This window comes from Geomicrobium sediminis (genome assembly GCF_016908595.1).
Classification (GTDB): Bacteria; Bacillota; Bacilli; order Bacillales; family Marinococcaceae; genus Geomicrobium_A; species Geomicrobium_A sediminis.
Genome location: NZ_JAFBEC010000009.1, coordinates 1 through 57,671 on the forward strand (window position 1 = coordinate 1; position 57,671 = coordinate 57,671).

57 protein-coding genes and 4 pseudogenes (1 of these 61 running past the window's edge) are annotated in these 57,671 nt (G+C 40.1%); 46 read left to right on the plus strand and 15 right to left on the minus strand.

The features are described from left to right. Window positions 1-119: 119 nt before the first annotated feature. Both JOD17_RS14955 and JOD17_RS14960 read right to left on the minus strand, forming a co-directional pair. Window positions 120-965, minus strand: a complete 846-nt coding sequence (locus JOD17_RS14955) for a VOC family protein (RefSeq protein WP_204698722.1) — start codon at window positions 963-965, stop codon at window positions 120-122. 123 nt (window positions 966-1,088) lie between these two features. Then, complete coding sequence (locus JOD17_RS14960; RefSeq protein ID WP_204698723.1) at window positions 1,089-2,006, minus strand: AEC family transporter; 918 nt, start codon at window positions 2,004-2,006, stop codon at window positions 1,089-1,091. Between the two features lie 171 nt (window positions 2,007-2,177). Between JOD17_RS14960 and JOD17_RS14965 the strand changes: the two are divergent. Then, window positions 2,178-2,564, plus strand: a pseudogene (locus tag JOD17_RS14965) (VOC family protein); the annotation flags it as partial. Window positions 2,565-2,719: 155 nt separating this feature from the next. After that, window positions 2,720-3,529, plus strand: coding sequence for a type I glutamate--ammonia ligase (locus tag JOD17_RS14970; RefSeq protein WP_204698725.1), 810 nt, complete (start codon window positions 2,720-2,722; stop codon window positions 3,527-3,529). 730 nt (window positions 3,530-4,259) lie between these two features. Here the strand turns inward: JOD17_RS14970 and qoxD are convergent. The 4 genes and pseudogenes from qoxD to qoxA form a co-directional block, all read right to left on the minus strand. After that, complete coding sequence (gene qoxD / locus JOD17_RS14975; RefSeq protein WP_204698726.1) at window positions 4,260-4,580, minus strand: cytochrome aa3 quinol oxidase subunit IV; 321 nt, start codon at window positions 4,578-4,580, stop codon at window positions 4,260-4,262. Continuing rightward, window positions 4,581-5,201 carry a cytochrome aa3 quinol oxidase subunit III gene (qoxC, locus tag JOD17_RS14980; protein WP_204698727.1) on the minus strand — a complete coding sequence of 207 codons (621 nt, stop codon included), beginning with the start codon at window positions 5,199-5,201 and terminating at the stop codon, window positions 4,581-4,583. It lies immediately after the preceding gene. Then, window positions 5,191-7,156 (minus strand): annotated as a pseudogene (qoxB, locus tag JOD17_RS14985) (cytochrome aa3 quinol oxidase subunit I). The gene qoxC and the pseudogene qoxB overlap by 11 nt, the downstream one beginning before the upstream one ends. Before the next feature lie 107 nt (window positions 7,157-7,263). Continuing rightward, window positions 7,264-8,187, minus strand: coding sequence for a cytochrome aa3 quinol oxidase subunit II (gene qoxA, locus JOD17_RS14990; RefSeq protein ID WP_204698729.1), 924 nt, complete (start codon window positions 8,185-8,187; stop codon window positions 7,264-7,266). A 262-nt stretch (window positions 8,188-8,449) separates the two neighbouring features. Here qoxA and spoIIP point away from each other — a divergent pair, with 262 nt between their 5' ends. Next, a complete protein-coding gene (gene spoIIP / locus JOD17_RS14995; RefSeq protein WP_204698730.1) occupies window positions 8,450-9,574 on the plus strand; it encodes a stage II sporulation protein P in 1,125 nt (374 codons plus the stop codon). Between the two features lie 539 nt (window positions 9,575-10,113). On the opposite strand, the gene JOD17_RS15000 is transcribed toward spoIIP, so the two are convergent. After that, window positions 10,114-10,758: a ferric reductase-like transmembrane domain-containing protein gene (locus JOD17_RS15000; protein ID WP_204698731.1), complete on the minus strand. Its 645-nt coding sequence runs from the start codon at window positions 10,756-10,758 to the stop codon at window positions 10,114-10,116. Between the two features lie 641 nt (window positions 10,759-11,399). Here JOD17_RS15000 and JOD17_RS21740 point away from each other — a divergent pair. The 10 genes and pseudogenes from JOD17_RS21740 (at window position 11,400) to merA (ending at window position 19,630) form a co-directional block, all read left to right on the plus strand. Further along, window positions 11,400-11,504 carry a hypothetical protein gene (locus JOD17_RS21740; protein ID WP_338028810.1) on the plus strand — a complete coding sequence of 35 codons (105 nt, stop codon included), beginning with the start codon at window positions 11,400-11,402 and terminating at the stop codon, window positions 11,502-11,504. A gap of 325 nt (window positions 11,505-11,829) precedes the next feature. Next, window positions 11,830-12,246 (plus strand): annotated as a pseudogene (locus tag JOD17_RS15005) (helix-turn-helix domain-containing protein); the annotation flags it as partial. Between the two features lie 113 nt (window positions 12,247-12,359). After that, window positions 12,360-13,709 (plus strand): tyrosine-type recombinase/integrase, encoded by a 1,350-nt coding sequence (locus tag JOD17_RS15010; protein WP_204698733.1) that lies wholly within the window; start codon window positions 12,360-12,362, stop codon window positions 13,707-13,709. A 5-nt stretch (window positions 13,710-13,714) separates the two neighbouring features. Then, entirely contained in the window at window positions 13,715-15,850 is a 2,136-nt protein-coding gene (locus JOD17_RS15015; protein ID WP_239575598.1) for a site-specific integrase, read from the plus strand. Continuing rightward, window positions 15,822-16,295, plus strand: a complete 474-nt coding sequence (locus JOD17_RS15020) for a hypothetical protein (protein ID WP_204698735.1) — start codon at window positions 15,822-15,824, stop codon at window positions 16,293-16,295. Before JOD17_RS15015 ends, JOD17_RS15020 begins: the two co-directional genes overlap by 29 nt. A 395-nt stretch (window positions 16,296-16,690) precedes the next feature. Further along, the gene (gene merR, locus JOD17_RS15025; RefSeq protein WP_003322310.1) at window positions 16,691-17,086 is read left to right on the plus strand and encodes an Hg(II)-responsive transcriptional regulator; all 396 of its coding nucleotides are present in this window, start codon (window positions 16,691-16,693) and stop codon (window positions 17,084-17,086) included. A 16-nt stretch (window positions 17,087-17,102) separates the two neighbouring features. After that, a complete protein-coding gene (gene merF / locus JOD17_RS15030) occupies window positions 17,103-17,324 on the plus strand; it encodes a mercury resistance system transport protein MerF (protein ID WP_003322309.1) in 222 nt (73 codons plus the stop codon). 3 nt (window positions 17,325-17,327) lie between these two features. Further along, the gene (locus tag JOD17_RS15035) at window positions 17,328-17,630 is read left to right on the plus strand and encodes a mercuric transporter MerT family protein (RefSeq protein ID WP_250634608.1); all 303 of its coding nucleotides are present in this window, start codon (window positions 17,328-17,330) and stop codon (window positions 17,628-17,630) included. A gap of 174 nt (window positions 17,631-17,804) precedes the next feature. Continuing rightward, window positions 17,805-17,957 (plus strand): annotated as a pseudogene (locus JOD17_RS21745) (heavy-metal-associated domain-containing protein); the annotation flags it as partial. Window positions 17,958-17,989: 32 nt separating this feature from the next. After that, window positions 17,990-19,630 (plus strand): mercury(II) reductase, encoded by a 1,641-nt coding sequence (gene merA / locus JOD17_RS15040; RefSeq protein ID WP_003322304.1) that lies wholly within the window; start codon window positions 17,990-17,992, stop codon window positions 19,628-19,630. Window positions 19,631-20,163: 533 nt separating this feature from the next. Here the strand turns inward: merA and JOD17_RS15045 are convergent. Further along, on the minus strand, window positions 20,164-20,499 hold the full coding sequence (locus JOD17_RS15045; RefSeq protein WP_338028811.1) for a cytochrome b5 domain-containing protein: 336 nt from the start codon (window positions 20,497-20,499) through the stop codon (window positions 20,164-20,166). Window positions 20,500-21,497: 998 nt separating this feature from the next. Between JOD17_RS15045 and JOD17_RS15050 the strand changes: the two genes are divergently transcribed. Together JOD17_RS15050 and lgt are read left to right on the plus strand one after the other, a co-directional pair. After that, window positions 21,498-22,622 (plus strand): DUF418 domain-containing protein, encoded by a 1,125-nt coding sequence (locus JOD17_RS15050; RefSeq protein ID WP_204698737.1) that lies wholly within the window; start codon window positions 21,498-21,500, stop codon window positions 22,620-22,622. Between the two features lie 130 nt (window positions 22,623-22,752). After that, window positions 22,753-23,610: a prolipoprotein diacylglyceryl transferase gene (gene lgt, locus JOD17_RS15055; RefSeq protein ID WP_204698739.1), complete on the plus strand. Its 858-nt coding sequence runs from the start codon at window positions 22,753-22,755 to the stop codon at window positions 23,608-23,610. Window positions 23,611-23,999: 389 nt separating this feature from the next. On the opposite strand, the gene JOD17_RS15060 is transcribed toward lgt, so the two are convergent. Beyond that, window positions 24,000-24,926, minus strand: coding sequence for a metal ABC transporter solute-binding protein, Zn/Mn family (locus JOD17_RS15060; RefSeq protein WP_239575600.1), 927 nt, complete (start codon window positions 24,924-24,926; stop codon window positions 24,000-24,002). Between the two features lie 278 nt (window positions 24,927-25,204). Here JOD17_RS15060 and JOD17_RS15065 point away from each other — a divergent pair, with 278 nt between their 5' ends. The 12 genes from JOD17_RS15065 (at window position 25,205) to JOD17_RS15120 (ending at window position 38,305) form a co-directional block, all read left to right on the plus strand. Continuing rightward, complete coding sequence (locus JOD17_RS15065) at window positions 25,205-26,761, plus strand: multicopper oxidase family protein (protein ID WP_204698743.1); 1,557 nt, start codon at window positions 25,205-25,207, stop codon at window positions 26,759-26,761. Between the two features lie 230 nt (window positions 26,762-26,991). Next, a complete protein-coding gene (locus tag JOD17_RS15070; protein WP_204698745.1) occupies window positions 26,992-27,648 on the plus strand; it encodes a YdhK family protein in 657 nt (218 codons plus the stop codon). 257 nt (window positions 27,649-27,905) lie between these two features. Then, window positions 27,906-28,235: a four-helix bundle copper-binding protein gene (locus JOD17_RS15075; RefSeq protein WP_204698746.1), complete on the plus strand. Its 330-nt coding sequence runs from the start codon at window positions 27,906-27,908 to the stop codon at window positions 28,233-28,235. A 346-nt stretch (window positions 28,236-28,581) separates the two neighbouring features. Continuing rightward, window positions 28,582-29,937 carry an IS1182 family transposase gene (locus JOD17_RS15080; protein ID WP_204698747.1) on the plus strand — a complete coding sequence of 452 codons (1,356 nt, stop codon included), beginning with the start codon at window positions 28,582-28,584 and terminating at the stop codon, window positions 29,935-29,937. A gap of 64 nt (window positions 29,938-30,001) precedes the next feature. Continuing rightward, a complete protein-coding gene (locus JOD17_RS15085) occupies window positions 30,002-30,670 on the plus strand; it encodes a response regulator transcription factor (protein WP_204698748.1) in 669 nt (222 codons plus the stop codon). A gap of 3 nt (window positions 30,671-30,673) precedes the next feature. Continuing rightward, on the plus strand, window positions 30,674-32,041 hold the full coding sequence (locus JOD17_RS15090; protein WP_204698749.1) for a sensor histidine kinase: 1,368 nt from the start codon (window positions 30,674-30,676) through the stop codon (window positions 32,039-32,041). Beyond that, window positions 32,034-33,176, plus strand: a complete 1,143-nt coding sequence (locus JOD17_RS15095) for a F510_1955 family glycosylhydrolase (protein ID WP_204698750.1) — start codon at window positions 32,034-32,036, stop codon at window positions 33,174-33,176. The genes JOD17_RS15090 and JOD17_RS15095 overlap by 8 nt, the downstream gene beginning before the upstream one ends. 50 nt (window positions 33,177-33,226) lie before the next feature. Further along, window positions 33,227-33,946 carry a cytochrome c biogenesis CcdA family protein gene (locus JOD17_RS15100; protein WP_204698751.1) on the plus strand — a complete coding sequence of 240 codons (720 nt, stop codon included), beginning with the start codon at window positions 33,227-33,229 and terminating at the stop codon, window positions 33,944-33,946. Between the two features lie 110 nt (window positions 33,947-34,056). Further along, complete coding sequence (gene resB / locus JOD17_RS15105) at window positions 34,057-35,688, plus strand: cytochrome c biogenesis protein ResB (RefSeq protein WP_204698752.1); 1,632 nt, start codon at window positions 34,057-34,059, stop codon at window positions 35,686-35,688. A gap of 30 nt (window positions 35,689-35,718) precedes the next feature. Then, the gene (gene ccsB, locus JOD17_RS15110; protein ID WP_204698753.1) at window positions 35,719-36,912 is read left to right on the plus strand and encodes a c-type cytochrome biogenesis protein CcsB; all 1,194 of its coding nucleotides are present in this window, start codon (window positions 35,719-35,721) and stop codon (window positions 36,910-36,912) included. Between the two features lie 154 nt (window positions 36,913-37,066). Further along, on the plus strand, window positions 37,067-37,621 hold the full coding sequence (gene resA / locus JOD17_RS15115) for a thiol-disulfide oxidoreductase ResA (protein ID WP_204698755.1): 555 nt from the start codon (window positions 37,067-37,069) through the stop codon (window positions 37,619-37,621). A 162-nt stretch (window positions 37,622-37,783) separates the two neighbouring features. Next, on the plus strand, window positions 37,784-38,305 hold the full coding sequence (locus JOD17_RS15120; protein WP_204698756.1) for a TlpA family protein disulfide reductase: 522 nt from the start codon (window positions 37,784-37,786) through the stop codon (window positions 38,303-38,305). Between the two features lie 463 nt (window positions 38,306-38,768). Here the strand turns inward: JOD17_RS15120 and JOD17_RS15125 are convergent, their stop codons facing one another. Further along, window positions 38,769-39,179: a rhodanese-like domain-containing protein gene (locus tag JOD17_RS15125; RefSeq protein WP_204698757.1), complete on the minus strand. Its 411-nt coding sequence runs from the start codon at window positions 39,177-39,179 to the stop codon at window positions 38,769-38,771. Window positions 39,180-40,330: 1,151 nt separating this feature from the next. Between JOD17_RS15125 and zupT the strand changes: the two genes are divergently transcribed. The 4 genes from zupT to JOD17_RS15145 all read left to right on the plus strand — a co-directional run bounded on the left by zupT (window position 40,331) and on the right by JOD17_RS15145 (window position 43,691). After that, window positions 40,331-41,146 carry a zinc transporter ZupT gene (zupT, locus tag JOD17_RS15130; protein ID WP_204698758.1) on the plus strand — a complete coding sequence of 272 codons (816 nt, stop codon included), beginning with the start codon at window positions 40,331-40,333 and terminating at the stop codon, window positions 41,144-41,146. Between the two features lie 333 nt (window positions 41,147-41,479). After that, window positions 41,480-41,749, plus strand: coding sequence for a hypothetical protein (locus JOD17_RS15135; RefSeq protein WP_204698759.1), 270 nt, complete (start codon window positions 41,480-41,482; stop codon window positions 41,747-41,749). Continuing rightward, the gene (locus JOD17_RS15140) at window positions 41,746-42,027 is read left to right on the plus strand and encodes a type II toxin-antitoxin system RelE/ParE family toxin (RefSeq protein WP_204698760.1); all 282 of its coding nucleotides are present in this window, start codon (window positions 41,746-41,748) and stop codon (window positions 42,025-42,027) included. The genes JOD17_RS15135 and JOD17_RS15140 overlap by 4 nt, the downstream gene beginning before the upstream one ends. Before the next feature lie 1,007 nt (window positions 42,028-43,034). After that, the gene (locus tag JOD17_RS15145) at window positions 43,035-43,691 is read left to right on the plus strand and encodes a hypothetical protein (protein ID WP_204698761.1); all 657 of its coding nucleotides are present in this window, start codon (window positions 43,035-43,037) and stop codon (window positions 43,689-43,691) included. A gap of 112 nt (window positions 43,692-43,803) precedes the next feature. Here the strand turns inward: JOD17_RS15145 and JOD17_RS15150 are convergent, their stop codons facing one another. Next, window positions 43,804-45,960 carry a heavy metal translocating P-type ATPase gene (locus JOD17_RS15150; protein ID WP_204698763.1) on the minus strand — a complete coding sequence of 719 codons (2,157 nt, stop codon included), beginning with the start codon at window positions 45,958-45,960 and terminating at the stop codon, window positions 43,804-43,806. A 328-nt stretch (window positions 45,961-46,288) separates the two neighbouring features. Between JOD17_RS15150 and JOD17_RS15155 the strand changes: the two genes are divergently transcribed. The 7 genes from JOD17_RS15155 to JOD17_RS15185 all read left to right on the plus strand — a co-directional run bounded on the left by JOD17_RS15155 (window position 46,289) and on the right by JOD17_RS15185 (window position 51,307). Continuing rightward, window positions 46,289-46,627, plus strand: a complete 339-nt coding sequence (locus tag JOD17_RS15155; protein WP_204698764.1) for a (2Fe-2S) ferredoxin domain-containing protein — start codon at window positions 46,289-46,291, stop codon at window positions 46,625-46,627. A gap of 3 nt (window positions 46,628-46,630) precedes the next feature. Further along, window positions 46,631-49,066: a heavy metal translocating P-type ATPase gene (locus JOD17_RS15160; protein ID WP_204698765.1), complete on the plus strand. Its 2,436-nt coding sequence runs from the start codon at window positions 46,631-46,633 to the stop codon at window positions 49,064-49,066. Continuing rightward, on the plus strand, window positions 49,063-49,929 hold the full coding sequence (locus JOD17_RS15165; protein ID WP_239575604.1) for a hypothetical protein: 867 nt from the start codon (window positions 49,063-49,065) through the stop codon (window positions 49,927-49,929). The genes JOD17_RS15160 and JOD17_RS15165 overlap by 4 nt, the downstream gene beginning before the upstream one ends. A 14-nt stretch (window positions 49,930-49,943) precedes the next feature. After that, the gene (locus JOD17_RS15170) at window positions 49,944-50,231 is read left to right on the plus strand and encodes a glutaredoxin family protein (protein WP_204698766.1); all 288 of its coding nucleotides are present in this window, start codon (window positions 49,944-49,946) and stop codon (window positions 50,229-50,231) included. Between the two features lie 25 nt (window positions 50,232-50,256). Next, window positions 50,257-50,634 (plus strand): Spx/MgsR family RNA polymerase-binding regulatory protein, encoded by a 378-nt coding sequence (locus JOD17_RS15175; protein WP_338028812.1) that lies wholly within the window; start codon window positions 50,257-50,259, stop codon window positions 50,632-50,634. Window positions 50,635-50,746: 112 nt separating this feature from the next. After that, window positions 50,747-50,953, plus strand: a complete 207-nt coding sequence (gene copZ / locus JOD17_RS15180; RefSeq protein WP_204698939.1) for a copper chaperone CopZ — start codon at window positions 50,747-50,749, stop codon at window positions 50,951-50,953. Between the two features lie 69 nt (window positions 50,954-51,022). Next, a complete protein-coding gene (locus JOD17_RS15185) occupies window positions 51,023-51,307 on the plus strand; it encodes a metal-sensitive transcriptional regulator (protein ID WP_204698767.1) in 285 nt (94 codons plus the stop codon). A gap of 618 nt (window positions 51,308-51,925) precedes the next feature. Here the strand turns inward: JOD17_RS15185 and JOD17_RS15190 are convergent. The 4 genes from JOD17_RS15190 to JOD17_RS15205 form a co-directional block, all read right to left on the minus strand. After that, window positions 51,926-53,074, minus strand: a complete 1,149-nt coding sequence (locus tag JOD17_RS15190; RefSeq protein WP_204698768.1) for a site-specific integrase — start codon at window positions 53,072-53,074, stop codon at window positions 51,926-51,928. Beyond that, the gene (locus JOD17_RS15195) at window positions 53,074-53,496 is read right to left on the minus strand and encodes an ImmA/IrrE family metallo-endopeptidase (protein WP_204698769.1); all 423 of its coding nucleotides are present in this window, start codon (window positions 53,494-53,496) and stop codon (window positions 53,074-53,076) included. The genes JOD17_RS15190 and JOD17_RS15195 overlap by 1 nt, the downstream gene beginning before the upstream one ends. Window positions 53,497-53,692: 196 nt before the next feature. Beyond that, on the minus strand, window positions 53,693-54,289 hold the full coding sequence (locus JOD17_RS15200) for a DUF5067 domain-containing protein (protein WP_204698771.1): 597 nt from the start codon (window positions 54,287-54,289) through the stop codon (window positions 53,693-53,695). 150 nt (window positions 54,290-54,439) lie between these two features. Beyond that, window positions 54,440-54,838: a helix-turn-helix domain-containing protein gene (locus JOD17_RS15205; RefSeq protein ID WP_052366606.1), complete on the minus strand. Its 399-nt coding sequence runs from the start codon at window positions 54,836-54,838 to the stop codon at window positions 54,440-54,442. Between the two features lie 159 nt (window positions 54,839-54,997). Between JOD17_RS15205 and JOD17_RS15210 the strand changes: the two genes are divergently transcribed. The 8 genes from JOD17_RS15210 to JOD17_RS15245 all read left to right on the plus strand — a co-directional run. Continuing rightward, a complete protein-coding gene (locus tag JOD17_RS15210) occupies window positions 54,998-55,219 on the plus strand; it encodes a helix-turn-helix transcriptional regulator (RefSeq protein ID WP_204698773.1) in 222 nt (73 codons plus the stop codon). A gap of 11 nt (window positions 55,220-55,230) precedes the next feature. Then, a complete protein-coding gene (locus JOD17_RS15215; RefSeq protein ID WP_204698775.1) occupies window positions 55,231-55,908 on the plus strand; it encodes a Rha family transcriptional regulator in 678 nt (225 codons plus the stop codon). Window positions 55,909-55,954: 46 nt separating this feature from the next. Further along, complete coding sequence (locus tag JOD17_RS15220) at window positions 55,955-56,242, plus strand: helix-turn-helix domain-containing protein (protein ID WP_204698777.1); 288 nt, start codon at window positions 55,955-55,957, stop codon at window positions 56,240-56,242. A 76-nt stretch (window positions 56,243-56,318) separates the two neighbouring features. After that, entirely contained in the window at window positions 56,319-56,603 is a 285-nt protein-coding gene (locus tag JOD17_RS15225; RefSeq protein ID WP_204698779.1) for a helix-turn-helix domain-containing protein, read from the plus strand. A 110-nt stretch (window positions 56,604-56,713) separates the two neighbouring features. Further along, window positions 56,714-56,986, plus strand: coding sequence for a hypothetical protein (locus tag JOD17_RS15230; RefSeq protein ID WP_204698781.1), 273 nt, complete (start codon window positions 56,714-56,716; stop codon window positions 56,984-56,986). Further along, entirely contained in the window at window positions 56,979-57,170 is a 192-nt protein-coding gene (locus JOD17_RS15235) for a hypothetical protein (protein WP_204698782.1), read from the plus strand. The genes JOD17_RS15230 and JOD17_RS15235 overlap by 8 nt, the downstream gene beginning before the upstream one ends. 2 nt (window positions 57,171-57,172) lie before the next feature. After that, window positions 57,173-57,379 carry a hypothetical protein gene (locus JOD17_RS15240; RefSeq protein WP_204698783.1) on the plus strand — a complete coding sequence of 69 codons (207 nt, stop codon included), beginning with the start codon at window positions 57,173-57,175 and terminating at the stop codon, window positions 57,377-57,379. 100 nt (window positions 57,380-57,479) lie between these two features. After that, window positions 57,480-57,671: the 5' portion of a hypothetical protein gene (locus JOD17_RS15245; protein WP_204698784.1), read on the plus strand. 102 nt of this gene lie beyond the right edge of the window; 192 of the gene's 294 nt are visible here — the first part of the coding sequence; it begins with the start codon at window positions 57,480-57,482; its stop codon lies beyond the right edge, outside the window.

The window sequence follows — 57,671 nt, forward strand, 5'->3', positions numbered from 1 at the left end:
AAACTAAAACTGGCTGGTCAAAGTCCGATTCAATATCGAACATCAACCAGCCAATCAGCTGTTTAACAAACTCTAACTTTTTGGGGTCACTACCCCGTCCTGTGACGGCGTGCGTTTTTTTAAGATGGAACGTGCAGGAGGAATTGATTGTTAGAAGGATCAGCAATCATAAAATCATCACTTACCGTAACCTGTAATCGCTGTAGACGTGTGATCATGTCCTGGCGTGCTTGTTCATTAGGAAGGGTAAGCGTATAAAATCGAAGCCCGGTACTGTGAGAGCTTGGTGGCTTCGCACCAACACCATTCCAAACATTTAAGCCTAGATGGTGATGGTACCCATTGTCAGAGATAAAAAGCGCTTGGTTCGAGAAGCGAGAGACTACGTCTAGCCCTAACCCTTCGGTGTAAAAGGTTTCCGTTTCTAGCAAGTTGGCCACGTGTAAGTGAAGGTGGCCCATCACCGTGTTAGAAGGAACAGCGCTCCAAGTAGAGGCTTCTACATCCTCGAGTAAATCATCGAAATCAAGTGGATCAACTGTCATATGGACGAGCCCGTCGTTCCACGTCCAGTCTTTTGCATCTCGATCCGCATAAATCTCAATACCATTTCCGTCAGGGTCATTAAAATAAATCGCTTCGCTAACGAGATGATCAGAGGAAGCAATTGGCAAACCAATGCGTTGAAAGTGTTGTACAATGTGTGCAAGGTCTTTGCGAGTCGGAAGTAATAAAGCGAAATGATACAAGCCAGTCGTTCGAGGCTCTTTAGGCTGTGCATCGGTAGGCTGATAAAGGTCGAGAAGAGGAGTTTTTCCGTTTGCGCTTAGTTGCGCAACATTGTCTTGTCGATTTAGCGTATGTAATCCGATAACTTTCTCATAAAATGAGAGTGAACGATCGAGGTTTGTCACATTTAAAGATACGTGTGAAACATGAATCGTTGCATCATTATGGAAGTTCATAATTAGCCCCTCTTTTCTAGTAGGTGGTAAGCCGTGCTGACATTGATCATTGTTGTACGTCAGTTGTGAAGATCTGACAGGCAAGTGTTTCGTTTCATTATTGACCAGTTAGTATTGGCGTAATCAAAAAAGTATGGTTGAAAGATAGATCGTAAACGTGACAGTCAAAATACTTAGTAACGTGGAATAGAGTACAATTTGGGCATGGAGCTCAGGCTCAACGTTATATTCTAACGCAAGTGATGATGTATTTCTTGACGTTGGGAACGAGCTTGCAATAAATAAAGACTGAGCAATCACGCCGCCAATTCCAAGAATGGAAATAAGTAAAAAGGCAATAACAGGACCGGCAATCAGCCTCCCTAAGAGTGCCCATGTAATGACGCGATGGAAATAACGTATGGAAATTGCAGATAATTGTGCGCCAAGCAGCAACAGTGCGAGTGCAACAAATCCATTTGCAAGATGTTCGATGGGAACCATTAGAAAATCAGGAAGAGTAACGTTCAAATATTGCAGGAATAACCCTAATAGTACGGCATAAATTACAGGCATTCTTATAAAGGCCTTCAAAATTTCTAAAAGTGATTTGGAAGCAGCGAGTAGATTGTATAAACCGTACGAATAGGTCATAATATTTTGAAAGACGAGCACGAAAATTTGAACGGTGATTCCAATTGGCTGTCCGCTAAAGACGAGCTGACTGACTGGAAGACCATAGTTGCCCGAATTCATGAGCGTAATACTGTTGTTTAAAGCGGCTTTCTCTCCTGCTTTTAAGTGTAGCAGTTTCGATAATAGTTGACTAAGTATAACCGTTACGAGTGAAAAAAGAAGTAAATAGACGATCATTTGCGTCAGTAACTGTGCATCAAGTTCAACGAGGTAAAGGTTTAGAAAAACAGCAGCCGGCATTAAACAATACGTAAGCAACTTGGATAAGTGTGATAAGTTCATGGAAAACTTCTTCTGAAGAAAAGCACCGATCAGCACAAGCAGTAAAATCGGCAAGATGACAGATGTCATGATGGAAAAAAACATAGAAGCCCCCCAGTCATTCGTTACATAGACTTAGTATACCGAATTAGTATTCATTGGTGTAATGCGTGTTTATCATAGCACCTAATAAAGTATACTTATAAATATGCGGATGAAGGTGATGTGCGTTAATCGGAATTATTTATCGAGAGAGGAAGGTGTTTGACATGAAAAGCAACGCCGTTCTTAATGTTTCAAGGTGGGGTCGCAGAACGAGCGATGAATCTGTATGTTGATTGCTTTGATGATGCAGAAATTCAAACGATTACACGCTACGGTTCAGATCAACCCGCGCGAGAAGGTACAGTCATGCAAGCGACGTTTCGTATTAAAGATCAAGAGTTTATGTGTATTGATAGCGACATCTCTCACGGGTTTGACTTTACACCGTCGTTTTCCATTTATATCACATGTGAATCTCTAGAAGAGTTTGATCAACTGTACAATAAGTTGAGTGAAGGTGGGTTTACAATGATGCCTCCAGACAACTATGGGTTTAGCACGAAATTTGCTTGGTTGAACGATCGGTTTGGTGTCTCATGGCAATTGAATGTTTCGTAAATGAAAACCTGTAGTGAACGAAACGTGTCGTTTACTACAGGTTTTTTTGTGAAGTTAAATTGAAAGATTATTTAAATAATTAGAGGTTGTCTCCTATTCTATGAAGAACTACTAGAAAAGCATAAAGATGCTAAAAAACGAGGAGGCGTTAATCTTTGAATAACGTAGATGTAGCAGGTACATATGGTCCTATCGACCGGAAACAATTATTTGAAATGATGAAAACGGGTGAGCTGGATACATTGATCGTTGGCTTCGTTGACATTCAGGGGAGGTTGATGGGGAAGCGATTAACTGCAGACTATTGTTTAGAGACCGAATTGGTGCACGGTTCCAAGTTTTGTACGTACTTACTCGGTACGGACCTTGATTTGAATACGATTGAAGGGTACTCCTATATGAGTTGGGAGACAGGTTATGGGGATTGGATTGCAGAACCTGATTGGGCAACGTTAAACGTATTGCCTTGGCAAGAGAAGACGGCATTAGTGTTTGCAGATGTGATTAACGAGGAACGTAAAGACGTGCCAATCTCACCACGGTCAATTTTGAAAAAGCAAATTGAGCGAGCAAATGATAAAGGTCTGTTCCCGAAAATGGTGAGTGAACTAGAGTTTTATTTGTTTAATGAAAGTTTTGAGTCAGCGTTTAAGAAAGACTATCGAGATTTACAAATTGCAGGTCAATTTAATGAAGATTATAGTTTGCTCCAAGGCTCGAAAAATGAACCGTTTTATCGTCACATTCGTAACATGATGACAAAAGCAGGGGTTCCGATTGAATCGTCAAAAGGTGAAGCTCATATCGGGCAACACGAAATTAATCTAAAATATGGGGATGCGTTAACATCTGCTGACCGTCATATTCTTTTGAAGCACGGAATGAAAGAGATGGCTATTCAACAAGATTATGCACTAACCTTTACAAATGGCTCTACAACAGTTTGGATTACAAAGCAGATATAGTGATTTTATTGAATCAAAAGGGTGGGATTATGCTACTAATGTCTCGATTCAAGAACAGATAAATGCGCTAAAAGTATTTCAACAGATGTATTATAATTCATGAATTGCGGGAAAAGCTACGAATTTAAGTGATAAAGTTACGCTATAAAGACCAGGTGAAACTGCAAAAGCTCAACGTAAGAGTTCCGAACCAATACGCCAGATCCCTAGTTTTCTGCCCAGACTAATAAAAAGGTTAAGGGTTCCCGAGTAATTTTGGGAAGCCGCTTAAGTTGTTTAATTATTCAAAATTTTATATTGCGATAAACCCTTATCACAATTGGATGAACAGGATTAACCTTAACCCCTACTTATGGGACTGATGCTTTTTGTGTAGTGCCAATGGGAAATGTAATTTACTTACAGAACATGAAAACTGTCGTAAAGAATTTACGACAGTTTTCATTCGGGAAGTATTCCCTGGGACATTACCACGAGTATGCATAAGAGGGGGGTACATACACTCAGTGAGGCTGACTGAGTACTTTCAGAGTACATGCATAATATGTTTTTTTTATAGAGAAACAATGACAAATTTATCACAGCTTTTTAAAGTAGCAATATTTAACTCTCGGTTCCTAAAGCTAGGGAAAGCCCAAACGGAACACTACAAAGGACCATCTGGTTGAATCATCACGCAGGAAATTCAAAACACCCAAAATAGATCTAGATCCATTTTGGGTGCATACATTTATTCATGATGATTAAGGTGAATGCCGAACTCTAAAACCCAGTAGGAACCTAAAGCCACCACAATCGCAATAAATGCTGCAAACAACATGCTTCCTGCTTGGATTTTCCCATTACTGCTTTCAGTCATATGCATGAACATAAGGAGTTGTAATGCTGCTTGCACAAATGCCAGTGAAAATATCAAGATAACAATAGTTCTTACAGCAAAATTCGAATAAAGTGCAATGAGCAGTGCTACGGCCGTTAAAACAATCGACATAATATAACCGAAGATATGCTTCCATGGAAAATGACTTTTACTCATACTTTTTTCAGCCATTTAAATCACCAACCTTAACAGGTAAACACCTGTGAAGATAAAAATCCAAACAACATCAAGGAAGTGCCAATAAAGACTACCAATAAACACTTTGGAAGCAGAAATAGTATTCAGGTCTCTCATCACTACTTGAATGATGATGAAGATAAACCAAATAATACCTATCGCTACATGAAGACCGTGTGTACCAAGAAGTAAGAAGAAGGAGGACCAATAAGCACTCGCACTTAATGTTGCACCTTCACTTACATAATGTACGAATTCATAAATCTCAAGACCGAGAAATACGGCTCCTAGCGTAATCGTAACAGCAAGCCAACCAATCATTCTCTTTTTCTGATTCAAACGCATTTCATGAACGGCCAACCCACAAGTAAAACTGCATGTAAGGAGAACTAATGTCATCATTAACACTAATCCTAGATCAATTAATTCTTGGGGTTGGACCGCAGAAGCGGTTCGGTTGATTAGAACAAAGTATGTTCCGAACAACGTTGAAAATAAGGCCACTTCTGCTCCAAGAAAAATCCAAAATCCTAAAATGTTAAATCGACCTGATTGAGATTGATATTCTAAAGGGGTGTTTTCACTTATTTTGACTTCTTCAGGCTCAAACTTCATGATGTTTCCCCCCTCGTATTTTACGTTCAGTTTCTTCTACTTCCTCTGCTGAAATGTAATGGCCATCATCGTTAATAAACGACCTTACTGTCATACATGCAAGTGTTCCAATCAACCCGAAAATCGCAATAATCCACCATTGGAAAAACTAGTTCAAAGCTTGCAATAAAAAGAAATACTGACATAACAAATGGATTCGCAGAGTTATTTGGCATATGAATTTTTTCATATTGTTTTATTTCATTCGTGTCTTCCCCGAGTTGCTTCATTTCCCAAAAAGCATCTTGTCCTGAGACTTTAGGTAGCTTTGCGAAATTATAATGTGGTGGTATTGCAGAGGAAGTTGACCACTCCAACGTTCTTCCGTTCCAGCTGTCCCCGGTTGTTTCCCTTTGCTCATAACGGAAGCTATAGTAAATGTTGTAAATCAAGAGAGCGAAACCAATTCCCATCATGAAGGCCCCGATTGTCGAGATAAAGTTAAGGCTAAACCAACCTTCTTCAGGGATGTAGGTGTACACTCTTCGTGGCATTCCATCTAATCCCAAGAAATACTGTGGGAAGAAAGTAATATTAAAACCGATCATGAAAATCCAAAATACCCATCGGCCAATTCGTTCGTTTAGTTTGTGACCAAACATCTTTGGATACCAGTAAATAAGCCCAGCAAAACAAGAAAATACCGTACCAGCAATTAACACGTAATGAAAATGAGAAACTAGAAAATACGTATTATGGTACTGATAATCAGCGGCAGCCATTGCCAACATCACACCTGTTACTCCACCGATCGTAAAGTTTGGTATAAAACCTAGTGTCCAAATCATCGGTACGCTAAACCTAATTTTTCCTTTATGGAGGGTAGCCAGCCAATTAAATATCTTTACACCCGTAGGTACTGCAATTGCCATTGTAGTAATTGAGAATACTGAGTTCACCATAGCCCCTGCACCCATTGTAAAGAAGTGGTGTACCCAAACGACAAAGCTTAACCCTGAAATAGCAACAATCGAAATGACCATCGCTGTATAACCGAATAACCTTTTACGTGCAAATGTAGATATAATCTCTGAAAAGATCCCAAATGCCGGTAAAATAACAATATATACTTCAGGGTGTCCCCATAACCAGAATAAGTTTGCCCAAAGCATTGGCATCCCACCGTCTTGCAATGTAAAAAAGGCCGTATCCCATAATCGATCAAAAGTTTGCATAGCAAGAGCTACTGTTAATATAGGGAAAGCAAATATGATAATTACTGAAGTAATTAACGCGGTCCATGTAAACATCGGCATACGCATTAGCGTCATACCTTTTGTCCTCATTCTAAGAATCGTAACGATAAAGTTAATACCGGTAGCAAGTGTCCCGATACCTGAAAGTTGAAGTCCAAGTAAGTAAAAGTTCTGACCCGGACCAGGACTTAAATCATTTGACGCCAGAGGCATGTATGCTGACCACCCTGCATCAGGTGATCCACCAATAACAAATGATAAGTTAAAAAGCATGGCCCCCATAAAAAAAGTCCAAAAGCTTAAGCTGTTTAAGAATGGAAATGCCAGGTCCCGTGCACCAATTTGTAGAGGTACTGCAACGTTCATTAACCCGATTAAAAACGGCATCGCCATAAAGATGATCATAATCGTTCCATGGGTTGTAAATATTTCATTATAATTTTGTGCATCCAGAAACTGCATGTTTGGTGTTGCCAGTTGCGTACGCATCATGAGTGCGTCTACACCACCACGGAATAACATTAAGATTGCAGCGATAATATACATGATTCCGATTTTGCGGTGATCTACAGTTGTAATCCATTCGTTCCAAAGGTATCCCCATTTTTTAAAGTAGGTAAGCCCAAAAACAATGACGATCGTTGTGATAACTATGGATATTTGCGCAGCGAGAATAAAAGGATCGCCGGTAACTATAAATTCGTCCCAACTCATTGACACATCTCTATCCCCTTCCTCATGGTTTAATTTTATCGTCAATTACGGGGATTAATGATCATGACCAGAACTCTCATAGGAGTCGTCATTCTCTCAATCTCTTATGGTTCCTAACTGTCTTTCCCTTCTTCATCTCCGACTCTGGGCGTACCTTTATCTGAAGCATTTGGGTTTTCTGGTTCGTACCCTTGACGCTCACGGGCATCTAAGCCATATTCTGCATCAGTTGAATGATCTACCCAATCCAAATGTGTGTTGGAGAAGGTATACTCCCCTACATGTGTTGGCAGCATGAATTCGTCATAACGCTCCTGGGTTAACTCAGGTGCGCCTTCCTGAATCTCTTTTACCCAAGCATCAAATTGCGGTTCTTCAATTGCATGAACGTCAAAACGCATGTCCGCAAACCCTTCACCGGTAAAATTTGAGTTTCTGCCGGAATATGTACCTTCTTCACTCGCTTGCAGGTATAGTTCTGTTTGCATACCCGCCATGCTGTAACTTTCACCGCCTAATTGGGGTACCCAAAATGATGCCATAGAGTCCGCGGATGTAAGCTTAAATAGTACAGGTCTTTCAACCGGTATATTCACATAATTAACAGTTTGAATGTCTTCTTCCGGATAACTAAAAATCCATTTCCAACTTGCAGACGTTGCATGAATGACAAGGGGTTCCCTGTCTGATTCTGCTTCTGGAGCTTCTTCCAAATTAAAAATAGTGATAACCGTTGGAAATGAAAGGATCGTTACAATAATAATTGGAATTACTGTCCAAAGAATTTCTAACTTGTTGTTTCCATGAATATCCGGGTCATAATCATCATGACCTTTTCTTTCGCGGTATTTTACTAAAAAGTAAACAAGTAAAGTAAAGACGATTAAAACGATAATGAACATGAAAACAATGGATAACCAAATTAAATCTTTTTGTTGGGAGGCAACCGGTCCTTGCGGGTCAAGTACTGCCAGGTTACACCCAGATAGCAATATCAGACACAGCAAACCAAACATACTGATATAGCTTTGCTTCATATAAACCCACCATTCTTTTAACGTTAGTATTTAATTTTTTTCATCTTACATTTCAAAATAAGAAGTATAAGTGAAGAACACAAACTTGTCACTGTTCTACCATTTTTTATTCACAAATACCTTTAGTAGTGTAAATGGTTGGATAGGGAACCTTTAATGCTTATATTCCTTTGATCTATCAACCGAAAGACGTTTATATAAACTGATTGTTCTAATAGATGAAAGCTTTCATAGAATAGGGGGTGTAAGGAGGGAGAATCTGTTGGGAGGGCCATATCAAACAAATAGTTCTTCAAAACTAAATGTCCAAATTACGGCAGGGTTTGCGTTAATCGTTATGGTGTTTTTTATTGTTGCTATGCTAACGACGTCGGAGAATCATACTCGATTTTCCTCTTCCGTTCTTCATCAATGGATTGCTCAGGTGCAGAGCGATTGGTTTGTTCATTTACTTGGAGTCGAAAATCGTTACTATTTAGATCCATTGAATGATTCCTCAACTCCAAATTTAGCAGCTTTAGCATTTGAGCTTACGACGAACATTAACCTTGAAGATCCGAGAACTTTTTTGGGGCGGGAACTACCTGGTTTTTCAAATTTTGATGATACATTGGTTATCGCTGGAGAAGGAACGGACTTTACGACAATGCCGATGGAATCCACACCTCCACCTGAGGTGCAACAAGAAAAAGCATTAACATCAAGTCAACATGGAGATAGGGACGAAAAAGAAAGAATGAAATGGGGTGTTGATAACGAAGAACCACTTATTCATATTATCCATTCACACAGCCGTGAATCCTTTCTTCCAGAAATTGATAGAGAGGATGCTACCCACCCAGAGATAAATATCATAAAGGTAGGAAAGTATTTAGCTAGTAAATTCCGCGAACATGGGCTGCCAGTAGAGGTAGCAGAACATGATATTCAGCAAAAATTAAATGACCGAGATTGGCCTTATAATCGTTCCTATGAGATGTCTCGTGAAATTATATTAGAGGCAAAAACCGAATATGATGGACTAGAGTTTTTCTTTGATTTGCATCGTGACTCTCAACCTAGAGATATCACGACAGTTACCATCAATGGTGAGGTCTACGCACGTACAATGTTTGTCATCGGAGAAGGAAACCCAGGTTATGAAAAAAACCTAGCGATGGCGGAAGAAATTCATCATCGATTGGAAGATCAATTCCCAGGTCTCAGCCGAGGGGTTATCATGAGTGGAGGGCAAGGGGTTAACGGAGTCTATAATCAGGATTTGTCTCCAAACTCCATGGTCATCGAATTTGGGGGTATTGATAACAATTTCGAGGAAGTGTACCGAAGTGTAGATGTGTTTGCGGATGTATTTCAGGGTTTTATTTATGAGGAACTTAATGATTGAGGTAGAGGAAGTGACTAAACACAAGAGTTAATTATTTGATGTCAACTTAGTAAGAGGATCTTTTTGGGGATACTCTGAGATACCTGTAGTTTTAGGACATAGTAAGTAAAACAATATCAGCTAATGCTCTAAAATGGAGTAGATATCGTGTTCTACGATAAAATTTAGCTTTCACAAAGGGATAACTGCACTTTGAACCCCATTTTAACGGACAAAAATTCTGCGTAGAATTATTCCTTTGTCCATTAGACAGCTATTCTAAAGGAATTTAGCGGTCTATGTCCTATTTTTCACGCACCTCTGGCTTACCCCTTTTTACGATATACATGTTAGAAAAGCTGTTGTCAAAATTAAAAACAACAGCTTTAATTCATTACTAAGCTTTCAGTTTCACGAAGCTTCCTGCTACTGTTTTTGGAATGACCTGAAAAGTTTTTTGGTCTGAAAATTTTTTGAATACTAGGACTCTGTTTTCTGGGTTATCTACATATCTTTTTGATAGCTTCTATTTAAAGGATAGAACCCATTAAGACTTGCTATTATCTTTTTGGTTTGGTTTCCAAAATTACCTTAAAGAAGCCAGTGACATGTACTAACCATACTAAAACTATTAAGAGGAGAAATGGAATTCGAGCAAAATTGGGTAATGGGATGTGAAAGAACAAGAAATAAATCGTGTGTAGAACAACCAAAATGTAATATATGTGCACACGTTGTTGGAGGTATTTCCAACCCTCTTTACCAAGAACTTTTATGCTCTTTTTATTCGAGGTCATGAAAAGTGCAAATACATAGAGTAAAGCGACGATGCCAATAAGGTTACCGATGGCAAAGCCTGGATGAATGTCATAACGATTTGTCATGGGATTAAAGACAAAGAATAGCCTCATGAAGTCCCAATTAATCCAACCGTCAAAAATAATATAAACATGAGCAAAAGCCGTTATGGCCACCCAAATTCCTAACTGTTTCCTCCAGTGCAGCAGTAATTTCATGCCATTTCTGAACTTTGAAAATGAACCAAGAAGAAGAATTGCAACAATGTAAAGAACAGATATGTCAGCAAAAGCGCGGTTCCAGGCATGCATCGGATCCCAATCTCTTCTTAAAAAGAGAAACAAAGATAAAAGTACAGCGGTTAATAGTAGCAAAGTAATGTGTTTTTTTAGAGCACGTTCGTTCACCTTTTATTCAACCCTCTCATTATTTTTTTCAGTTGCGCACTAGTATAGATAAAATGTTTGTGAAAACTGTGGAGGATAGAAAAGTATTAAAACTTTATCGTTATAGATGCCGCGACTATCCTGTTTGTTGATAATGAAGCTTTGTAAATAAGTTTGAAATATCTTAGAGTTATTTCAGGGAGTGTCTTCCTCATTACTTCTGTTATGGTCATAGGAAGGGGATTGAGTAGATCCGCGAGATTAAATACGTTTTATTATCATGAATATAGTGAATATTATGGTGAGGTACATAGGTATGGGGTATCCAGTGTTTTTTACATAAGTCCCGTTGAAAAGGGGGTGAAAATAAATGGGTAGTAGATATTTTGTTCTTTTTTGTTTTGGCGACGGTAACCTTAGTATTTCTTCTTACAGATTAATCCATCTAAGGGTGATGAGAGTAAGGCATGGGAAGAAATTAATCAAGATGAGGTAATGGCGGGGATTGGTGATGAGACTGTTGAATTGGTTGATTTGCTTTAAAAAGAGCTTTACGAGGAAGGGCATATCCCTGATTCCATTCTTATACCCTATAATTTGAACAGCGCTATCACGAACTGAACGCTGATAAACGCATTATTTTAATTTGCCATACAGGGCGTATGGGGGTCGAAAGCGCAGAATTTCTTGTTGATCAAGGTTTTGATGATGTTACCAACTTTAGTGGTGGTATGGCCGTTGGGGAAGGGCCATTGGAAAAATATTGAAAGTTTAGCTTTGAATAAAGTTTGATCTAAAATATCTCACAAAACTGTATATTACCGTAAACAAAAAGAACCCATTTGGAAATACTCTGTAAAATCAAGGATAAGTGAATGTACCTTTTTATTGGCAGAGTAGTGATTAACTTTAATGTCAGACATTAAATATAAATTTAAGTACATCACTTGTATATAGTGGTGTACTTTTTGTATATTAGACGTCTAAATGACCTCATATACTACTACAACACCTTTAATTACCGAAATATAAAAGTAATGGTATTATAGGTACATATGTTCTTAATTTGAATTCTTCCAGGAGGTGTTTATTTTGAAGGATATTACAGTAAAAGAAGTTTCTGAACTCTTAGGAAAACACGAAGAAACAATCAAGCGATGGATTCGATCAGGTAAATTTCCAAACTCATACAGAAATAGTGATAAAGAAGGTTGGAGAATTGTTGAATCGGATTTATTAGAATTAACTAAGGGTCTGCCTATTCCTAAACCAGAACAACCAGTCGAGAAAATGGAATCTGACTTTAATGAAACAGAGTTAGTCAGACTGGCTTATCAAACTGTTAATCTTACTACCCCAACAGATGAAATTTTATCTATCCTTTCCGTAGTAGGGATAAAACGCACACTAGAGATTCTTCTTATTATGCAGCAATCAGCAACAAAAGTGAAAGACCCTGACGGGTTGATCAGGAAAGCAATACGTGAAAATTGTAAACCAACTCCAATTCATAATTAAAATAAATCAAGAAAAAGATTAAACGAATTAACTCAGCTAGAATTTGAAAGTAGTTTGGCTTAAAGAATAAAATTTTTATATAAAACTGTCTATAGGTGATTTAATTGGGAAACTATCAGTATTACTATTGCCCCAAAGGAATTGAAAGTCGCTATGAATTATTGGTCTTTAATGGTGAAAGAGAGCCTTTTCTTCCTTTGACGGATCATTACCACGATTGTATAGGTAGAATTGACAAAAGCTCTGCACTTTCGTATTTGAAATGCCTTCTTCCTTTCTTTAGTTGGCTAGACAACTATAGTAACTATCAAGGAAAAAGGGCTAATTGGAATGATCCTCCTGAACCCATTCGAGTAGCTGTAGAAGATTATCTTATGAATGAGATGGATTGCAAAGTTCGTGAAAAGGATACCTTTCGATTAGTTAATCGAACAAGCAAAAGCCCCAATACGGTAAATCGTTTTCTCTCAGCGTTGAAATCATTTTATAAATCTCTTATTCGATTAAAACAGTACAACTATTCAAATCCTTTAATTGATTCATATTCGATTCTAGATGAATATAAAAGTCAAACCGAAGGTGCAAGAAAGGATAAACCAAGAATGCCATCCGAAGCAGGAACGGAAGACGCTACACCATATAGAAGATTGACTGATTCATATTTTAAGCTAATTAACGAAGAGTGGCAGCCCGAAATTATTGATGATCCTTATCTCCCTTCTCAGGTCTATCAAGCAGGGAAAAAGGCAAACTGGTCACTAAGGGAATTGGTTATAGCCCGTATGCTTTTTGAAACAGGAGCAAGAGCATCAGAGGTTATCGAATTAACTATCGGTGATTATCGCTCACGTAAAAATTTTCAAGAAGTCAGTGCGTTTAACAAAGGAAGTCACGGTAAAAGAGTAAAATTTCTTCGATTTAGCAAAGACACTGTAAAGTTGCTGATGCGGTACATCAATAATGAGCGTGTGAAGTATGACGAGTTACAAAGAACTTTTAATTCATTGCCAAATGATGCTCCCATATTTCTTACGGAACTAGGTACACCCTTTTCGTATGAAGCTTGGTATTACCACTGGAGCAGAGCTATAGAAGAATGCGAGATTAAGTTAAATCCACATAAAACAAGGCACTGGTTTGTTACTACGAGATTACGAGAGATATATAACACTTCGAAAACAGAAGCTGAAATTAAACAAAGGACAAATGAACTTATCAAGTACATAAAGTGGAAAAATGCAGATACCATAAAGGTTTACGAACATTATTTTGATGAAGAAAAACATCGTGAAGCTCACGATCAATTGTTAGAAAATATGGCAAAGTTAGAAAAAGAGTATATAGAGCAAACGAAACACAACCGAAAGAAAACCCCTACCCTAACTGTTATAGAAAGTAATAAGGATATTGAAATAGAATCTGAACTACAAGAATTTTTAGATGGATTGGAGTGAGTATATTGGTTGTAGCAACCCTTAAACCTCAATCACCTTTTTACGAGCAATTATTAGGTAAAGTTGATGAAAAACTTTTGCATTTTCGTGATGCTAGAGAGTATTTTGTTTTGGATAAAATGAACGAAGAGTATTTGAAATACTATATTAATAAGGTGGTAGACAAGCCTTGGAACAATCATATGTTCCTCGCTATTATAGTTTATTTTGAAAAAAATACAGATGTTAGGACAATTTATAAAGTACTCGCTGATATTAACCCACGATTATGTAATTTGTTTAAATACTTTCATTTAACGAAAATGAAAGAACTCAATATCGAAACGCATATGTACCAATACTTTAAGGGTTCTTTTTTTAAAGAACACTCGGATAATATGAGGTCTAGGTTTTTATCAAGTTATAGAAGTTGTTCTTATGCAACAAAAAAATGGGTTTCAACGAAAATCCCTGAAGAACAACAATATTATTTTGAACAGTTTCTATTTCAAATGCCATCTTACGATTCAAGGGATTTTACTTTTACAAAATCAGCTAAAGAACAAGCTCGAAACACTCGTAAGAGTGAAACGGACGCTATTGTGCCTTTACTTCCTCAAATCCGAGCAGAAGGACACTTTCGCTGGAATCAAATAACTCGACTGCGGGATGCTTATTTAAAAGCCTGTGAGCAAGCTAAAACATTAAATGAAATTCTTCCCTTAGATTACTATTACGATGAACCTGAACGGGTTGGTGAACGCTTTTATTTTCGTCTGTGGGACAGGTCTTCGTTTGTATTAAATCATCAACAACATTTTAAATCAGCGACTATAAAATCAGCAATCAACCGCACTAGCTATTATTCAGAAGAAAATAATCATTACTTCGTGGAGTTTATCAAAGCAGAACGATTGAAAGATGATGAGGAGGCAGAAGGACTATGGTTCACTGAGCTATTTGAAAATAAACTTATTGGAACGTGGTTTCAAAATTCGTGTGATGATGAGTTAAAACAGAAACGAGACTTTCTTTTTTCGTGGGGATATGGTGAAGCTAATTCTAATAGTAACCCTGTACCCTTTGAATCCAACCATAAAGGAATACTCACATCAAGTAAATTTGTCTCTCTCCATCAAGACAAAGCTGAAGGCATTTTGTTTGATGTAGAGCCTATTTATGCAGCAGCAACCTTCGGTTTATTGACATTAGATATATGTACTACAACTGGTGCTAGAATAAATGAATTCTTGCAAATTAGCTACACTAGTGAATGCATCAAAACTGTAAAGGTAGATAATAAATATAGATATTTTTTTTACGCTATTCCAAAAGGTCGTGACGAATTAGAAGCTTTTTATATCAGCAAACAAACAATGGAAATACTACAATCGGTTCGCTTGATGCTACAAACTCATTACAACACAGATAAAATTCCAAGCGTTAAATATCGTGATGAACGAAAACATCTATTCCCTGATGCTAAACCTTATTTTTTTCAGTATCACAATCAAGCATTTCATAAATTTACGATTTGGGCATCTCTTCGTTTTTTATTACACGGTCAACATATAGAAACACAAGAAGGAAAAGTTGTTGTAGTGAAAACACACCTTTTACGCCACGCTTTTGCCACCGAAGCTGTTCAGCGACAAAAGTTACCAATAGACATCGTAGCAAAGATATTACACCAAAGAGATATAGGCGTAACTGGTTATTATTCTGAGCCTACACCGAGTCAAATAGCTCAATCAGTCAGTGATTTGCACGATGTTATATCTGACTATATAGATATTGATGAGGCTGTGTTGCGAGATCCTGAAGAACTTGAAAAAGAACTTGAAGAATATAAAGAAAAAGTTGGTGTGTTCAATAATGTTATCGGAGGAACTTGTGTCACTGATCACGTCTGTCCAATTAAAATGGCGTGTTTAGGTTGCCAAGCAAAAATTCCTGAACCTGAAAAGAAACACGAATTATTGGAAGTTATTGAGTTATCAAAAGACATGGAGAAACGATTTAGCGCAATGGGTTTAACGGTTGAAGTGAAAAAAGCAAAAGCGATGCGAAAACACGCTCGTACTGAGTTAAAAGAAATAGAACTTATTGAAAAGTATAGGGAGGAACAAAAGTATGAGCCAGATATTCAAATCAAAAAATGAACCAGTTTGGCTAAAAGAAAGTCATCAAATGCGTAGTAATCGTTCAGTTCAAATAGGCAAACAATCAATTGATCAATTGATTAAAAATGGTAATCCGATTACATATACAACAATCGCTGAACAATCGAAAGAAATCGACCCCGAAGGGAAAGGAATTCACCCAAACACCATTCGTACAAACTCAGAGTTATATGAGTATTACAAGCAACATAGTAAAACTTATAAACAAAAAAAGAATAGCAAAAATACAGTGTTTAACCATTCCATTTCCAGAGAGGATTTGGAATTTTCCAAAATAAAACCTAGTCGTAATCCTGATAATTTGAGAAGGAAATATATGAAATTAACAAAGGAAGAACTTGTCCAAAGGCTAATTCTCGCAGAAGAATATATTGCAGAAAATAATACAAAATGGGTTACGAGTTTCTTTGAATCGTTTAAGTAAATGTTGTTGTAAAAACTTTTTCTAAAGGCTGTTTTCGTAAAATTTGTTGTTTTGGATAAATAGTGTTATTCAACAATCGGGCCAGATTGTGGAATAACTCTTATATTGCGTAGTAGACTTAATACTGCGCAATAAATAATTGTTTTAGAAAGAATGTCATTAGCAAAGAAGTAGCGGAAATAGTGGATGCTTAAACGTGCCTAGTATGCAATAACTTTAAAAAACAAAAATATTTTTAAAGTATCTTTTAACTCTGTCCTCATAAATAGAAACAGATCTCTTTTTATTTAGAGTACAACTATCAGTTGAATATTGAACGAGAAAACATACATAATGAAGTTATCCTTGACCGTGTACTATGGTACGCGGTTTATTATATTCCTAGAGGTGAAAAAATGAGTTATCGTATAAGTGCATTTGCAAAAAAGTGTGGAGTAAATAAAGAGACCATTAGATATTATGAAAAAAAGAATTTATTACAAGAACCATTAAAAACAAATGCTGGTTATCGGATATATTCAGATGAAGATGTGAAGCGGGTAGGTTTTATTAAAAGAATGCAAGAGCTTGGTTTTTCTTTAAGTGAAATTTTTACATTACTTGGGGTTGTAGATAAAGAAGTTCGCTGTGAAGATATGTTTGAATTTGTATCTAAAAAAGAAGAGGAAGTTCAAAAACAAATAGAGGATTTAAAGCGAATTGAAACGATGTTAAAAGATTTAAAAAGGCGATGTCCAGATGAAAAACAATTACATGCCTGCCCAATAATTGAAACATTGATTGAGCAGTAACAAAAGGAGTTTTTTTATGAAACATAAAAAGACCTTTATTGCAGGATTGATAGGTACATTTGTTGTTTTGTTATGTTGTGCTACACCTATATTAGTTATTTTATTAGGTGCTGTTGGATTAGGGGCGATAACAGGCTATTTGGATTATGTTCTGATTCCTGTTTTAGCCGTTTTTCTTGGTTTAACTTTTTATGCTTATTCTAAATATGAAAAATCAAATAAAAATAAGGAGATGTAAAAAATGAAAGAAAGAGTTGTTGCAATTGCTTCGATGTTTTCAGCTTTTTTAGCTAGTCTATGTTGAATTGGCTTAGCGATTTTGATACCACTTGGTCTAAGTGGTTTAGCTGGAACACTTGCAGTTACGTTTGCTCCATATCGAATGTTGTTTATCGTTATTACGGTTATTATGCTTTCTATCGCTCATTTACTTGTATGGAAACAAAAAAATAGTTCAAAGAAGAAAACGAAAAAGTTGTTATGGATTAGCACAATCGTTTCTGGAGCAATGCTTATCTATACATTATTTAGTCAGGGGATATAAGGCATGATGAAATATTTAATATATCTGTTCATTGTATTTGGATCGGTTTTCATCCTTTCTGGGTGCGGTCAAGAAACAATTGAAGATAGTTCTAAAACAAGTACAGACTCATCGGAAAATTTAGAATCTGTTTCGTTTAAAATAGATGGGTTTACTTGAGTATCTTGTGCATTTACGGTGAGGTCCGCCGTTTCCAATTTAGAGGATGTTCAAAATGTAGAGGTTGAAGGTTCAGGAGAAACTCAACTTACATTTGATTCATCAAAGATTAGTTTAGATGAAATTGAAAAAGTAATTACTGATTTAGGGTATGAGATAAGAAAGTAGGAAAAATTAAGATAAAACAGGAGGATGACTACATGAATAAATTCAAGATAAATATTCAAGGAATGACTTGTACGGGTTGTGAAGAGCATGTAGCTGTAGCACTTGAAAAAATAGGTGCTAGAAATATTGAAGCTAGCTTTCGTCGTGGTGAAGCAGTATTTGAATTATCCGATGATATTGGGGTTGAAATTGTAAAAAAGGCAATTGATGAAGCAAAATATCAACTAGGAGAAATAGAAGAAGTTTCACCACAAGAAAATGTGGTGTTGGGTGATGATGGAGATTATGACTTACTTATCATTGGTTCTGGTGGGGCTGCTTTTTCGGCTGCGATTAAAGCAATTGAATACGGGGCAAAAGTAGGCATGATTGAGCGTGGAACGGTTGGGGGAACATGTGTAAATATTGGTTGCGTGCCATCAAAAACACTTCTTAGAGCTGGGGAAATCAATCATTTAGCAAAAGTTAACTCATTTACGGGTTTGCAAACTTCAGCTGGAGAAGTGGAATTAGCACCTCTAATTAAGCAGAAAAATAAATTAGTGAGTGAGCTTAGGAATCAAAAATATGTTGATTTAATTGATGAATATGGCTTTGATTTAATTGAAGGTGAAGCAAAGTTTGTTAATGAAAATATAGTTGAAGTTAACGGGAAGAAACTTTCAGCAAAGCGTTTCTTAATTGCAACGGGGGCTTCTCCTTCTTTACCGTCGCTTTCAGGACTTGAAGAAGTGGATTATCTAACAAGTACAACACTACTTGAATTAAGAAAGGTGCCAAAGCGATTAACGGTTATCGGTTCAGGATATATCGGAATGGAGCTTGGGCAACTGTTTCATAATTTAGGTTCAGAAGTAACACTTATGCAAAGAAGTGAGCGACTTTTAAAAGAGTATGACCCAGAGATTTCAGAAGCAGTAGAAAAAGCGTTAATTGAACAAGGTATAAACCTTGTCAAAGGGGCAACTCTTGAGCGTGTAGAACAAGTCGGAAAGCTAAAAAAGGTTCATGTAACAATAGATGGTAAGAAAAAAGTTGTGGAATCAGAGCAGTTACTTGTTGCAACAGGAAGAAAACCAAATACGGATTCTTTAAATTTAAGTGCAGCAGGGGTTGAAGTCGGAAAACGAAAAGAAATCCTGATAAATGATTATGCTAGAACAAGTAATGAAAAGGTTTATGCAGCAGGAGATGTAACATTAGGACCTCAATTTGTCTATGTAGCAGCCTATGAAGGTGGACTTGTTGCGGATAATGCGATTGGTGGATTAAATAAAAAATTAGATTTATCGGTTGTTCCTGGTGTGATATTTACAAATCCATCGATTGCAACGGTTGGTTTAACAGAGGAACAAGCAAAAGAAAAAGGCTATGAAGTAAAAACCACTGTATTACCTTTAGATGCCGTTCCAAGAGCGATTGTAAATCGTGAAACAACAGGTGTTTTCAAGCTAGTTGCTGACGCGAAAACATTAAAAGTCCTTGGGGTTCATATCGTATCTGAAAATGCAGGTGATGTGATTTATGCAGCGACATTAGCCGTTAAATTTGGTTTAACTGTTGAGGATTTAAAAGAAAGCCTTGCACCATATTTAACAATGGCAGAAGGATTAAAGCTGGCTGCACTTACCTTTGATAAAGATGTATCGAAATTATCTTGTTGTGCAGGATGATAAAAGAGGTTCCCAATTGGGAGCCTTTTTTAGTATGGATAAAAAGGTAATGAAAGTGACTCTTTTTATTACGCAGTACAACGATACTGTTCAATAGGATATTCAATAATCGGGCGCTATTGTTGAATAAGACATTAAAATTCTCAATTTGTTGTAGTAAATGAAGTCATTTGTAGTACAAAAAGGATAGGTGGAGCGATTCCTAATATGCTCCTCTAACCCTTATTTTTATACTATATAATGTCTGACATCAAATAGAAATCTATGTAGTACAATAGATTCTAAGAAATTTCTTGACTTTTAATAAAAAAAGATTGATCAAAATGGATTCTTTCTTATGGAATATGGCTAAATTTTTATAAAAAGTTTGATCACTTTCTAATGTGATCTTCAACAATCGCGCCTCTATTCTTGAACAGTCATTTCATTTCTGATTGAACTCATAATATAAAGGGTGCAATTGCGGAACATTCCCTAAAAAATACCCTTTGGAATTATCTTATCCATAGGGATTAAACTTCAACTAATTCTTGTTATTCTTCAAGTGTACCAACAGTTGGCAAGTCTTCCAATACATCAGTCCCATGTGGAGCTTGTTCTATTTCTTCAGTATGGTCCTCACCAGCCTCTAATCCACCAGCGGGAGCGTGTTCTCCGCCTTCCCATTCGTCAACATCTGTAACGTCGTAAACGACTCCATCAACCGCTACATAAGCATCGTTTCCATCTTGCCCATCATATTCTCCAAGTTCTTCCAATGTAAATTCTTGACCTCCTTCAGCTTCATCTCCTTCACCCGTTGCTTCTTCTCCGCCGCAAGCAGCAAGTAGCATGACTGAGCTGCCAAGAATCATTGCTATTTTTTTCACAGAAAACCCACTCCTTAAATCAAATATATACTAATGGTTTCTCCATATATACAAATAATATAACATTTCGAGTTTGGTCCTAAATAGACATTTCATAGATTTGTCAGTTTTAATGCAACTGGGATTTTATATTTATAAGTGATTATCCAAAGGGGTAAATCTTCGCAACCTTTTTATAAACGTCGAGACTGTATTTTAAAACCACAGTTGACAGGAGTAGAAAAATCAGATGTCTTCATAGTACGGGAGTAGGAAGGTGACCAAACACCTTGTGAACGGAAGGGAGACGACCTCGTGGCTTCGCACTTGTTATAGTGTGTAATGATAACCGTTACGTTACTGCGGTAAGGGAATGGAAGATGCACAATGAAAAGTGTGAAATAAACGTGAGTGAACACGTTGGTAAGCCGTATGCCTTAGTAGGGCACGTGGTTTGGTCAGGGGGTAGCCATGAAAGTGGTTACCACTATTTATTACGAATTAAGAAGTCTGGGGTACTTAATGGACCACTTTATTTATAGGAGCATTCCTGTTAGTAAAAATTTGAGGTTTGAACACAAAAGAGCTCCTTATTATAGTGCGGAATGTTCGATGAGTACTTATTTCGGTAAAAAATAGGAGTAAAAAACAAATAAATAATTATACAAGGTTCGCAATATATAATTGAAAATGGGCTTTCATTCGCTGAAATGGCTTTATACTGAATCCCCCTAAAAAGTCGAATATCCCCCATATCACTGTATGAATGGCTTCTTCATTATAGCCACATTATTTTAATCTTACAATTTAAATTCAACGCCATGTATTCAAGCATTAATAATTTCGTCACAACCTCTTATGGCCAAGTGTGTTCTAGTATTAAATCACATTCTTTTTACAAAGTGAAAATCTCCATTATTTCTCCACATTTTTATTTTAAAGTAAGTCCTAGTTTTTTAGATTGTATAAATCAGTTATTGAGAGTCTAACATATACATTTTCGGGAGGAAGGTTCTTAAATGGCCACACTCAAGAATGGAGCCCGAGGTCAAAGGATAGAAATTTTAGACCAAATGCGCGGAATTGCTTTATTAGCAATTTTTTTAGTAAATATATCCGGGCTTGCTTCAGTAGCGACTGAAGATCAGACTCCATTAAATGAATTCGTTAAAGATGTTCTATCAATCCTATTAGGAGATAGCGCAAGGCCACTGTTTGCATTTATGTTCGGAATTAGTCTAATTCTTATCTATGAAAGACTACAAGCTAAAGGCTTTAATCCACACCCAACGTTATTACGAAGGCTGTTGTTGCTCTTTTTTGTTGGGGCAATTCATGGGTATTACATTTGGGCAGGTGACATCTTGCTTATGTATGCCATGGCAGGCTTTGTTCTACTATTGTTTATGAAGCTGCCTGAGAAATGGTTACTTATGTTGGCATTGGTTTTTTGGCTGGGTATGGCGGTAGGTATGGATGTTCTCAACTCCTTCACATCTTATAATCTTGATCTGGAGGAATGGCTTAAAAACCTGTTAGGTCCAGCAAAATCTCTAACGGGAACCGAGTATCTCATTATTGAATTTTCTTCTATGGTAAATCATTTGGGCTTTTTCTTGTTTGGAATGTACGTATATAAGAAAAAATTATTTTCACTAGTAGCAGAACGTAGAAAGCTAATGTGGTTCATTGCATTTATTTTTATTACTGTTGGTTTGGTGGGAAAAATAGGCTTTTATTATGAAGTAGATACATTCTTATTGAATAATATGTATAATTTTTACTCGTTTGTTGTAACCATTGGAGCGATAATAAGCATTATTCTTTGGGATACGAGCAGATCAATGATAACAAATTCACTTTTGCTATTTTCTGCGGTCGGTAAAATGACTTTTACTAATTATCTTATGCAGTCTCTTATATTCGTTAGTTTGTTTACACAAAGTGGTAGGTCGATTTTTGAAGGTGTCGGGATTTGGGCAGAACCCAGTTATATTTTCGCCCTTAGTGTAGGTGTTTTATTATTTGCCGTACAAATGATTTTTAGCTACCTATGGTTGAAAAAGTTCTATTACGGTCCCTTTGAATGGCTTTGGAGAATAGGAACATATGGAAGAAAAATTCCCTTAAGAAAAATGTATTGATTTCGAAATACTCGCCAGCACTTTCCATGCCACGAGGGGATCACATTAAATTTACTAAGGTTTGAAAAATCAATGATATTGCTCTTTTCATTAGCTGATTAAATGACTACGATAAAGAGGAGTGAAAAATATGTTGTTATCAGCACAACCACTAAATCCTGTTGCCATTGAAATCTTTGGCTGGCCAATCTATTGGTATGGCATTATTATCATGCTTGGCGCTTTTCTTGGATACTTTTTAGCCAACCGTGAAGCGAAACGGCGGGGACTTCCCCCAGACTTCTTTATAGATTTACTCATTTGGGTGGTTCCAATTGCAATAGTCAGTGCAAGGCTTTACTATGTTTTGTTTCGATTGGATTATTATTTGGAGAATCCAGGTCAGATATTTGCAATTTGGGAAGGTGGCCTAGCGATCCATGGAGGTCTGATTGGTGCCGTCATTACTGGTTATGTCATTTCGAAAAAACGTGGTTATTCATTCTGGAAAGTTGCAGACATTGCAGCCCCAAGTATTTTACTTGGACAAGCTATTGGGCGCTGGGGCAATTTTATGAACCAAGAAGCCTATGGTAGGGAAGTATCAAGACAATTTCTTGAAAATCTTATGCTTCCCGATTGGATTATCACTCAAATGTTCATTGATGGCAGCTATTATCACCCTACATTTTTGTATGAGTCCATTTGGAGTTTCACTGGGGTTGGAATTCTTCTTTATTTACGAAGAGTCAATATGAGACGTGGTGAACTTTTTCTCACTTACGTCATTTGGTACTCATTTGGTCGATTCTTTATTGAGGGGCTGCGAACGGATAGTTTAATGATCTTTGACGTGCTTCGTACTGCACAAGTCATTTCCATTGTTTTAATTGTCGGTGCTGTCATCACTATCATTTATCGAAGAAAAACAGGCTTATCTAGGATCAGGTATTTATCCGATGATTCACCGAAGAAAAAGAACAAGAATAAAAAAAAGAAAAAGAAATAGAGAAGAGGTAAGAATGAAGACAAATAGCAAGAAGATGCTCCAAATGTTTTGAAGCAGGAATATTCCTAACTTTTGCAGTTAAGATGAACAAAAACAGCCAAAAACCGCATCAATGCTGGTTTTTGTGGCTGTTTCCTTTTGCCAAAAAGTTATAGGGGTAATCAGCCCTTTTTTCGTCCGTTAGAATTTTTTAATCTCCCCTAAATGGCAGGCATTTTTTGTTGTAATCAATCTCAGTTCACATTCTTTAAGCCCGCATTTAATGGGTACTTCTTATTTTTATTTCAAAAACGAGGAACCGGCGCACCTTGAATTGGAAAGATGCCTTTCTCAGATGCGCTGGAAAAGGGAAGGGACTTTCCAAATGAAGCCCCCTCCAAGCGCTCCCCCTACTTGTTCAAAGCCGTCTCCAACGTCTCAATATTTTTTCCCATTATGCTGAAATAGTCTTCATTATTCTCCTTGTCTTCTTCGGAAATCGATTCCAAGTTTCGAAGCACCAGGCTTTCTGCGCCGATTTCCTCCTGAATCACTTCGGTGACGGAACTGCTCACGTTATTTTCAAAAACGACGTATCCGATATCCTCTTCTTCCGCGATTTCGACGATTTCGACAAGCTTTGATTGGGACGGCTCTTCATTAGGGGAAAGACCTAGAACGCTCAATTGTTCTAATCCATAACGATCTTCCCAGTAGCCATAAGCAGCATGGGAGACAATCAACTTATCACGATCGGCCTCTGCAAAAGTCGTTTTCAACGTTTGATCGAGCGTTTCCAAATCATCTCGTAGTGCTTCATAGTTTTCCGTAAAATAAGCTTCCTGTTCCGGCCGCAACTCGACAAGTGTATGTTTAATATTCTCCGCAACTTCTATACTACGGACCGGATCCAAAAAAATATGTGGGTCGCCATCCTCATGTTCAGCCTCGTGATCTTCGTAATCTTGTTCTTGTTCATGATCATGAACGTTAGCAATTAGTTCAATGCCTTCGCCCGCACGGACCATTGCCACATCCTCATCGGCGAGCATATCTTCGGCTGTTTCAACAAAGCCCTCCATGCCTACGCCGGAATAGATAAAGGCATCGCTTTCCGCGAGTTGGATCAACTCATTGGCTGTCGGTTCAAAGGAATGCGCGTCTGCGTTCGGCGGGTAGATGGTTTCGACATTGACTTCTCTGCCGCCGATTTTGGACGTAAAGTCTTCCAAAGCGAAAACCGTCGTGTGAATCTGTAAAGAATCCTCTTCCCTTTCATTACCCGAGCTTTCCCCTTGGCAACCGGCAAGCGCTATGCCGGAAATCATGATCATCATACATGGTTTCCCCATCCAAGTAAACACCCTTTCAAATAGTAATGATTACGATTTAAGAGTAGAGAAATACATTGTTCCTGTCAAGGATTTTCTACATTTTGCCGTCAATCTAGTATCCTGAATGCAACTACCTAAAATCACCCATATGAAGCGAGATAAATTTATTAATGAACTCATGGACATTTATTGAACTTTTTATTTAGCGCCGCTTCTTCACACAATCTATAAATTCTTGGTGTATTTTAAATATTATATTGTCAATCTAAGGAGGAGAAAAATTGAAGAAGACATTTTTATGTAGTGGGATTATTTTACTTTCCTCAGTTATGATCGGCTGTTCAAATGAGGTACTTGAACCATCTGAAGAACAGCAAGGATCAAATGAAAATGTAGAGCCCGATCAAGGGGGTCAATTGACTGAAGATGGTACGAAAGTTTTTGACCTAAATGTTACGGAAACAGAATGGATGCTTGATGATGAAATGATGACAGATGCTTGGACTTATAATGGAACCATCCCAGGGCAAGAAATTCGTGTTGAGGAAGGGGATACAGTTAGATTAAACGTTGAAAATGAATTAGAGGTTCCCACCGCCGTCCATTTGCATGGTTTTCCAGTACCGAATGAAATGGATGGCGTACCAGGCGTTACCCAAAATGCGATAATGCCTGGTGAAGAGTTTACGTATGATTATCAAGCAGATGTACCAGGAACTTACTGGTATCACTCTCATCAAGATGGAGCAACGCAGGTAGATAAAGGCCTTTATGGGGTCTTTATTGTTGAACCAGAAGATGAAGATGCTTTTGATGTAGATGAAGCCATTGTAATTGATGAATTTTCTTCTATGGACATGGGGGAGATGAATCATGGAGATATGGATGGGATGGAACATGAGAACATGAGTGGTATGGATGAAATGGAACATGGAGAAATGACGATGAGTGATGAAAATATGGATGGTATGAGTCACACAGAGATGATGAATCAAATGTACAACACATTGGTTATCAATGGTCAAGCAGATACGCAAATTGAAACGATTGAAGTTAAAGAAGGGGACACGGCAAAGCTCCGATTTGTTAATGCGGGGCTGTTTACTCAAGTGGTTTCAATCCCAGAACATTCATTTAGAGTTACGCATTATGATGGTCAGGCTGTTAATGAACCCAGTGAAATAAGCGAAACAAAATTCCGAATCGCCCCTGCCGAACGCTATGATATTGAAATTGATTTGGACAACCCAGGCGCATGGGGCATACAAGTTTTTGCAGAAGAGAATCAAGAGCGGTTGAACACATTAATTCCGTTGGTTTATGACGGAAATGAAGGACAAGATTTACAAACAGGGGATTCGAGTTCATCATTTTTGGATATAACCACATACGGAGAAGCGAAAGATATTGACTTGGATGACATTACCAAAGAATTTGATATGCTGCTTGGGACGGATGATGGTGGTGATACCTTTACAGTTAACGGTAAACAATTCCCAGATCATGAGATCTATGAAGTTGAAGAAGGGGATGTGGTGAAAGTTACGATCGAAAATGACACAGATTTTGACCATCCAATGCATTTACATGGTGAATTTTTCAATGTTATTTCCAAAAATGGCGAGCCAATACAAGGTTCACCAGTTCTAAAGGATACCCTAAATGTAAGGCCGGATGAGACTTACGAAATCGTATTTGAAGCCAATAATCCGGGAAATTGGATGTTCCACTGTCATGAGTTTCATCATGCCGAAGGCGGAATGATTGCAGAAGTTCAATATATGGGATTTGAGCCTTCATTTACACCGGATCCGGATATTCCGAATAAACCTGAATAACCAAAGGGATCCTTCGACTCTGTTTCCTGTTATGATGGGTGAATCGGGTCTTTTATTCCACTAACTACATTTCATAAATTTATTAATCAGGGATAAAATAGTAGAAGTGTACACATAGAGTCATGGAAAAAGTTACTTTAACCTTCTAAGGGCTCAATTTCTAAAACTTCATATTTTCTACACATTACCAAGATAGAATACGATCTTAAAGAAATAAGGAGGACTTAAAAATGAAGAAACCAAAAAAATCGATAATATTAACTGTCTCTTTAGGAACAGCAATTATGTTAGCCGCATGCGGCAATGGGGACGACGAAACAGATCCAGAAATGGATATGGACACTGGTTCTGAAGATAGTATGGACGACATGGAAGATGATGACACGGGTGATATGGACATGGAAGATCATGGCATGAATGATATGGATATGGACGATGATATGCATGAAGGTCACGATATGTCTAGCTCAGGTGAAGTTCCTGAGGACTTGGAGGAAGCAGAAAGTCCAACTTTTGAGGTAGGAAGCCAAGCATTGATCACAGATGCACACATGCCAGAAATGGAGGATGTTGAAGCCACCATCGTTGGTGCCTATGATACTACTGTCTATACTGTTTCTTATACACCGACTACCGGCGGTGATCGGGTAGAAGACCATGAATGGGTGGTGCATGAAGAATTGGAAGACGTTGGTGAAGAACCTCTTGAACCCGGAGAAGAGGCTACGTTAAATGCCTCACATATGGAAGGCATGGAAGGTGCCACGGCTGAAATAGATTCAGCTGAAGAAACTACGGTATATATGATCGATTTCACTTCGACTGATGGAGAAGAAGTGGAAAATCATAAATGGGTAACTGAAAGTGAACTATCACCAGTGGAATAAATGACTAACAAATAACACTGTTACATGCCTAACCTTAAGGACCCTAGCCATTGCGGCTAAGGGTTCTTTTAACCTGATACGATCTTTCGAGCGTTGACGAATGTTGCGATTGCTCTTTTTTACTCACTTTTTCGGCGATAAACAAAAAAGTGTTGGCATCTTCACAAATACTTCATATCTATTGGGTAAACCATTTATGACACGGCATAAAAAATCAATGCCAAATTATGTGTCTTTATGAAAGGGGTATAAAAGTTATGAATTATCAGGAGTGTATTCAAGCATGCTTAGAGTGTATGGAGCAATGTAATCGGTGTTTTGATGAATGCCTTAAGGAAGACGATGTGAATATGATGGCGAAATGCATCAGATTAAACCGAGAATGTGCCGATGTTTGTGCATACGCAGTACAGGCTATGCAAAGAAATAGCCAGTTTACAAAACAAATTTGTGAACTATGCGCACAGATTTGTGAGGCATGTGCAGAGGAGTGCGAACAACATGGCGATCACGCTCAGCATTGCCAAGATTGTGCTCAGGCTTGCTATCGATGTGCCAAATTATGCCGGGAGATGGCGGCTGCATAAATTCCTTCACCCTGAGGCGATTTCGCCTTCGGGGGTTTCTTTTTATGAGTGGAGACTCTACATCAGAGTATATTTCAAAAAATGATCATATTTTTCATTTCCTTCTTCACATAAACTACATTTTTACTAGTTAAACTTACATAGAGTACTTCATGGGAGGAGCAAAAGTGGCCGAACGTATACTTATTGTGGATGACGAGCAAAAAATGAGACAGTTGAATGAATTTCATAATTCTTACCGCTTGTCTCCCAACAGTTTTGAGAGATGAAAAAAGAAGCACCTCCCCAAATCTTGTATAATGGTAGTTGACTATACAACCATAAAAAGACTGAAGGAGTGCTTCTTATGACCATTATACGACAACCAAGCCTATTTGGCATCCAGGAATTATATGACATGGAACCTACCGAAAAGTACGATGCGATTATTTCGGCGATAGATTTGGACGCAATTTATTATGCAGTAACTAAGAAATCACGTCTTGGCGCACCTGAAGAGCTAAATTATGCCGCTATGATTATTTCCTGTTTTGTGAGATACGTTGAACGAATTCCAACCATTAAAGATCTGATTAAACGACTCCACAAGGATATTGCTTTTAAACTAAATTGCGGATTCCTTGTATCGGACTCCATTCCTTCAGAAGCCTCTTACTCTCGGCTTGTGACGAAATTACTGGAATGCGACATATTGGAGAAACAAAAAGAAAAGGTTGTGCTTCAAGCCATAGAAGGGGGCTTTATCACAGACGATACAGCTGCCATGGATGCCACTCACTTTGAAGCTCGTGATCAAGCGCCACCGAAAGAAGAAAAGCCAAAGCCCGAGCCGAAAAAACGTGGGCGCAAAACAAAAGAAGAACGGGAACAATGGCTAAAAGACCAGGTCGAAAAGGAAGAGAATATGCCTTTATATGAAAAGAAAATAGAAGCACAATTGGATGTTCCTTTAGCTGCGTTACGTTCCGAAGTTCCCACAGATCCAAAATGGGGTGTAAAGAAGAACTCGGAAGGAAAAAATGTTTTTTGGTTTGGCTACAAGGCTCATTTAATCGTTGGCACATCCAGTCAATATATTTTGGATTCCCTTTTTTCATCAGGCAATCTAAATGATGGGAAGGCTGCCATCCCGTTGCTTAAGGGCGTTCATGAACGCTTTCCTGAGCTGAATTTAAGTCATCAGACAGCGGATGCAGGTTATGACTTTGAACCGATTTACGAACAAGTCCACCGGATGGGCCAACAATCTGTGATTGCATACAACAAACGTAATGAAGGAGAACTTCTGGGTTACGATAAACACTTTGCCCCAACCTGTTTTCGTGAGCATTCGTATCGTTATGATAGCTTTGATTCCAAATATGAGACATTAAAATATACCAGGCCAAAAGAATGTAGTGACTGCCCTTTAGCGAATGAAGGTATCTGTCAAAAGGTTTACAAACAAAAAATCACGCATGATTTACGAAAATACACCGCACCAGCACGAGGATCCGTAGCATGGAAAAATATTTACAAACGCCGTACTGCCGTAGAGCGTGTGAATGCCTATCTCAAGGAATTTTTTCAACTCAACAATGTCCGATATCGTACTGGCGAACGTGCGAAAGTCCATTTTGACATGGTAACACTTGTTTATAACGCTTCAAAACTAGCTGCAGACCGGATCAATGCACAATTAAATCAGGAACAAGTCGCATAATTTCTGTTTTTTAAAATTCAATTTTAAAATTCTGTAGATCTTTGGATTTTTAAAAAGAGCAATTATGAAATTGACTCAGTTGATTGGACTTTATTTGACAAATGCAGGCTATGAAATTGATGAAGCAAGTTCCGGTACGGAAGCGATACATAAGGCAAACGATCAACCTTACGATGCCATTATTTTAGATATTATGATGCCGCGGACCGATGGTTGGGCTGTATGTGAACATCTTCGTACTGAAGGATTCAATATAGGTATTTTGATGCTAACAGCGAAAACAGAAGTGGAAGATCGGGTCAAGGGGCTAGACCTTGGAGCGGATGATTATCTCGTGAAACCGTTCGCTCCAGAGGAACTCGTTGCACGTGTAAAAGCATTGCTCCGCCGTAAATCCAGTCCTGTAAACGAGGAACCAGTAGAGATAACAGCCGGGGCATTATTTATTCAACCGGATCGTCGCGAGGTCAAGGTGGCAGGACAATCCGTTGATTTGACCGCAAAAGAATTTAACATTTTGTATTTAATGGCCTCCCGTCCGGAACGAGTGTATACAAGGGAAAATGTCATCGAGCAGATTTGGTCAATGGATCGTGAAGGGCACGATCCCCGAACGATTGATACGCATATCAAAAATATCCGAACCAAATTGAAAAAGGCTGGTTTGCCATTTAATCCAATGAAAACAGTGTGGGGAGTGGGATACAAATTTAATACAACGGAAGGAAATTAACCGATGAACAAGATTTTTTATAAGCTCGGTGTATCGATGATGATTTTATTTCTCATTGTATTGCTTCCTTTAGGTTATGTTATGATCCTGATTTTCACCAATTATAATGAAGTACACTTGTACGAAGAAACGGATGAAATGGCTGCCCAATATGCCACCCTCATTACTGTCATTGATGATCCTGACATCGAACTTCTTGTCCAATCGATGGATCGAGTGACAGCACGAAAGATGGTGATCATTGACCCGAATGGAAACGTTGTAGAAGATTCCGGGATCAGTGGGTTTCATCCCTCTGAACATACAACATCGCCGAGAGAAACGGGAAAATTTATAGATCCAAATGATCGTCAAGAATATATTTTTGCTGGAGAACGAGTGCAGAATGACGATATTGGAGGGGTCTTTATTTTTTCACCTTCAGACCTCATGGATCAGTCAGCCATTCAAGTACAGCAGGCGTTTCTTTTATCAGGGGTGGGCGCTCTTCTTCTTGCTCTAGGTTTTACGTTTATTGCTTCCAGAGAATTTTCAACGCCCCTGCAGGAGATGGAAAGAGCGGCAAACCAAATGGCCAGGGGGGATCTAGACGTGGAAGTCCCTGTGAAAACGAAAGATGAATTGGGTTCGCTCTCCCATTCTATGAATGAGTTAGCGCGCGAATTAAAAAGATACCGAAGCAACAGGCAAGCTTTTTTTTCGAACGTGTCCCATGAATTACGGACGCCACTTTCTTATATCCAGGGGTATGGTGATGCGCTAAAGAACAAGCTTTATCAGGATGAGAGTGAAAAACAACAGTTTATCAATATTATTCATGAAGAATCCCACCGCATGAATCGACTCATCCATGATTTATTTGAATTATCCCAGATGGAAGAAGAGCGTTTTCCCTTGAATCTTGAGCTTGTTCATACCGGAGACGTTATCAGACGAGCAAAAGCAAAAGTGGTTACCGAAGCTAAGAAAAAGAACAATACCATAAGAATTGATATGGACGCAAAACTTCAAATGATTGTAGCTGATAACTTCCGTCTAGAACAGATCTTCACAAATTTGCTTCAAAACGCGGTGAGTTATACGGAAAACGGGCATGTTTGGATCGAGGGATCCTTGAAAGACGGGAACATCGAAGTGAAAATTTCGGATACGGGAAGGGGTATCGCTGCTGAAGATCTCCCCTACATTTTTGAGCGTTTCTATCGGGCTGAAAAGTCCAGATCACGTGATTTTGGGGGGACCGGTTTAGGGCTTGCCATCGTGAAACAATTGACGGAACTCCAATATGGAAGCATTCAGGTGGAAAGTGTTCCTGGAAAAGGGACGACATTTACGCTACGTTTTCCAGAAGCAAAGGAGGGCGATGAGTGACTATAAGGGATTGGTTTATTGCTTCGTTGTTGATCGCCATCGGCTTGCACTGTTTGGTGATGTCCGGAATTATATCGGCTTCGGCCAATGTTCCGTCTTATTTCCAGCTACTTTACCAAATCTGTTTCTGGATGGGGATCCCATTATTAGCAGGTGTGATGATCTACATCATCATTTCATTCATAAGCAAACGGAAAGGAAGAAAAACATGAGATCGTTAGTGTTGTATCTTGCAAGTTTATCAGCAGCCGGAATACTCATGAGTGGGTGTCAAACCCAAGCTCAAGAAGAGGTTGAATTTACGCATATCCATGGGCTTGGCTTCACAGAAGATGGGGAGCAGGCCTATATTCCAGCACATGATGGATTGCGCGTATATGAGAATGGGACTTGGAGAAATGTGGAGAGTGGCGAGGGGGAGCTTCATGACTTTATGGGCTTCACAATGACGTCCGAAGGATTTTATAGCAGTGGACATCCAAACATGCAGTCGGATTATGAAAATCCGTTTGGCCTTGTAAAAAGCACGGATGGGGGCGAAACGCTTGATTTGCTCGCACTCGAGGGGGAGGTTGATTTTCATGTCATGTCAGCCAGTTTCAACACAGACGCCATCTATGTTATGAATCCAGAGCCAAATTCGGGAATGGACGAGTTAGGTCTGCATCGAACCCTCGATGAGGGGCAGGAATGGGAACCACGTGATGGGGATGGGGTAAACGGAAGCGTCATTGCGATTGGAGCCCATCCTGATGAGGAAAATAGGGTGGCTCTTAGCACAGAAGAAGGGACCTTTCAATCCGATGATGCCGGAGATTCCTTTGAACAGGTGCTAAGTGGTGTACCAGCCCCAGCTTTAACCTATGCCCACACCGGTGAATTGCTTGTCGCTGAGGGTATGGGAGAAGAAACAACTCTCAAAGCCATAGACGCCTCTGGTGAAGTGGTTAGAGAGATCCCTGCCCCATCGATCGAAGAAGAAGACGCCATTAGTTATCTAGCCCAGAACCCACAATTTGAAAACACCCTAATGGTGACGACCTTCGAACGTGATATTTTTTATACCGAAAATGGTGGGGAAACATGGGAAAAACAAGCGGAACAAGGCGTTAGTTTAAATGAATCTTCATTGTAGAAAACGTAAGTCGTTCATCATACATCAATGCAGGAGGAGGATTTCTTTATATGGATGATGTATCGCTCGGCCTTGCTTTTGCGGCAGGCCTCATATCTTTCTTTTCCCCTTGTGTTTTTCCATTGCTTCCGGCTTATTTGGCTCAACTGACCGGCACCGATGTCTCATCGGGAGCCATCAATGCGGATCGGCGGCTGATTTTCACCCGAAGCATCGGATTCATTCTTGGCTTTACGATAATTTTCTTGTTGCTGGGGCTATCCTCAACTCTGATTGGGTCATGGTTTAATCAGTACAGTGGTGCCATTATGCAGCTAGGCGGTGTCATCATTATTTTATTTGGGCTACAAATGAGTGGGCTTATTTCCATTCGTGCCTTACTGACAGAGAAAAAAGTAGCTAAAACTCCAAAGAAGGCTTCGAGCTTTTCCGGTTCGGTTCTGTTTGGTCTAGTATTTGCAGCTGGATGGACCCCTTGTATTGGAATCACACTCGGTTCCATTCTCACGCTTGCGGGAGCATCTGGAAGCATGCTTACAGGGTCAACCATGCTTTTTGTTTATTCAATGGGCCTAGGGGTACCATTCATAGGGGTTTCGCTCCTTTATGCGAAATCTTTCCAGAAGCTTCGTTCCATCAATCGTTTTTTACCGGCCATTCAAAAAGGGAGTGGTGTCATTATGATTATCCTGGGCATTCTTCTTTTCACAGGTTATTTCGAGACGATCGCAATGTATTTAGGGCAGTTTGTCCCATCCTGGATGATATAAATGTTTGTGTCTGTTGTTATAAGGAGTCAATTCGAAAACAAGCGATTTGAGTCAAAGAAGATTGTTCGGAAAAAACTAATCTTCTATAAAATTAGATTTATGGGGGGCTCATGATGAATAAAAAATGCGAGTGTGGACGAGTCAACCCTTACGGTACAGAAGTATGTGGATCATGTGGCAAACCACTGGTAGACCCTGATTCGAACCGATTGCTCAACATGCGTTACGAGGGTGCCGCGCGTCGTTCACAGACATATAGCACATCCATTATCGATAAAATCTGGAATTTCTTTTCCTCTGTGAAAGTAGGGATTGGCTTAATCGTTGTAACGTTAATAGCTTCTATGATTGGAACCATATTTCCACAGGAACTATTTATCCCTCCTGGAGAAGATCCATCCGTACACTATTTTGAGGAGTATGGGCCTCTTGGTCAATTATATTACTCCTTTGGTTTTCATAACCTGTACGGTTCTTGGTGGTACATGTTACTGATTGCAGCACTGGGTATATCTATCCTCATTGCCAGCATTGACCGTTTTTTTCCTCTCTATCGAGCATTAAGATCACAGCGCGTAACTAGACACCCAAACTTTTTGCACAGACAACGGATATTTGGCACAAGTCACGTGGAAAACGTCGATGAGACCATGGAGAAGGCCAAAAAAGCATTACAGAAAAGGCGTTATAAGATTCGTGAGGAAGATGGCAACCTTTTAGCTGAGAAAAACCGGTGGGCGAGATGGGGCCCATATGTGAATCATATTGGTCTGATTGTTTTCTTGATCGGAGCCTCCTTACGTTTCGTCCCTGGGATGTATGTCCACGATAATGTTTGGGTCCGTGAAGGGGAGACGGAGGTTGTACCTGGAACCTCTGGTGAGTTCTTTGTTGAAAACTTAGCCTTTACGATGGAGGTTTATGATGAAGATGATCCGTTGTTTCAGGAGGGTATGGAAGCTAGTAATGCGGTGATGTTCGAATCATTGTTTCGAACAGATGCCGTACTCTACCGTCCAGAAGGTACACTTGGGTTGGATCAAAGCTTGGTAGAGGTTGACCGACATGGAATTGAGGTGAATGATCCGCTTCACTTTGATGATTTTTCACTCTATCAAGTCGATTATAAGTTGCATGAACTGAGCGAAATGACATTTGATGTGGAAGATCGATTAACAAATGAAGAAGTAGGCTCTTTTGCTGTTGATTTAAATAATCCTGAAGATGACTATTCATTATCGAATGGCGAAACCGTTCGAATTCACAGTTACTTCCCGAACTATATTATAAATGATGAAGGAATTCCTGCGACAGAAAATGCTGTACCGGATAATCCGGCATTTATCTTCGAAATGGTGAATGATGATACAGAAGAGGAGGAACATACCTTTATAGGAATACAAAGAAACTTTGATATAACCCCAAACGATGAACCCCATCGATACTCGTATTCACTATCGGGAATTGATACCAATCATGTTACTGGCCTTACTGTTCGACAAGACAATACAATCCCATATCTTATCATTGGAGGAGCGATCTTTATGATTGGACTTGCCCAAGGCTCCTATTGGTCGCACCGAAGGATATGGTTACAAGCGAAGAACAATGAAGTATGGGTAGCCGCACATACAAACAAAAACTGGCAATCATTGAAAAAGGATATATCAAATGTAGCTCATTATGCAAAGCTTTCTATGCCTAAAGACCAAACAGACTTGGAAGATCATGATAAATCCTAATTTCTTTAACAGTAGGAAGGTGAAAGATCGATGGCTCAATTGAGCATGAATTTACTAACGATCTCTTTCTTTTTCTACTTGTTGGCAACAATTTTCTATGCTGTTGCTTTAACAGGGAAGAAGTGGAGAAATCGTAATCGTGAAGTTACGGGAAATAAGTGGGGGAATTTTGGTTACATAGCATCCATCGGAGGCCTGCTCTTTTCGCTGGGTTACTTTGTAACAAGGTGGATCGAGATCGGTTTTGCACCCGTAAGTAATATGTTTGAATACCTTACATTCTTTTCAATAACCATTAGTCTTGCATTTGTCCTGTTATATGGGATGTATAGAATGAATGCACTGGGTTTATTTACAATGCCTGTTGTCATGCTGATGATCGGTTATGCCTCCGTATTTGTGACGGAATATCAACCGTTACAGCCAGCCCTCCAATCGTATTGGCTCGAAATCCATGTGTTAACAACTGGGTTAGGTCAAGGAATTCTAGCCATTAGCTTTGGGGCGGGGTTGGTTCAGTTATTACGAATGATAGATCTAAAAAGTAAGCGAATAACCAAACAGACATTTGGGATCGAATTCGTCATGTACATGATCATCAGTTTAGTCGCTTTCATTCTAGTTACAAACTCGTTCAATGCATTTAATTATGAAGCAACTTTTTCTTATGTAAATGAATTTGATGAACAAGCTGAGGTTCAGTATACACTCCCGCCAATTTTTGGTCCGAATGAGGGAGAACTCCTTACAGCAGATCGAATGGAACCGTGGGTTGAAATGCCCGTCTGGATTGTAAGTGACGATTTCAATACGGTCGTTTGGGCTTTTGGAACAGGACTGCTTCTATATGTGGGTATTCGATTAGTAACAAGGCGTCGGGTTGGTGCGTTATTTCAACCTTTACTTAAGAACGTCAATCCAGAAACCATGGACGAGATCAGTTATCGTGCAATCGCCATTGGCTTTCCGATTTTCACACTAGGAGGTCTTGTTTTTGCAATGATATGGGCTCAAGTTGCATGGACAAGATTTTGGGGATGGGATCCCAAAGAAGTATGGGCACTGATTACATTTCTCTTCTATGCAGCATATTTGCATCTTAGGTTAAATCGCAATTGGCAAGGTGAGCGATCTGGCTGGCTTGCGGTCATCGGTTTTGCCATAATCATGTTTAATTTGATATTCGTCAACCTAGTTATTGCAGGTCTTCACTCTTATGCTTAGAATCAAGAGAGTCCTTGGTAGGTTCCGTGCAGAGAGATTACGTCTAGAAATGCCTACGAACGCGCGGTGTCTTTTTAAAGACACAAGGTATAACATTTATTATGGCCCTGTTTAAGATGTCATCAATAGCAATCTATCAATAGTGAGGTGAACTATGGATAAAGAAGAGAGAGCTAAACGTAAACGACGACGCCTTTGGATGCGTACGGCTGTATTAATGACGCTTACTGTCGTTGTTTCTTATGTATTTTATACCAATTTTGTTCACACGGAGGAAGTTGTTTCTGAAGGAGATCAAGCCCCCAATTTCACTTTGCTCAATATGGAGGGAGAAAGAGTAGAACTTGCCGATTATGAAGGACAGGGCGTATTTCTTAACTTTTGGGGAACCTACTGCCCACCGTGTGAGGAAGAAATGCCTTATATGGAGGATCAACATCAGGCGTATATAGATGACGATGTTGAAATTCTTGCCGTGAATGTGGGGGAATCCGAGTTAACCATCGATCGATTTGCTAAGCGTCTTCAGTTAAATTTCCCTATTCTTATGGATGAAAATGGCGATGTAATGGATTATTATGGCGTCGGGCAACTCCCGGCAACCTATATGATTGATGAAAACGGGGAGGTTGTTCACATTCGCGTAGGCGGCATGAGCGAAGAACACGTACAAGATTTTATGGAAATGGTCGACCCTGCATCCATTTAACAGCCAAGTAGAAGTAAAACACCTAATCATGACACCGTGTTGCAAATGAAAAGTTCAATCCTGTTACAAGGAAGACAAATGGCAAATAAGAAACGTGAATAGCTACACATATACTTTGACTATTCAATGGAAGCACTCCAACGGGTCGATGGAGGAATATAAATGGTTCTAAAAATAAGTAGCATAGGGGCTCTTCTGATTGCAACCTTGGTGATGGGAGGTATCATCTATAATTCTGTTTCTTCTCCACCAATGGGTGTAAACCAGGGAGAAGAGGCCCCGGATATTGAGTTGCCGCAAGCTGGAGGAGAAAGTATGAGTTTAAACGATGTACGTGGCACGTTTGTCATTATGAATTTTTGGGCTTCTTGGTGTGAACCCTGCATTCGAGAGTTTCCCATGCTTAATCAAGTACATCAAAAATTTGGTGACGAAAGGGTTAATGTTCTAGCGGTCAATATGTCGTCGTTTGAACGTACGATGGATGAAGCGATGGAATTTTTAGATGATCGACCAGTCACCATGCCTGTCCTCTTCGACATGGATGGGGAAATGGCTGATGAGTATCAAGTCGCAGGTCTTCCAACCACGTATTTGATTAATGAAGAAGGTATTATAGTTGATATTATTATGGGAGAAGTGACCGAGGAAATGCTCATCGAGAGAATCCAACCTTTCTTATAACCATCCAAAAAGATTTCGATTACCGGAGACCGTTTTCTAAAAAAAAGCTGTTGTTATGACTTGCTCATAACAACAGCTTTTTTTATTATGAGTTACTGCATGCTTTTGTTTCCGATGATGTGGGTGTGAAGCTCCTCGTATCATACATTCCTTCGGAAAACCTGAGATCTCCCAATGCGCCATAGACGTTACATGTTCCCATTGTTCTCCCGCATCTCTACATGTGTTCGAGGCGACATCGACTATGAGATTTTACACCTTAGAAAAACCATTATTTCGTAAGATGAAGGATGTGATGTAGAGGGAAAAGGGAATCATTAGTTCGTATTGGTTCAAGTTAGAAATAGCTACCTAGTCCCAGAAACTTGTTACAATGGGCTTCCCTTTGAAAAAATTATATATCATAGTAGCTTGCATCGAAAAGTAAATAACGAGAAAATGAATCAGAATAGACAATGCTAACCTAATTCACTTCCAATGGCCCTTCCCAAACGGCCATACCACCACCAAAGTTGGCAACATCATCAAAACCTTGATCAACAAGAAATTCTGCGCTTTCGACCCCCATACGCCCTGTATGGCAAATTAAAATAATGCGTTTATCAGCGTTCAGTTCGTGATAGCGCTGTTGAAATTCCTCATAGGGTATAAGAATGGAACCAGGGATATGCCCTGCCTCGTAAAGCTCTTCTTCACGCAAATCAACCAATTCAACGCTTTCCTCACCAATCTCTGCATTCACCTCGTTTTGGTCAATCTCAACCCACTCCCCTGCTTCCTCGACTTCAGTTTCAACCGTAAATGGGTTGAACATTAGAAAAAACGCTAAGGTTATTACCGTCAAAATAATGGGCATGATATATTTACCGCGCATTACATTCACCCCCTGTATAAGTATAGTTAATGCTGATAGTTCTAGTGTAGGTGAAAAAAGTGAAGAAATTATGAAGTATTCTTACGAGTTTGAAAGATTCCTTCTATAAACATGTTCCTCCCCTTTTAATTTACCTAAAGTGAGTACGGCGGACGATTTTTACCACTTGTGCGGTCTTTTTTACCACCCTTTGCAAAGGAATGTACCACTTTTTGCGGAGCCCTTTACCACAAGTGAAAAGAGTGGATTAAATATTGCCATGACAGAGAATGAGTTGGGTTCTCTGTCAAGAAAGTGGACAAAAAACTTTGGTCTCAGGATGCGTAGCGGCCTCTGGGCTACCTAGCCATATCCGCCGCCTTTGAAAGCTGTTTGGGTTCGTGGTGTGCATCTGATGGCGGCAGGGTGAAAAAAGCTCAAAGAGTCATCAGCCGCATGCGAAGTTTACCACGAACCCATCGCTTCACCCGATTCTGCGATGTGGCCCCGACCCCTTTCGCCGTATCGCGGAAGCGAGCACAGCTGTCAAAGGTAAACCCTTCGGGCGGCTACCAGCAAGGCGGTAAGGGGAGCCTCGAATGATGAGCTGGTAAAGGCTTCCGCAAAAAGTGGTAAACCTTTCCGCACTTGGTGGTAAAAAAGATTGCAAGGGTGGTACAAATTGAATGCAATATTCAATCTAAAGAAACTGTCCGGTATTATAGATTCTCCATAGTTTTTTCATACATTTCTTCTATACTGATAAAAAAGAGTATATGAAGTAATGAAAGAAGAAGGATGAGCCGAGCGATCAAAACCTATTACTTTGTTCTTTCTAACCGTGGGCGAATGAGATCGATGCATTCCTGGAACCGCGCTTTTGCTGACATCTCTTTCTTTACATCGTTCAAATCTTCTTCTTGGGTCATTGTCAAAGTTCATAAGCAGTATTAAACAATATTTACACTGGAGATAACAATTTGGAGGATGGGAAGGGCTAAGTTTGCTCATATCTACATAATTTTTGATGCCTGGATTAATTCTAATTGATGGGACTTCATGAAATTATTTGTCTTTAACCCCATGGCGATTTTGCAATTATCATGACCTCGAATATTACATTGGATACGAGTTGGAAGTTATAAATTCACAAGAAAATGGAGTGATGTGTAGTGGAACAAGAGGTGTGGTTTGCCCTTGGTCTTACGTTGATTGCTGGGCTTGCAACGGGATTGGGTAGCCTTATTGCATTTTTCACATCGACAACCAATACGAAATTCCTGTCTTGGGCACTAGGGTTCTCGGCGGGGGTCATGATTTACGTATCTTTCGTGGAGATTTTTTCTGAAGCGCAGGATTCCTTAACAAGCGCTATAGGGGAACAGACCGGAAGTTGGTTGACGTTGGGCGGATTCTTTGCCGGTATGCTGCTGGTTGCGTTGATCGACAAGTTCGTTCCTAATCAAGGCAACCCCCATGAAGTGAAAAAAGTGGAAGAGATGAATCAATCTCCCCAATCGGCGAGATCAAAAGATCCGGAATTAATGAGAATGGGGAGTTTCACCGCGCTTGCCATAACCATCCACAATTTCCCGGAAGGAATTGCCACCTTTACCGCGGCTTTACAGGAGCCTACCCTCGGCGTTGCCATATCGATCGCAGTTGCCCTTCACAATATCCCGGAAGGCATCACCGTATCCGTCCCCATATATTATGCAACAGGAAGTAGAAAGAAAGCACTTTTGTATTCATTTTTATCAGGATTATCAGAGCCTCTCGGTGCAGTGGTCGCATTTATGTTCTTGATGCCTTTCTTAAACGATATCCTGTTTGGTATCGTATTTGCTGCCGTTGCCGGGATTATGGTTTTTATCTCACTTGATGGGCTCATTCCTGCGGCCAAAAAATACAATAGAGAGCATTCCTCGATTTATGGGTTCGTACTCGGCATGGCTGTCATGGCGTTTAGCTTGCAGTTGCTTTTCTGAAATAGGGTGAAAAGAGCTTTTTTGTGATAATGTTACTTATAACGTACTCTTTCAGGATTACGGAAACGATTCGAGGATTGAGGGGGCAACTTTGGAAAATAAAGCGAATGCAACTGTCCCTATTTCTAATAGTTAAGCAAACGGACCATTTAATGGAATAACGGTTGTTTGAAAAAGACGCTTTCTAGGCAAATTTCAGGTATAATGATTGTGTAATTTCAAGAGGATTCACCTGCTGACTATATGTTTAAGTATTGTAGGTTAATACAAACGATAAAGGGAAATTTGTGATATAATTTCTGCAACAGACCATCTATGTTGGAGGTGTATGGTATGGAAAGAGTTCAATCAACTAAGGAACTTATGGAGTACATCTCGAAAATGAATCGTGAAAATTCGGTTGGCCAATTTTTTATCCCTGGTAAGGGGAGATTCACGCTTGTTCTTCAAGAAGAAGACGAGCCATCTATAAGCGATGATGTAGCTGCCAATCCTGCACTTGATAAAATGATTACGGAAAGCAAACAACAATATCAACAAGGATTAGGTTACTCCACGAAAGAACTTTTAGAATCGTTTACTTCCAGGGACTTTATGTCATGACGAATCGTAACATCATATGGCCTCCCGCAGTAAAAAAGAAACTTCTTAAATTTAGAAGTGAACATTTTACACCAGAAGAAACACTTGATTTTATATCCCAGGTTGTCTTAGAGATAGAGGATACACTTAAAAACCCTATCCTTGGGCAAACGTATACAGAGGAATCTGGCTCTTATAAAGGGATATCACATATGGTCATTAAAAAGTTCAGAATATACTTTGAACGAATGGATGATGATGTTGTCATTATCGCTATTTTGTTTCCCGGTGAAAAATGAGCCATAATCTTGTTCCTCCACTGCCCACTGGCAGGCGATCTCCTAACAGTGTTATTTAAGCATTGGAGGAGATCCTCTTTTTTTGATGGGTTGCTTTCTTAGTTTGGTGGACTTAGGAGACTCAACAAAGAAAAGGATTTATTCTTGAAACGAGGCGCTTTAATTTAATAAAGATTCGCTCATTTATGCATAAGCATCGTAATTTGTTTTGAAAATTAATAATATTTGCGCAGTATTACGCAAAGATACCCAGCATACTTCACTGTCTCGAAAGAAGAGACTCTACAGGGCAGTCAATCCTGTTAAGTGGCTTTGTTTGTTAAGCCAATACAAGGGCAGTCTGTCATCTTAACTGCCCATGTATGACGAGTAATCCTTCATGTTGAAGATTGTGGAGTATAAGGGATAACTCTCGTCCTTTATCATTGTTGCTAACGATACCACTTTTATTTTATACTTTTACTCATGAATTTATACAGATAAAAAGAAGAGAATTTATCAAAGAAAAAGCATTATCACACAGCATTAAGATGAAGGCTCCTAGTAACCAGCTACTTCGTTAAATGTTCAAACAAAGCATCCTAAGGGTCTGCGGCAATCGAAGCGCTTTAGTGTAATAAAAATAAGCTCCATATATTAGCGACCGTCTTAAACTTCAAGTAATGAACTTCCGAGTCTGAACTAAGGATAGGGAATTGCTGCTGATCTTTATTGAAGAAATGACAGTGACCAATCAGATCGAAGAACTCACCGTCTTCCCAATATGTGAACTTTACCAGTTGGTTTACTTCCCGGAACGCATCTCGGAGTGGCCCCTCAATCCTCGAATCGTTTCTGTCCCCCTTTAAGCCAGTAAGCACTTATTAACTTAAGCACGTTTGGTGAGATAGGCTCCCTCAGCGAACTGGATTTAAATATACTTTACCCCCCTAATGCATTTTTATTTTTGTCATATATGTTGATATTACAACCATAACATAGTGATAAAGGACAAGGAGTATGATTAAATGATTACAGGGTATATGTATATTATTTATTTCTTTTCCATACATCTGGTTTTAATTTGTTCTGTTTATTTTTTTAGCAGATATAAGGGTAGCCTTATGGTCAATATGATGATGACCATGGCTTTGGCCATGGTATTTGGCTTGTCATTAGGTTTTTTCTTCGGAATCGTCCTTCATGGAAATTTGTTATATTCGACCTTGTACAGCATAACCTTTGCTGGAATCACCGGATTTATTCTCGGTATACGCTTACATGTGCTAGCGAGTATTGAAGGGCTTTTTTCTGGTATCATGGCAGGTATGATGGGCACCATGGTTGTAGAAATGCTCACGATTTCAGAAGGTGCAGCCCTCCTATTGATCAGTTTGTTATTGTTAATGGGTACAACGATGTTTTGTATTCGCCACGTCCTTCAGGAAACATTTGCAACCTTCATTCAAAAATATGATTATGTCTTGCTAGTTGCAACGTGTTTGTTAATGCTACTCACATTCTGGACCTTCCCCTATTCAAATATGGAAAAGCAGCCATCCCCGCAACACGAGCAAAACCATCATATGATAATCGGAAAGGAGGAACCGAGTAAGGATAAAAAAGCAATCCTACAAACCCGATCCCAATACAATCCAACAAAAACCCACAAGCACGAGTCGTAGATAAACGGAATGGTTATCGTACACTAGGTTACTTGTTTATTTGGATGGACGTGGCCATACTTCTATTCACTGGTAATTTTTAAGAGATTGGCGGTACATATACACAGGGTAGCTATTTCATCTTTAGCGTCTGGGCATTAATCGCTACGATAACGGTACTCAGTGACATGAGTACAGCCCCTAAAGCAGGGTCAAGGAGAAAACCCCATGGAGCCAGTACACCAGCCGCAAGTGGGATCGCCACAATGTTGTAACCTGCGGCCCACCAAAGGTTTTGAATCATTTTGCGATACGTGATTTTAGACAAATCGACAATGGATACGACATCGAGTGGATCACTATTGACGAGCACAACATCGGCCGTTTCCATGGCGACGTCTGTTCCTGCTCCAACGGCAACACCGAGATCGGCATTAGCAAGGGCGGGGGCATCATTAATCCCATCTCCAGTCATACCCACACGTTTTCCGTCTTTCTTCAATTCTTTCACTTTTTCCGCCTTTTCATGTGGGAGAACTTCGGCAATCACTTCATCGATGCCAATCTGTTTGGCGACCTCATGGGCGACTTTCTCGTTATCTCCCGTGAGCATCACGGTTTCGATGCCCATTCGGTGCAACCGCTCAACAGCTTCTTTGGCGGATTCTTTCACGGTATCAGCTAAGGCAATTGCACCGAGCAAGGTTTGATCCTGAAGAACAAAAACAACGGTTTTTCCTGTTGCGGAGAGCTTGGATAAGCGCTCCTCGTCATAACTAATCCCTTCTCTTTTCAGATAACCCGGACTGACGACCGAAATAACCTTGCCATCAATGTTTCCAGTAATTCCTGCCCCCGTCATTGAATCAAAGTTTTCCGGTTGAGGAATATCAATTTGTTCTTCTCTTCCTTTTGCTACAATTCCGGCAGCAATCGGGTGCTCCGATTGCGACTCAAGTGAGGCTGCCAGCCTTAGCAGCTCCTCTTCGGATACATCCTTCTGAGGGATAATATCTGTAACTCCGAATTCCCCATGCGTAAGCGTTCCGGTCTTGTCAAAAATCATCGTATCTACTCTTCGGGCGCTTTCAAATCCGATACGGTTTCGAATGAATAACCCTTTTTGAGCCGAAATCCCTGTGGAGCGAGCAGCCACTAACGGAATCGCGAGACCGAGGGCGTGCGGACAAGAAATGACAAGAACAGTGACCATCCGTGTAACCGCGAAATTTGTATCTACACCAAGTGCCATCCAAGTACTGAAGGTCACGATTCCGGCAACGACAGCAACGTAGAATAGCAGACTGGCGGCGCGGTCCGAAAGCATCTGGGTTTTTGATTTGCTTTCTTGTGCCTCTTTGACCAGCTGCACTACCTGTGACAAATAACCTTCGTCGCTCGTTTTGGAGACTTCAATCGTCAACGATCCGGAGGTGTTGATCGCTCCGCCAATGACTTCGTCCCCTTCGCTTTTTTCAACAGGCTCAGACTCTCCGGTAAGCATCGATTCATTGACGGAGGATTTTCCATTTAAAATACGTCCATCCGCCGGTATTTTCTCGCCCGGCTTAATCAAAAGTCGATCTCCCTTTTTAAGTTCAGAGACGGAGACAGATGTAACCTGATCGTGTTCATCCAGTTTATTCGCTTCCTGGGGCATCATTTCTACCAATGATTCAAGTGAATCGGAAGCTTTCATTACGGATTTCATCTCAATCCAGTGGCCAAGAAGCATAATGGCAATCAGCGTAGCCAGCTCCCAGAAGAAATCCATCCCCTCAAGACCAAAGACCGTAGCGGCACTGTAGACATATGCAACGGTAATGGCAAACCCGATGAGGGTCATCATCCCTGGAGATTTATCCTTGATCTCACTTACGAGTCCCGTTAAGAAAGGCCAACCTCCGTAAAAGAAGACGATGGAGGCCAAGATAAGTTCAACAGCCGTATCACCGGGAAATGTAACGGTATAGTTAAAAAACATCTGGATCATATCGGACAAAATAATGATAGGTATAGCTAGAATTACCGTGATGAAAAACCGCTTTTTAAAATCGGCCATCATATCTTCGTGGCCACCATGCCCGTGATGACCATGGCCGGAGTGGCTGCCGTGATGATCATGATTGTCATGCTCACGGTCTTCATGATGATGGTGATGTTCATGGCCGTGATGACTTTCTGCGTGAGGATCACCTCCATTATGATGATGATTATGGCTCTTGTGATGGTGATCGTGGTTGTCATCGGATTCAGGTTTAGTTTGGTGGTCTTGATCCTGTCGGTTCAAGGTTGAATTCCTCCTTTTAACGTAATGGCTTTGGATGCTTATTCATCCTTTGCCATCAATTATATACCCCTAGTGGGTATGTTTCAAACCTCTTACCCTTGCTTTTTAAATTATCCATCCATGCCCGTTTTATTCGATTCCTTAATTCATAGGTGATGCAGGAATGCAAATCGAATCACAAAAGGGAACAAATCGAAACTCCTTGCATACATTAGGGGGGTATGGTATTGTGAATTAAGAAACGAACCAAAAATGATCGAAGGAGGGTGACCATTCGCCCCCTCAAAGCAGTGGTGTCACTCGAAAGGCTGGGAGGAGGAAGTAAAAGATGGATTTAGAGGGAAGGTCGGATCACTTTCTCATGTGTCATGGTAAATCATGCACACGAAAGGGAGCCGAAGCCGTTACGAACGTCATTCGAGAAACCCTCGCGGAGCGTGATCCGGCGAAAACCGTTCATACAACGAAGACATGGTGCAATGGCCAATGTAAACACGGCCCCATCGTTATCCTTTATCCAAAAGGGACTTGGTATCGATCCCTGACACCTATACTCGCAAAGCAGTTGGTGCTTGCGACGCTTCAACAACAACCTTTTTTCAATCACCGATTCTATAGGTATACAAAAGGGCGTTTCCAAAAGGAAAATGACCCGAAGGAGGGATAAAGCGTGTCAACAGCAAAAGAAGTTTCCTTACCCATCACAGGCATGACTTGTGCCGCATGTGCTAACAAAATAGAAAAGGGCCTATCCAAAATGGATGGGGTTCAAGAAGCCACGGTCAACTTTGCCATTGAAAAAACAAAAGTGGTGTATGATCCCGATCAAACAAATGTTCAAGCCTTTGAGGAGAAGATCCATAAACTGGGCTATCAAGTGGCTAAGGATAAGCGGACCTTTGATATTTCCGGCATGACTTGTGCGGCATGTGCGACAAAAATTGAAAAGCGTTTGGCCAAGATGGAGGGAGTCTCCAACGCCTCTGTCAATTTTGCCTTGGAAAATGTCTCGGTAGAGTATGACGATGCTCAAGTCACCACCGGTGACATGATTGACGCTGTTCATAAACTGGGCTATGCGTTAAAGCCAGAAACGTCCAGAGCAGAAACGGCAGATCATAAAAAGGATGAGGTCCGTCACCAGACTGGAAAGTTCATCTTTTCGGCCATATTGACGCTCCCCTTGTTATGGACGATGGTGACGCATTTTGAATTCACGGCCTTTCTCTATATGCCCGATATGTTCATGAACCCATGGGTGCAGTTAGCGCTAGCGACCCCGGTGCAGTTTATCGTGGGTGCCCAATTTTACAGTGGTGCTTACAAGGCGTTGAAAAGTAAGAGTGCGAATATGGACGTCTTGATCGCCCTCGGAACGACCGTCGCTTATTTTTACAGCATATTCCTGGGGTGGGAATGGTTTGCGACAGGGCAACAAGGAATGCCGGAACTTTATTTTGAGGCGGCTGCCGTGATTATCACCTTGGTGGTCCTTGGGAAATTGTTTGAAGTTCGAGCAAAAGGACGCACGAGCCAAGCGATTCAAAAACTCCTCGGATTACAAGCCAAAACAGCGCGAATCATACGCGACGGGGAAGAACAGGAAGTTTCCATTGATGAAGTCCTCGTCGGCGACATGGTTCTGGTTCGTCCGGGTGAAAAAATCCCTGTCGATGGCAGCGTCTATGAAGGACAGTCTGCCATTGATGAATCGATGATTACCGGGGAAAGTATTCCGATGGATAAGAAGCCCGGCGATGAAGTCATCGGGTCCACGATTAATAAAAATGGTCTTCTTAAGGTCGAAGCTACAAAGGTTGGGAAAGATACCGCACTTTCTCAAATTGTCAAAGTCGTGGAAGAGGCTCAAGGCAGTAAAGCAGATATTCAACGGATTGCCGATAAAGTATCCGGGATCTTTGTGCCCATCGTTGTCTTGATTGCCATTGCATCGTTCCTTGTTTGGTATTTCGTCATCAATCCGGGTGATTTACGATCGGCGTTAGTGCCCCTTATTACGATTCTTGTCATCGCTTGCCCATGTGCGCTTGGATTAGCAACACCCACGTCCATTATGGCGGGTTCCGGCCGTGCAGCCGAGATGGGCGTCCTTTTTAAAGGGGGCGAGCACCTTGAAAATACACGTTCGATTCAAACCATCGTGCTCGATAAAACCGGTACCGTCACCAAAGGGGAACCTGAATTGACAGACGTTGTCACAGCCTCAGGTTTTGAGGAAGAACAGATGATGGCATTTGTAGGCGCTGCGGAGAAAAACTCGGAGCACCCCCTTGCGGAAGCGATCGTTCGGGGTGTTGAGAACAAAGGCATTTCCCTAGAAGACCCCAAGGACTTTGAGGCTGTTCCGGGATATGGCATCCGTTCCGTTGTCAAAGGTTCAGAAGTGTTTGTGGGGACGCGCAAATTAATGAAACAAAAGAACATCTCGATCGGTGATTTTGATCACAAAATGACGGATCTTGAGGATCAAGGAAAAACAGCGATGCTGATCGCCATTGATCAACAGCTGGCCGGTATGGTCGCAGTGGCTGATACAGTGAAAGACACGTCAAAAGCAGCAATCAAGCGAATGCATGAGCATGGGTTAGAAGTGATGATGCTCACCGGGGACAATGAGCGTACCGCCAACGCCATTGCTCAAGAAGTGGGCATTGACCGGGTCATCGCCGAGGTCGTTCCTGAACAAAAAGCAGAAGAGGTCAAGAAAATCCAACGCGAAGGAAAGAAAGTAGCGATGGTTGGGGATGGTATCAATGATGCTCCGGCGCTTGCAGTTGCGGATATTGGTATGGCAATTGGAACAGGGACGGACGTGGCGATTGAGGCTGCTGACATTACCCTGATGCGTGGAGACCTTCATAGTGTCGCGGATAGTATGACGTTGAGCAGGAAAACAATTCGCAATATCAGACAGAATTTGTTCTTTGCGTTCTTCTACAATTCGGCTTCCATTCCAATCGCAGCCGCCGGTCTTCTCGCCCCATGGGTGGCAGGCGCGGCGATGGCTTTTAGCTCAGTTTCCGTTGTGCTGAATGCACTGCGCTTGCAACGTCTGAAATTAGACCGCAAGGAGGGGGCACAATGAAAATCAAAACGTGGGTGACTATTGGCATCACGTATGTCGCGCTTGTGATCGCGGGTTATAGCGTGATCACAGGCGAGAATCCTCTCCAAAGTGGCGATATGGATCATGAAGGCCACGTAGAGCAAAGCAGCCAAACTGAAGGATCAGAAGACCATGGAGCACATGAGGACCAAGACATTACCCAGGAGGATGATCACATGAATGACCACCAGCATCAGGGCGTTGAATCAGAAATTCAAACCGAAGTCACGTACGACAATGAACGCATACAGATCGACCTGATGGATGACGAAGGAAATGCGCCAGAGCTTGAGGTGACACATGAAAAGGAAATGCACCTCATCGTGGTTTCGGAAGACTTAGAGACGTTTATCCATCATCATCCGGAAAAGGAATCGGAGGGGACATTTTACGTGGACACGTCGCTAGACCATGGCCGTTACAAAGCATTCGTGGATATTCAACCCAAAGACAAGGATTACGTGATTGAAGCCAATGACCTTGTTGTGGGGGATCATCCCACCACAGAAGAAGCCGCATTAACCGTAGATACGTCGATGACCAAAGAGAGATCCGATAAAACGGTAACTTTGAATGCGTCAGGGTTAGAAGTGGGCGAAGAGGCGACCCTTGCGTTTGATTTGCACGGGGAAGAGCCACAACCTTATTTAGGAGCCTTGGGGCATGTCGTCATTCTGGATGAAGCGGCGGAAAATTTCATTCACGTTCATCCAGTATCGGAGAATGAGACGGTCTTTGAGACGCATTTTGCAGAACCCGGCCTCTATAAAGTATGGGTGGAGTTCGACTTTTCGGATCAAGATGTGGTGGCCTTCCCTTTTGTCATTGAGGTCCAATCCTAAGGAGGGATTATCTCATGTATTCATTAGAGCTTTACACCCATCCATGGTGTTCGGATTGCCAAGATGGGAAGAAGTATTTGAAAAAGACACAAACGCCTTTTGTGGAGCATGACTTGAGCAATGAACCGGAGAAGGAGGACCAACTGAAAAAGCTCACCGGATCAAGGGTTGTTCCCGGTTTTGTCTTTCAGAAACAGTCGCTTCTTGGAAGGCTACAAAAGCCCATTGTGTTTACAGGTTTCGAACGCAATCAAAACGAGATTGAAGCACTCGTTCAACAGATGAGAGAAGGGCGTCAATAAAAGGAGGGGGTGAAGGATGCTGTAGATCTATACGTCTACCAGCTGTACATCTTGTCGCAATGCGAAAAAATGGATGCAGCAATACCAGATCCCCTTTATGGAGATCGATGTATCTAAAACGCGTCTATCCATGGAAGAAGTGATTCGATTGTTTCAGTTTACGGAAAATGGTGTTGAAGACATCGTTTCCGGGCATTCCAAGTCTTTTAAGGAGCTCCATCTTGATATGGATGAACTCACAACGAACACATTATTTACAATGGTTGCCAGCCATCCGACATTGCTCAAACGTCCCATCATGATGGATGGTCAACAAATGCAAGTGGGTTACCATCAAGAGGAAATCCGGTCTTTTTTACCTCGAGCAGAAAGGATGCATGCAAGGGAGGTGATATCGGTGTAGTTGGAGGTTCACACCCTGATGGGTTAACGATCTTCAAAGCAACTTTCAACCGATCATTTTAATACCTTACCAGTGTATGGTAATATTTAAACAACGAAAGGAGTCATCAATGATGAAGAAAATGACATTAAACGTACAGGGGATGTCTTGCGGCCATTGTGTACAATCCATTGAGGGCAATGTCAGTGAGTTAACGGGTGTGGATCATGTGAAGGTTCATTTAAGTGAAGGAAACGTAGATGTGACCTTTGATCCGGATAAAGTAGATCTGAATGAAATTACAGAAGTGATTGAAGAGCAAGGGTATGATGTAGCTTAAAAAAGGGGGATCGTGCTGATGAGAGCACGATCCCTTGTAAAACAAAAGAAAACCAAGGAGGAAGCATTGATGTCAACACATGAAAAGGGAACCGTTCAACCAAACAAACAAGCCTTACTCAATCGGCTGAAACGGATTGAAGGTCAAGTACGTGGTGTGCAGAAGATGGTTGATAACGATAAGTATTGTGTCGATATCCTTCACCAAATTTCGGCGATTCAATCTGCCATGAAAAAGGTGAGTATTGCTTTAATGGAAGATCATACAAACCACTGTGTCGCCAATGCTATCAAAGAAGGCAACAAGGAAGAAGTGATCGATGAATTGATGGATGTCATGAAGCGATTAATGTAAATGTAGAATGAGCATTTGAAGAATGGTTACGGATGCGATTTCTGCTTAGCCGCATTTTCTATTTAACAAATGCGGTTCGTTTTAATTCCTTCATTTTTTGCCGTTTATGTGGTAACAGCAACGGTTCAGCTTGATCTTTAAAGAACTTATTGTTTGTCAAACCCCTGTTTGAAAGGATGGATAATTTTCAGATGAAAAATCATTGGACAGAAGAAGAACTCGTTGAAAACTTTACACCACTTCCCTTCCCACTGAACGAACATTCGTAGACAAATAATTGCGACCACTAAGCTTGGTTGTGCTGTAATATTTAAGTTAATGGGAGAGTAAAAATCTGAAAGATTTATAAAAGCACTTTAATAAAGTAAAGGTGCCAAATTTGTGCCAAAAGACCTCATCCACAATTAAAAAGTGGGCTTCGACAATCGCCGAAACCCACATCATGTAAGTGTTTATCATGGAGCTTCCTACCGGGCTTGAACCGGTGACCTCATCCTTACCATTCTGGGGCAACGAACAATAACCTTTTTTTTAGTTAAAATGAGATATTGCTGTTACCACCTCGCTTTTCTTGCCACATAAGGCTCTCACTTTAAAAATCCCTCATTTCACTTCTTATCACGTTACCAACCCAGTTACCGTCTTTGCATAATCGTCACTAAATAGCTCAGTACCGATTTCTTTAGCCGCAGCTTCTTGAAGACCTGGCAAGAGATGTGAATACGTATCAATTGTTACTTGAACAGATGAATGACCTAAACGTTCTTGAACGACTTTCGGGTGAAAGTTAAGTCGTAATAGTTGAGTAGCGTGTGTATGTCTCAAATCATGAAACCTTATTTTCGGGTTTTTGGATATATCAAGTAGTTTAAACCAAGTTCTTACGAGATTACGGGGTGATAGGTGCGTACCTAGTGAGGTAGCTACGACGATGTTATTGTCTTTGTATACTGATCCAGCACGTAGTTTGTCTTCTTTTTGTTTTTTATCATGTCGTATTAATGCATCAATCGTTTCTTGAGGTATGGATACTAGCCTCTTGCCAGTGGTGGTTTTAGTTGATCCAATCGTCATATCTCTTTTTAACGAACCCTCAATGGATAATGTCTTCCTACGTACGTCTATTTGATCCCATTTTAAAGCGAGTATTTCACCTTGTCTCATCCCAGTTGCTAATGCTAGATGAAACGCAATGTAGTATTGTGTTCCTTCTGCTACTTTTAGAAAGTGTTTAACCTCGTCTCGATCCCATACCTTAATGGCTGGAGACTTACCAGACGGTAAATCTGCTAGGGCAGCAGGGTTATTTTTTAATTTTCCTTTCTTAACAGCCGCATTAAGCGATGCTTTACAAATACTATGATGAATCTTTTTGATGCTTGTAGCAGATAAATTTTTCTCTGTATAAAGATGATCATAAAATGTGTCGAACATATCGACTCTCAGCTCTGATAGGGTGACATGTCCCAGGTATTCATTGATATGAAGGTTAATACTATTTTGATACCCCTTTAACGTTCCAGCTTCAATGGAATTTCGTTTGTTGTGTATCCAAGACTGTAGATAATCCTCAAATGAAGTTTTATCAGGCTCCTGATATTCACCAGCCTCAATCTCAGCGATCATACGATTCATGGCTTTCTCAGCATCTTCTTTTCTTTTAAACCCAGATACACGCTTTTGCTTACGTCTACCTGTACGATTGTCATAGCCAAGAGTGACTATAAACGAGTATTTAGTTCCTCTCTTTTGAATGTGACCACGCATTAGGCGACACTCCTTAATAGGATATATTTAGATTGAATTTGTTGAGCTCTTACTTCTGCATGTGCAAGCGGTACTTGAAAGCGATGCGCCAGCTCATCTACTGTTATATATGAGTTGCGTTGGTACTCTTCAATCACTAAGTTAATAGGCATTGAAGCGTAATATGCAAATCTGTTAGCTTGTATCTCCATGAACTCTGCAACTGTTTTAACGGCTTTTCTTTGATCTACATCATGGAGAAAAAAATGACCGAGTTCGTGAAAAAAAGCCCAAACCTTTTCATAAGGTGATAGATTTACATTTAAATAGATAACTTTCAATCCAAAAGATTCATTGGATCGAGTTCTTCCCTCGGTCACTCTTAACAAGATACCTAATTTCTCAGCAATTAATTCGGGGTTAAGGCATCTTATAGAGTTCACTTTATTGTCTCGATACATGTCCAGTACGATTTGTTCGATTTTCGAAATGTAAATTTTGAACCCCTCCTTGATAAGAATGTATGTTCGGTTTATAGTTAAGAGAGAACGCCGTTCGAGACGGCGCTATCATTAGGAAGAATAACTTTCGATAGATATTTCTATATTAATAAAGATATTAATACCATAATTGGCATAACTATTCTTCTGTTTCTATAATCTTTTCGAATGTTATATCATCATTTCCGAATGAACGTTCAGAGAGAATTACATCTTCACCAGGATATAACAATTCGTATCCTATCACCGCGTCCACCGTTGCACCTGGCTTAATGTTAGTGTCCCCCATATTGACTAGTTCTTCTTTATATCCTTCCGGGAAACTCCCGTTTGCTCCCATCAGCGATTCCACTGTTACGTCGGTTTCTTGCTCCGAACTATACGCTTGAGCGGCTGCCATCCAAGGACTTGTGTCGTCATCGCTATTATTTGTAAAAGTTAATTCAATCGCAATTATTTGAGTTTCTTCATCTCGGGCATTTTCCATTTGTTCTACTTCTTGAAATTCAAAAACGTAATCGCCTGTGTCCAGGTAATCATCGTTGACCTCATTATTTGCGGTGTCGTCGTCTTCATCAGCAGATAGTTCTTCTTGATCGTCTTCGTCCACATCAGCCGCGCTATCTTCTTCTGCACCTTCGGCCTCATCTGCATCGCTCGGTTCGTCTGTTCCATCGCCACAAGCAGATAATAGTAGAGCTGATCCTAGTCCGATTGATAATAAATACTTCTTCAAAATAAAACCCCCATAATAATTTATATCTATATTAATAGTGAAATTAATACCATAATTGGTTGGTTAAACCATTAATATACGCATAAAGAAATGCGCAATATAGACCTTGTCTAACTTGAAATATCAGATAATTAATAACGTGGGAGAAGATCAGTCTTCGCCCAATCTATTCCTTGACCTTTTGAATTCCTCGTCACCCTCGTAAGCCTTCTCGACACGTTCTTTAGCTCTACGAAGTCTACGTAATTCAAACTCTACAACTTCATCAAGTGCCTCTTTTTCTTCAGGTGTGATGTCATCTGCGCCTCCGTAGAAGTAGGTTTTTACTTCTTGGTCATTAATAGGCGTTTTATTCGTGTCTTTTCCTAATAGATAGTCGGTGCTGACATCAAAATATTTAGCTATCTTTAATAGCGTTTCATAATCAGGTTCCCTTGATCCGTTTTCATAGCCTGAGTATGTTGTCCTCGGAATCCCTAATCGTTTGGATAACTCGGTTTGACTGATTTTTAATTCAGTGCGTAATTTAGATAATTTATCAGAGAGCATAGCCATACTCCTTATAATGATATGTCTCAAGTATACATGACTCAATAAGAGTCATAAACAATTGACTCAAAAAGAATCAAAAAAATGTTGACATGACTCAAAATGAGTCTTATACTAAAAACACAGAGACGCAATACGAGTCAACGGGAGGTGTGATGCATGAGAAAATGGTTAGCTGATTTAAGAGATGAAGCAGGTTTCACTCAACAAGAGCTAGCGGATAAGCTTAATATATCTAGAAGTCATCTATCAAGTATTGAAGTTGGGACAAGACTTCCAGGAGGTAGGACAGCTAAGAAATTGGCTGACGAGTTGGGTTTTGATATGAATATTTTTTTTGAAGATAACAGACTCAAATCGAGTCAAAAAACTACAGCATAGGAGGAATTCTAATGAAAGAACTAGTCTTCATTAACAATGATCGAGTAGTAACTGACAGTATCACTCTTGCCAATGAATTCGATAAACGACACGACCATGTGATGCGCGATATTGAGACGCAGATCGAGAAGCTCGCCGAAGCTGGCGAAAGTGAATTCTCAGTCCTCAACTTTGGGGATTCAGTTTATATCAACGAAAGAGGGCGTTCTTACAAAAAATATCTATTAACTGAAGATGCATTTGCTTTAATCGCAATGTCATATGTCACTCCCAAAGCTATGAAGAAAAAAATCACTTTCCTGAATGAGTTTAGAGATTTAAAACAAAAAATCGAAAAAAACAAAGTGAAGGTACTGGACGAGAAGCAATCACTAATTCAATCAATGAAGCTAACGATTGAAACAAGCGAGCGACAGGATCGAACAGAGGAAAAACTGACTGAGCTTGAAACAAAGGTTGAAGAGCAAATTACATTGGATTACCACGAACAAAGAATGGTACAAAAAGCAATCGGCAAGAGAGTGCATCATTTCACAGAAGAACAAGATATGAAGCGCAAATATTATAGCCAATTGCACAGAGATATTAAAGATCGATTTGCTGTAGCTAGTTATAAAGATATAAAACGTAAAGATTTGCTACCAGCTACTAACTACATTAACCACTGGATTCCTAAGAGAGTTGCATAAAATGCGACTATGAAGTTTTCAAAGAACAGTAAAGGAGTGATTAAAAATGAGCTTTGAAGATACTTTACGGAAAGTCGTAGAGGAAGTGGTCGGGGAGGAAATCAGATCACTTGAACAAAGGTTGGCGGAGAGACAAGTGAACGATCCATACCCCCGAGTTCTTACTATAAAAGAGGCGGCGGAGATCATGAGAGTTTCGGAGCAAAGAATGAGGGACATCGCAAATCATGTTGTTGGGTTTCCTGCTATCAGAGAGGAGGGCAAAAATACGAGGATCAAGATACCAAAAGAGAAGTTTTATCAGTGGTTGGATAACACTGAGCTTATCTCTTAACCCGATCATACAGTTACCACCTACCGCAGTCCATTCCAATTTGGAATATCCAATTCTTTTAGGGGAGGTGAGGAAATTGAAGTATGGCGGGGCAATGAGAGCGCTTAGAAAAAAGGCGGGATACAACCAAGAAGAATGGGCAGAAATCAATCACATGACACAATCAGATGTTTCAAAATACGAGAACAATCGTAAGGAACCAGCAATATCCGTTTTTCAAACCTGGTGTACAAATGCACAAGCACCAGAGGTTATGGTAGCTCTTATCATCGGCGTAGATGGTATAGGAATGATGACACAAATTATGGAGTTATTACCTCAATTCACATCAATCACAGGCTTTATATCATTGCTTTTCTAGGAGGCTAGCATGAGCGAGAAAGCACAAGAGCGCATCCTCATCGGTCTATTTACATCGGGAATCATCGCGGCGTTAATGGTCGCTCACATCACATTTTAGGAGAGATTTAGATGAACGCAGAACAAGCTAGAGAAATGGCTAAATCGGTACGCTTAAGACGAGTTGAGCGCATTTTACGAACGGTTCAAAGCGAGATAGAAGAAGCGGTCGGAAAAGGGGATTTTAGTGTAGTAGTAGCAATTCCTTATGATGGTATCGACATCCCGGAAGATGACCACATTGAAATCGTGACAATTATTAAGGGAGAGGGATTTAATTTAGAAAGTAGCTCAGGAAGCTATTACCTTACTTTAGGCATTTCTTGGGGTGAAGAAGATGCTTGAAAACGGAATGTTGCTACCAGACAAATACCTTGATCCAGTTGAACCAATGGAAATCGGAAATTGTGAGGGTTGCGTACACAGCGTATACGACGGAGAGGATCACTTAGAGTTTGACGATGTGTTGCTACACGATGACACAGCATGTATCGCAAATTATGTCAGAGACGTATCGGAGGCTAGATGATAATGCCAGTTATGCATATTGAGAACATGGCGAAGCGTGAAATTGGTCGCTTTAGAAAACGTAAGGATCGCAACGACGTTGTGGAGTTTATCAATGTGATGATCCAAGAGAACGGCTACCACTACGGTGCAGCCATTGCATCTTACTACACGGGTTACGACGCTTACACAGTCAAAACCATCTTCAAAACGCAAAAAAGAGCCGTTTGAGTGGGCGCTCAAAACGACTCGGGGGTCTAACACAATAAATTATATCTCCATTGTACCGCATCCCCCACGGGCAATCAATGGGCACAGGAGGAAGAAAATAATGAATAAAATATATTGCTTTTCGAATGTTGTTGGTGGCGGTGACGGTGTTGCCTACGCATTGGCTGATGACGGAACAGTCTTAGGAAGCCATTGGTGCAGCCATGAAAGTTATGTAAGCCATGATTTAGGAGTGGAATCAGGCACACGACCAGACAGGCACAAAACGTATAAAGAACACTTCCCGGATGGT

Excerpts from the sequence above, each read along its gene's own strand:
- JOD17_RS14955 (WP_204698722.1), bottom strand. The coding sequence starts at position 965 with ATGAACTTCCATAATGATGCAACGATTCATGTTTCACACGTATCTTTA.
- JOD17_RS14960 (WP_204698723.1), bottom strand. The coding sequence starts at position 2,006 with ATGTTTTTTTCCATCATGACATCTGTCATCTTGCCGATTTTACTGCTT.
- qoxD (WP_204698726.1), bottom strand. The coding sequence starts at position 4,580 with ATGGCTGAAAAAAGTATGAGTAAAAGTCATTTTCCATGGAAGCATATC.
- qoxC (WP_204698727.1), bottom strand. The coding sequence starts at position 5,201 with ATGAAGTTTGAGCCTGAAGAAGTCAAAATAAGTGAAAACACCCCTTTA.
- qoxA (WP_204698729.1), bottom strand. The coding sequence starts at position 8,187 with ATGAAGCAAAGCTATATCAGTATGTTTGGTTTGCTGTGTCTGATATTG.
- JOD17_RS21740 (WP_338028810.1), top strand. The coding sequence starts at position 11,400 with ATGGGGGTCGAAAGCGCAGAATTTCTTGTTGATCAAGGTTTTGATGAT.
- JOD17_RS15020 (WP_204698735.1), top strand. The coding sequence starts at position 15,822 with ATGAGCCAGATATTCAAATCAAAAAATGAACCAGTTTGGCTAAAAGAA.
- merR (WP_003322310.1), top strand. The coding sequence starts at position 16,691 with ATGAGTTATCGTATAAGTGCATTTGCAAAAAAGTGTGGAGTAAATAAA.
- merF (WP_003322309.1), top strand. The coding sequence starts at position 17,103 with ATGAAACATAAAAAGACCTTTATTGCAGGATTGATAGGTACATTTGTT.
- merA (WP_003322304.1), top strand. The coding sequence starts at position 17,990 with ATGAATAAATTCAAGATAAATATTCAAGGAATGACTTGTACGGGTTGT.
- JOD17_RS15050 (WP_204698737.1), top strand. The coding sequence starts at position 21,498 with ATGGCCACACTCAAGAATGGAGCCCGAGGTCAAAGGATAGAAATTTTA.
- lgt (WP_204698739.1), top strand. The coding sequence starts at position 22,753 with ATGTTGTTATCAGCACAACCACTAAATCCTGTTGCCATTGAAATCTTT.
- JOD17_RS15060 (WP_239575600.1), bottom strand. The coding sequence starts at position 24,926 with ATGATGATCATGATTTCCGGCATAGCGCTTGCCGGTTGCCAAGGGGAA.
- JOD17_RS15070 (WP_204698745.1), top strand. The coding sequence starts at position 26,992 with ATGAAGAAACCAAAAAAATCGATAATATTAACTGTCTCTTTAGGAACA.
- JOD17_RS15075 (WP_204698746.1), top strand. The coding sequence starts at position 27,906 with ATGAATTATCAGGAGTGTATTCAAGCATGCTTAGAGTGTATGGAGCAA.
- JOD17_RS15080 (WP_204698747.1), top strand. The coding sequence starts at position 28,582 with ATGACCATTATACGACAACCAAGCCTATTTGGCATCCAGGAATTATAT.
- JOD17_RS15085 (WP_204698748.1), top strand. The coding sequence starts at position 30,002 with ATGAAATTGACTCAGTTGATTGGACTTTATTTGACAAATGCAGGCTAT.
- JOD17_RS15090 (WP_204698749.1), top strand. The coding sequence starts at position 30,674 with ATGAACAAGATTTTTTATAAGCTCGGTGTATCGATGATGATTTTATTT.
- JOD17_RS15095 (WP_204698750.1), top strand. The coding sequence starts at position 32,034 with ATGAGTGACTATAAGGGATTGGTTTATTGCTTCGTTGTTGATCGCCAT.
- JOD17_RS15100 (WP_204698751.1), top strand. The coding sequence starts at position 33,227 with ATGGATGATGTATCGCTCGGCCTTGCTTTTGCGGCAGGCCTCATATCT.
- resB (WP_204698752.1), top strand. The coding sequence starts at position 34,057 with ATGATGAATAAAAAATGCGAGTGTGGACGAGTCAACCCTTACGGTACA.
- ccsB (WP_204698753.1), top strand. The coding sequence starts at position 35,719 with ATGGCTCAATTGAGCATGAATTTACTAACGATCTCTTTCTTTTTCTAC.
- resA (WP_204698755.1), top strand. The coding sequence starts at position 37,067 with ATGGATAAAGAAGAGAGAGCTAAACGTAAACGACGACGCCTTTGGATG.
- JOD17_RS15120 (WP_204698756.1), top strand. The coding sequence starts at position 37,784 with ATGGTTCTAAAAATAAGTAGCATAGGGGCTCTTCTGATTGCAACCTTG.
- JOD17_RS15125 (WP_204698757.1), bottom strand. The coding sequence starts at position 39,179 with ATGCGCGGTAAATATATCATGCCCATTATTTTGACGGTAATAACCTTA.
- JOD17_RS15135 (WP_204698759.1), top strand. The coding sequence starts at position 41,480 with ATGGAAAGAGTTCAATCAACTAAGGAACTTATGGAGTACATCTCGAAA.
- JOD17_RS15140 (WP_204698760.1), top strand. The coding sequence starts at position 41,746 with ATGACGAATCGTAACATCATATGGCCTCCCGCAGTAAAAAAGAAACTT.
- JOD17_RS15145 (WP_204698761.1), top strand. The coding sequence starts at position 43,035 with ATGATTACAGGGTATATGTATATTATTTATTTCTTTTCCATACATCTG.
- JOD17_RS15155 (WP_204698764.1), top strand. The coding sequence starts at position 46,289 with ATGGATTTAGAGGGAAGGTCGGATCACTTTCTCATGTGTCATGGTAAA.
- JOD17_RS15165 (WP_239575604.1), top strand. The coding sequence starts at position 49,063 with ATGAAAATCAAAACGTGGGTGACTATTGGCATCACGTATGTCGCGCTT.
- JOD17_RS15170 (WP_204698766.1), top strand. The coding sequence starts at position 49,944 with ATGTATTCATTAGAGCTTTACACCCATCCATGGTGTTCGGATTGCCAA.
- copZ (WP_204698939.1), top strand. The coding sequence starts at position 50,747 with ATGAAGAAAATGACATTAAACGTACAGGGGATGTCTTGCGGCCATTGT.
- JOD17_RS15185 (WP_204698767.1), top strand. The coding sequence starts at position 51,023 with ATGTCAACACATGAAAAGGGAACCGTTCAACCAAACAAACAAGCCTTA.
- JOD17_RS15190 (WP_204698768.1), bottom strand. The coding sequence starts at position 53,074 with ATGCGTGGTCACATTCAAAAGAGAGGAACTAAATACTCGTTTATAGTC.
- JOD17_RS15205 (WP_052366606.1), bottom strand. The coding sequence starts at position 54,838 with ATGCTCTCTGATAAATTATCTAAATTACGCACTGAATTAAAAATCAGT.
- JOD17_RS15210 (WP_204698773.1), top strand. The coding sequence starts at position 54,998 with ATGAGAAAATGGTTAGCTGATTTAAGAGATGAAGCAGGTTTCACTCAA.
- JOD17_RS15215 (WP_204698775.1), top strand. The coding sequence starts at position 55,231 with ATGAAAGAACTAGTCTTCATTAACAATGATCGAGTAGTAACTGACAGT.
- JOD17_RS15220 (WP_204698777.1), top strand. The coding sequence starts at position 55,955 with ATGAGCTTTGAAGATACTTTACGGAAAGTCGTAGAGGAAGTGGTCGGG.
- JOD17_RS15230 (WP_204698781.1), top strand. The coding sequence starts at position 56,714 with ATGAACGCAGAACAAGCTAGAGAAATGGCTAAATCGGTACGCTTAAGA.
- JOD17_RS15235 (WP_204698782.1), top strand. The coding sequence starts at position 56,979 with ATGCTTGAAAACGGAATGTTGCTACCAGACAAATACCTTGATCCAGTT.
- JOD17_RS15240 (WP_204698783.1), top strand. The coding sequence starts at position 57,173 with ATGCCAGTTATGCATATTGAGAACATGGCGAAGCGTGAAATTGGTCGC.